The sequence below is a fragment of the Actinomyces sp. ph3 genome (assembly GCF_000308055.1).
GTDB lineage: Bacteria > Actinomycetota > Actinomycetes > Actinomycetales > Actinomycetaceae > Pauljensenia.
In genome coordinates, this window is the sequence record NZ_CAGY01000008.1 from 57672 (window position 1) to 115342 (window position 57671).

At 56.7% G+C, this 57671-nt stretch carries 49 protein-coding genes and 1 tRNA gene (1 of these 50 only partly in view); 16 read left to right on the forward strand and 34 right to left on the reverse strand.

Going from position 1 to position 57671, the window contains the following annotated elements; genetic code table 11:
* Positions 1-18 precede the first annotated feature (18 nt).
* The 6 genes from HGAS_RS07755 to HGAS_RS07780 form a co-directional block, all read right to left on the reverse strand.
* Positions 19-831 carry a hypothetical protein gene (locus tag HGAS_RS07755; RefSeq protein ID WP_019127234.1) on the reverse strand — a complete coding sequence of 271 codons (813 nt, stop codon included), beginning with the start codon at positions 829-831 and terminating at the stop codon, positions 19-21.
* Positions 831-1559 carry an ABC transporter ATP-binding protein gene (locus HGAS_RS07760; protein ID WP_019127235.1) on the reverse strand — a complete coding sequence of 243 codons (729 nt, stop codon included), beginning with the start codon at positions 1557-1559 and terminating at the stop codon, positions 831-833. The genes HGAS_RS07755 and HGAS_RS07760 overlap by 1 nt, the downstream gene beginning before the upstream one ends.
* Positions 1560-1575: 16 nt before the next feature.
* Entirely contained in the window at positions 1576-1941 is a 366-nt protein-coding gene (locus tag HGAS_RS07765; protein WP_009408241.1) for a GntR family transcriptional regulator, read from the reverse strand.
* Positions 1942-2128: 187 nt separating this feature from the next.
* Entirely contained in the window at positions 2129-4495 is a 2367-nt protein-coding gene (locus HGAS_RS07770) for a glycogen/starch/alpha-glucan phosphorylase (RefSeq protein ID WP_019127236.1), read from the reverse strand.
* 108 nt (positions 4496-4603) lie between these two features.
* Positions 4604-5242 carry a MarC family protein gene (locus tag HGAS_RS07775; RefSeq protein WP_019127237.1) on the reverse strand — a complete coding sequence of 213 codons (639 nt, stop codon included), beginning with the start codon at positions 5240-5242 and terminating at the stop codon, positions 4604-4606.
* Positions 5239-6084 (reverse strand): PHP domain-containing protein, encoded by an 846-nt coding sequence (locus HGAS_RS07780; protein ID WP_026066724.1) that lies wholly within the window; start codon positions 6082-6084, stop codon positions 5239-5241. The genes HGAS_RS07775 and HGAS_RS07780 overlap by 4 nt, the downstream gene beginning before the upstream one ends.
* A gap of 57 nt (positions 6085-6141) precedes the next feature.
* Between HGAS_RS07780 and HGAS_RS07785 the strand changes: the two genes are divergently transcribed.
* On the forward strand, positions 6142-7674 hold the full coding sequence (locus HGAS_RS07785; RefSeq protein ID WP_019127239.1) for an aminopeptidase P family protein: 1533 nt from the start codon (positions 6142-6144) through the stop codon (positions 7672-7674).
* A gap of 58 nt (positions 7675-7732) precedes the next feature.
* On the opposite strand, the gene HGAS_RS08570 is transcribed toward HGAS_RS07785, so the two are convergent.
* Positions 7733-8413, reverse strand: coding sequence for a general stress protein (locus HGAS_RS08570; protein ID WP_081581518.1), 681 nt, complete (start codon positions 8411-8413; stop codon positions 7733-7735).
* A 102-nt stretch (positions 8414-8515) separates the two neighbouring features.
* Here HGAS_RS08570 and HGAS_RS07795 point away from each other — a divergent pair, with 102 nt between their 5' ends.
* The 10 genes from HGAS_RS07795 to HGAS_RS07840 all read left to right on the forward strand — a co-directional run bounded on the left by HGAS_RS07795 (position 8516) and on the right by HGAS_RS07840 (position 19817).
* Positions 8516-9805: a magnesium transporter MgtE N-terminal domain-containing protein gene (locus tag HGAS_RS07795; RefSeq protein ID WP_019127241.1), complete on the forward strand. Its 1290-nt coding sequence runs from the start codon at positions 8516-8518 to the stop codon at positions 9803-9805.
* Positions 9798-10373: a DUF1003 domain-containing protein gene (locus HGAS_RS07800; protein ID WP_019127242.1), complete on the forward strand. Its 576-nt coding sequence runs from the start codon at positions 9798-9800 to the stop codon at positions 10371-10373. The genes HGAS_RS07795 and HGAS_RS07800 overlap by 8 nt, the downstream gene beginning before the upstream one ends.
* A gap of 42 nt (positions 10374-10415) precedes the next feature.
* Positions 10416-11546, forward strand: coding sequence for an Mrp/NBP35 family ATP-binding protein (locus tag HGAS_RS07805; protein WP_019127243.1), 1131 nt, complete (start codon positions 10416-10418; stop codon positions 11544-11546).
* Between the two features lie 95 nt (positions 11547-11641).
* Positions 11642-12277, forward strand: a complete 636-nt coding sequence (locus HGAS_RS07810; RefSeq protein ID WP_019127244.1) for an O-methyltransferase — start codon at positions 11642-11644, stop codon at positions 12275-12277.
* 304 nt (positions 12278-12581) lie between these two features.
* Positions 12582-14207, forward strand: coding sequence for an anthranilate synthase component 1 (locus HGAS_RS07815; protein ID WP_019127245.1), 1626 nt, complete (start codon positions 12582-12584; stop codon positions 14205-14207).
* Between the two features lies 1 nt (position 14208).
* Positions 14209-14874 carry an anthranilate synthase component II gene (locus HGAS_RS07820; protein WP_019127246.1) on the forward strand — a complete coding sequence of 222 codons (666 nt, stop codon included), beginning with the start codon at positions 14209-14211 and terminating at the stop codon, positions 14872-14874.
* Position 14875: 1 nt separating this feature from the next.
* Complete coding sequence (gene trpD, locus HGAS_RS07825; RefSeq protein ID WP_019127247.1) at positions 14876-15907, forward strand: anthranilate phosphoribosyltransferase; 1032 nt, start codon at positions 14876-14878, stop codon at positions 15905-15907.
* On the forward strand, positions 15904-18204 hold the full coding sequence (gene trpB / locus HGAS_RS08575; RefSeq protein ID WP_019127248.1) for a tryptophan synthase subunit beta: 2301 nt from the start codon (positions 15904-15906) through the stop codon (positions 18202-18204). The genes trpD and trpB overlap by 4 nt, the downstream gene beginning before the upstream one ends.
* Positions 18201-19058: a tryptophan synthase subunit alpha gene (gene trpA / locus HGAS_RS07835; protein ID WP_019127249.1), complete on the forward strand. Its 858-nt coding sequence runs from the start codon at positions 18201-18203 to the stop codon at positions 19056-19058. The genes trpB and trpA overlap by 4 nt, the downstream gene beginning before the upstream one ends.
* A 3-nt stretch (positions 19059-19061) precedes the next feature.
* On the forward strand, positions 19062-19817 hold the full coding sequence (locus HGAS_RS07840; protein WP_019127250.1) for a HisA/HisF-related TIM barrel protein: 756 nt from the start codon (positions 19062-19064) through the stop codon (positions 19815-19817).
* Here the strand turns inward: HGAS_RS07840 and HGAS_RS08760 are convergent.
* From HGAS_RS08760 to HGAS_RS07880, 8 genes are all read right to left on the reverse strand, one after another.
* Positions 19800-19964 (reverse strand): DUF3117 domain-containing protein, encoded by a 165-nt coding sequence (locus tag HGAS_RS08760; protein ID WP_009408257.1) that lies wholly within the window; start codon positions 19962-19964, stop codon positions 19800-19802. The genes HGAS_RS07840 and HGAS_RS08760 overlap by 18 nt on opposite strands.
* Before the next feature lie 89 nt (positions 19965-20053).
* Positions 20054-20788 carry a TIGR00730 family Rossman fold protein gene (locus HGAS_RS07850; RefSeq protein WP_019127251.1) on the reverse strand — a complete coding sequence of 245 codons (735 nt, stop codon included), beginning with the start codon at positions 20786-20788 and terminating at the stop codon, positions 20054-20056.
* An 8-nt stretch (positions 20789-20796) separates the two neighbouring features.
* Positions 20797-21858: a BMP family lipoprotein gene (locus HGAS_RS07855; RefSeq protein WP_019127252.1), complete on the reverse strand. Its 1062-nt coding sequence runs from the start codon at positions 21856-21858 to the stop codon at positions 20797-20799.
* 10 nt (positions 21859-21868) lie between these two features.
* Positions 21869-22933: a mannose-1-phosphate guanylyltransferase gene (locus HGAS_RS07860; protein WP_026066726.1), complete on the reverse strand. Its 1065-nt coding sequence runs from the start codon at positions 22931-22933 to the stop codon at positions 21869-21871.
* Positions 22934-22996: 63 nt separating this feature from the next.
* Positions 22997-23590, reverse strand: a complete 594-nt coding sequence (locus HGAS_RS07865; RefSeq protein ID WP_019127254.1) for a 50S ribosomal protein L25/general stress protein Ctc — start codon at positions 23588-23590, stop codon at positions 22997-22999.
* Positions 23591-23727: 137 nt separating this feature from the next.
* Entirely contained in the window at positions 23728-24708 is a 981-nt protein-coding gene (locus HGAS_RS07870; protein WP_019127255.1) for a ribose-phosphate diphosphokinase, read from the reverse strand.
* A 53-nt stretch (positions 24709-24761) separates the two neighbouring features.
* Complete coding sequence (locus tag HGAS_RS07875; RefSeq protein ID WP_019127256.1) at positions 24762-25793, reverse strand: bifunctional N-acetylglucosamine-1-phosphate uridyltransferase/glucosamine-1-phosphate acetyltransferase; 1032 nt, start codon at positions 25791-25793, stop codon at positions 24762-24764.
* A gap of 29 nt (positions 25794-25822) precedes the next feature.
* A tRNA-Gln gene (locus HGAS_RS07880) sits at positions 25823-25893 on the reverse strand.
* An 80-nt stretch (positions 25894-25973) separates the two neighbouring features.
* Between HGAS_RS07880 and HGAS_RS07885 the strand changes: the two genes are divergently transcribed.
* Positions 25974-26606 (forward strand): TetR/AcrR family transcriptional regulator, encoded by a 633-nt coding sequence (locus HGAS_RS07885; protein ID WP_026066727.1) that lies wholly within the window; start codon positions 25974-25976, stop codon positions 26604-26606.
* 11 nt (positions 26607-26617) lie between these two features.
* On the opposite strand, the gene HGAS_RS07890 is transcribed toward HGAS_RS07885, so the two are convergent.
* The 12 genes from HGAS_RS07890 to HGAS_RS07945 all read right to left on the reverse strand — a co-directional run bounded on the left by HGAS_RS07890 (position 26618) and on the right by HGAS_RS07945 (position 43605).
* Positions 26618-28102, reverse strand: coding sequence for an alpha-amylase (locus HGAS_RS07890; protein WP_019127258.1), 1485 nt, complete (start codon positions 28100-28102; stop codon positions 26618-26620).
* 213 nt (positions 28103-28315) lie between these two features.
* The gene (locus HGAS_RS07895) at positions 28316-29992 is read right to left on the reverse strand and encodes a phospho-sugar mutase (RefSeq protein WP_019127259.1); all 1677 of its coding nucleotides are present in this window, start codon (positions 29990-29992) and stop codon (positions 28316-28318) included.
* 2 nt (positions 29993-29994) lie between these two features.
* Positions 29995-30648, reverse strand: coding sequence for a deoxyribose-phosphate aldolase (deoC, locus tag HGAS_RS07900; protein WP_019127260.1), 654 nt, complete (start codon positions 30646-30648; stop codon positions 29995-29997).
* A 20-nt stretch (positions 30649-30668) separates the two neighbouring features.
* The gene (gene deoD, locus HGAS_RS07905; RefSeq protein ID WP_019127261.1) at positions 30669-31376 is read right to left on the reverse strand and encodes a purine-nucleoside phosphorylase; all 708 of its coding nucleotides are present in this window, start codon (positions 31374-31376) and stop codon (positions 30669-30671) included.
* A gap of 56 nt (positions 31377-31432) precedes the next feature.
* Positions 31433-32716: a thymidine phosphorylase gene (locus HGAS_RS07910; RefSeq protein ID WP_019127262.1), complete on the reverse strand. Its 1284-nt coding sequence runs from the start codon at positions 32714-32716 to the stop codon at positions 31433-31435.
* Between the two features lie 84 nt (positions 32717-32800).
* Positions 32801-33217, reverse strand: a complete 417-nt coding sequence (locus tag HGAS_RS07915) for a cytidine deaminase (protein ID WP_019127263.1) — start codon at positions 33215-33217, stop codon at positions 32801-32803.
* Between the two features lie 30 nt (positions 33218-33247).
* Complete coding sequence (locus tag HGAS_RS07920) at positions 33248-34522, reverse strand: ABC transporter permease (RefSeq protein WP_019127264.1); 1275 nt, start codon at positions 34520-34522, stop codon at positions 33248-33250.
* Positions 34519-35781, reverse strand: a complete 1263-nt coding sequence (locus HGAS_RS07925; protein ID WP_019127265.1) for an ABC transporter permease — start codon at positions 35779-35781, stop codon at positions 34519-34521. Before HGAS_RS07925 ends, HGAS_RS07920 begins: the two co-directional genes overlap by 4 nt.
* Complete coding sequence (locus tag HGAS_RS07930) at positions 35781-37343, reverse strand: ABC transporter ATP-binding protein (RefSeq protein WP_019127266.1); 1563 nt, start codon at positions 37341-37343, stop codon at positions 35781-35783. Before HGAS_RS07930 ends, HGAS_RS07925 begins: the two co-directional genes overlap by 1 nt.
* Positions 37344-37447: 104 nt before the next feature.
* Entirely contained in the window at positions 37448-38545 is a 1098-nt protein-coding gene (locus HGAS_RS07935) for a BMP family lipoprotein (protein WP_019127267.1), read from the reverse strand.
* 422 nt (positions 38546-38967) lie between these two features.
* Complete coding sequence (locus tag HGAS_RS07940; RefSeq protein ID WP_019127268.1) at positions 38968-41268, reverse strand: bifunctional metallophosphatase/5'-nucleotidase; 2301 nt, start codon at positions 41266-41268, stop codon at positions 38968-38970.
* A gap of 33 nt (positions 41269-41301) precedes the next feature.
* Positions 41302-43605, reverse strand: coding sequence for an ExeM/NucH family extracellular endonuclease (locus HGAS_RS07945; RefSeq protein ID WP_019127269.1), 2304 nt, complete (start codon positions 43603-43605; stop codon positions 41302-41304).
* A gap of 259 nt (positions 43606-43864) precedes the next feature.
* Between HGAS_RS07945 and HGAS_RS07950 the strand changes: the two genes are divergently transcribed.
* On the forward strand, positions 43865-44677 hold the full coding sequence (locus tag HGAS_RS07950) for an ABC transporter ATP-binding protein (RefSeq protein WP_019127270.1): 813 nt from the start codon (positions 43865-43867) through the stop codon (positions 44675-44677).
* On the forward strand, positions 44662-46365 hold the full coding sequence (locus HGAS_RS07955) for a hypothetical protein (protein ID WP_019127271.1): 1704 nt from the start codon (positions 44662-44664) through the stop codon (positions 46363-46365). Before HGAS_RS07950 ends, HGAS_RS07955 begins: the two co-directional genes overlap by 16 nt.
* A gap of 159 nt (positions 46366-46524) precedes the next feature.
* Here the strand turns inward: HGAS_RS07955 and HGAS_RS07960 are convergent, their stop codons facing one another.
* The 6 genes from HGAS_RS07960 to HGAS_RS07985 all read right to left on the reverse strand — a co-directional run bounded on the left by HGAS_RS07960 (position 46525) and on the right by HGAS_RS07985 (position 53494).
* Entirely contained in the window at positions 46525-46803 is a 279-nt protein-coding gene (locus HGAS_RS07960; protein ID WP_019127272.1) for a DUF1540 domain-containing protein, read from the reverse strand.
* Positions 46804-47058: 255 nt separating this feature from the next.
* Positions 47059-48981, reverse strand: a complete 1923-nt coding sequence (locus HGAS_RS07965; protein ID WP_019127273.1) for an ABC-F family ATP-binding cassette domain-containing protein — start codon at positions 48979-48981, stop codon at positions 47059-47061.
* Between the two features lie 2 nt (positions 48982-48983).
* Positions 48984-49955 carry a 4-(cytidine 5'-diphospho)-2-C-methyl-D-erythritol kinase gene (locus HGAS_RS07970; RefSeq protein WP_019127274.1) on the reverse strand — a complete coding sequence of 324 codons (972 nt, stop codon included), beginning with the start codon at positions 49953-49955 and terminating at the stop codon, positions 48984-48986.
* A complete protein-coding gene (gene rsmA / locus HGAS_RS07975) occupies positions 49948-50994 on the reverse strand; it encodes a 16S rRNA (adenine(1518)-N(6)/adenine(1519)-N(6))-dimethyltransferase RsmA (RefSeq protein WP_019127275.1) in 1047 nt (348 codons plus the stop codon). Before rsmA ends, HGAS_RS07970 begins: the two co-directional genes overlap by 8 nt.
* Before the next feature lie 17 nt (positions 50995-51011).
* Positions 51012-52373, reverse strand: a complete 1362-nt coding sequence (locus HGAS_RS07980; RefSeq protein WP_019127276.1) for a ubiquitin-like domain-containing protein — start codon at positions 52371-52373, stop codon at positions 51012-51014.
* On the reverse strand, positions 52370-53494 hold the full coding sequence (locus HGAS_RS07985; RefSeq protein WP_019127277.1) for a resuscitation-promoting factor: 1125 nt from the start codon (positions 53492-53494) through the stop codon (positions 52370-52372). The genes HGAS_RS07980 and HGAS_RS07985 overlap by 4 nt, the downstream gene beginning before the upstream one ends.
* Before the next feature lie 347 nt (positions 53495-53841).
* On the opposite strand from HGAS_RS07985, the gene HGAS_RS07990 reads away from it, so the two are divergent.
* Together HGAS_RS07990 and HGAS_RS07995 are read left to right on the forward strand one after the other, a co-directional pair.
* Positions 53842-54576, forward strand: a complete 735-nt coding sequence (locus HGAS_RS07990; RefSeq protein WP_019127278.1) for a hypothetical protein — start codon at positions 53842-53844, stop codon at positions 54574-54576.
* On the forward strand, positions 54573-56711 hold the full coding sequence (locus HGAS_RS07995; protein ID WP_019127279.1) for a transglutaminase domain-containing protein: 2139 nt from the start codon (positions 54573-54575) through the stop codon (positions 56709-56711). Before HGAS_RS07990 ends, HGAS_RS07995 begins: the two co-directional genes overlap by 4 nt.
* 135 nt (positions 56712-56846) lie before the next feature.
* Here the strand turns inward: HGAS_RS07995 and HGAS_RS08000 are convergent, their stop codons facing one another.
* Positions 56847-57671, reverse strand: the 3' portion of a protein-coding gene (locus HGAS_RS08000; RefSeq protein WP_019127280.1) for a TatD family hydrolase. Its footprint extends 87 nt past the window's final position; the window shows 825 of its 912 coding nt (coding positions 88-912); the start codon falls outside the window, past its right edge; its stop codon occupies positions 56847-56849.

Here is a 57671-nt window from a genome sequence, read left to right on the forward strand (position 1 = left end):
ACTTATTGGCCAGCTCTTTTAACGCAATGAGGTCCGCTTTTCAATCGAGCGCGAGGCCCACACTGCTAGGAATAGCGCGAAGAGAGGGACCAGAATGCACGCGCCCATTCCCCAAACATTCGGATATCCATCGGTTCCCAAAGTCGCACGATATGACGTCCACATGACCTCGGTACTGAATTGACCGTCAGGAGTCATCGAGAAGGGCATGAAGAAGGTTCCAATTCCACTCAAAACCTGGTCAACAATGTAAAGCAGGACCAATCCGATAGCCACCGCACCAAAGCCCATGTGGTTGAAGCGTCCTTCGGCCGCAAGACTCATGACCGCACAGACCTGAAGAATCAGCGCAAGACACGAAACGATCCATGCAATAAACAGGATCACAAGCACCAGAGTCGAAAAAGTCGCAAATAGCGAACGCGGGCCGGCAGTGTAGTCGGCGAGGGTGATTCCCTGACTCCATGCCGCTGCCCATGCAACTGCAATGCCTCCGCCGATGGCTAAGGCAAGTGCGACGAGGAACTCGATGATCATTCGGCTGACCTTTGCCCAGTAGATCACGGCACCTGACACGGGCAGGGTCATGGTGAAGTACCCCCGTTGTCCATACAGAGTCTTCCAGTAGTCACTCATTCCGCTGATCGCTATCCCCACAGGAATCGCTACGCACATCAGGTAGCCAAACATAGTCATCGTCCCGCTCAGTCCCGGGACTCCACTTGCAACGACACCGACCGTTACAACAAGGATCGCAAGCAGAGTCCCCATTTCGCGAAGATCAGCGCGCATGCGACTACCGATTTCATAAGACAGCATTTTCCCAAACATCAGCGGTACTCCTTCCGGAAGATAGCGTCGAGCGAATCACCGTGCGTAGCGCGCAGGTCATCGGCATCGCCTTGCAGGAGAACTTGCCCTTCCTTCATGAAGAGCGCATAGTCAACGAAATGCTCGATGTCGGAGATGAGGTGGGTTGACATGATGAGCAGCGACTCAGGATCAAACTCACGCAAAATACCCTCGAGGATAATGTCGCGAGTTGCCGGGTCTACTCCACTGATCGGCTCATCCAACAAGAAAACCTTGGCTTTACGTGCCATGATCAGGCTGATTTGAAGCTTCTCCGCCATTCCCTTACTCATCTCACTGAGCGGCCGTCCCTCGGGGAGCTCAAAGAAATCAACCATGGTTCGCGCTCTTTCCGGTTCAAAATCAGCAAAGAAACGCGAGTAGATGTTAATCGCACGCTCCACGGTCCATTCGCCGTTAAGGAATGCTGCCGAAGGCAGGTAGGACACGATGGCTTTTGTATCGATTCCAGGTTTGTGCCCATCGATACTCACCTGCCCTTGGTAATCATTCAATACGCCTGCAAGGATTTTCAGCAGCGTCGTTTTTCCACATCCGTTGGGACCCATCAGACCGACGATGTGCCCGGAATCCAGTGACAGCGAATAGTCCCGCAGAGCTGGCGTTTTCCGGTAATGCTTCGTGAGATGCTCAACGTGGACGAGGCCTTGCCCCGTACACGTTCCGCGCTCAGTTTGTGTGGTCATGAGTTTGCCTCCTTGGCTACTTCTCCGTGGCATCCCAGCGTTGATCAATCAGAGCCCGAGCACCTTCCAGATCGATTCCCAGTGAACGACATGCTCGAATGTAGGCATCTGCCGCAAGATGCGCGTCGTTCTTCCGCAGAGCATGCAGAGCGCGCTCATCAGTTGCGACAAAGCGCCCTGCGGTCCGTTTCGGGACCGTCAGTCCTTCTTCGTCAAGTGCACTCAGGGCTCGCTGAACGGTATTGGGATTGGTGCCTGCCTCGATCGCGAGATCACGCACGGAGGGGATCTTTTCGCCAGGTTTCCACGTACCGTCGGTAATACGACCGCGGAACGAATCAGCTAATTGGATCCAGATTGGACGGGTGTCATCGATGCGCATCGATGTATCCCTCCTGTCTATCTGTATTAATACACTAATACAGTGCCACACTATCGAAACTGTGTCAATACAGTAATACAGTTTGCTCAGAAAACGAACAACAGCAAACGCCCCGTTGGGAAATCCCAACGGGGCGTTACGGCATTAAGCCATGCAGCCAGCCTTAAACAGGCCGCTTTTTACGCATTCACGCAATCGGTTCGGCGTTGATGTGCCAGACTTCGCGAGCGTAGTCACTGATGGTTCGGTCAGAGGAGAAACGACCGGAACGCGTGATATTGATCCAGGCCTTGCGCGACCAGGCTTCCTGATCGCGGTAATCCTGTGCCATGCGATCCTTCGTCTCACGGTAGGAAGCGAAGTCACCCAAGACGTAGTACACGTCAGCAGGCTCGTATCCCGATTCCAGAAGCGACCAACGCAGATCATGGAACCAACCGGAGTTAGAGTCATCCAAGGTGCCATCGGTCAAAGCATCGATCACGCGCTTCAAGCCAGGCACGTTCTCGTAGTGCCAACGAGGATCGTAGTGGCGACGCAGTTCGGGAAGCTCATCATCGGTTGCACCGAAGATATAGGCGTTCTCCTCCCCCACGGCCTCGAGAATCTCAACGTTTGCACCATCCAAGGTTCCCAAGGTCAGCGCACCGTTCATCATGAACTTCATGTTCGAGGTACCGGAAGCTTCCTTACCAGCCATCGAGATCTGCTCAGAGATATCCGCGGCAGGAATGATGTGCTCGGCGGGCGAAACATTGTAGTTGTGAACGAAAACAACCTTGATGCGGCCATTGATATCCAGATCATTGTTGACCAGGTCGGCAATGGTGTTAATCAGCTTGATAATCGCCTTTGCGCGAATGTAGCCGGGGGCAGCCTTCGCGCCGAAGATGAACACGCGCTTAGGAACATCCAAAGCCGGATTGTCCTTGATGCGGAAGTACAGATCCAAGACGTAGAACGCGTTAAGCAGCTGACGCTTGTACTCGTGCAGGCGCTTGATCTGGACGTCGTAAATTGCATCTGGGTCGATCTCGACGCCCTCGCGGTCCTTGATCCATGCGGCAAAGTCAACCTTATTCGCATGCTTGATCTGAGCCAGACGAGCGTAGAGCTCCGAGTTACCCGCACCCGTGTACTCAGAGAGCGCATCGAGGTCGGTCACCCAGCGATCCGAGCCGGTCACTTCATCGAGAAGTGTTGCCAAACGGGGGTTGCACTGCTTGAGCCAACGACGCGGAGTCACGCCATTGGTCTTATTGTTGAAGCGCTCAGGCCAAATCGCGTACCACTCTTTGAGCGTCTCACGCTTAATGATTTCAGTGTGCAGCGCGGCAACACCGTTGATCGAGTACGAGGCGTAGCAGGCGATCCAGGCCATGCGGACCGTGTTGCCAGCGACGGGAGCCATGTAGTCAATGGTCGCGCCATCAACACCGCGCTCGGACATGTCCTGGCGGAAGCGACGGTCGATCTCTCGGACGATTTCAGAAATACGCGGGAAGAGACGATCGAAGATGTGGATATCCCAGGTCTCAAGCGCCTCGGCCAAAACCGTGTGGTTCGTGTACGCAAAGGTACGTGAGACAACATCCCATGCATCTTCCCAACCCAAGCCATGCTCATCCATCAGAATGCGCATGAGCTCGGGAATCGCAAGAACAGGGTGAGTGTCATTGAGCTGGATGGCGTTGTACTCTGCAAAACCGCGCAGGTCCGAACCGTGCTCAGCAACGTAGTTATCCACAATGGCCTGCAGCGACGCAGAGCAGAAGAAGTACTGCTGGCGAACACGCAGGACCTTACCTTCAAAGGTCGTGTCATTCGGGTAAAGAACACGCGAGATATCCATGGTGCGCTCGCGGTCGACAATCGCGTCGGTAAAGCGCTGCGAATTGAACGCGTCGTAGTCGAACTCTTCCATGGGCTCGGCCTTCCACAGACGCAAAGTATTGACGTTCTGGGTGCCGTAACCGGTAATCGGCATGTCATAAGGAATCGCGCGAACAGTCAGATCCGCGTAGCGAACAATGCGCTGTTCTTCTTCGCGACGAATGACGAAGGGGTAGCCCTCTTCCATCCAAGGATCAGGGTGCTCAGTCTGGAAACCATTGTCGAAGAGCTGCTTGAAGAGTCCGTAGCGGTACAAGATGCCATAACCGGCAACGGGCAGGTCCAAGGTCGCGCAAGAATCCAGGAAGCACGCTGCCAGACGGCCAAGACCACCATTACCCAAAGCGGCATCGGGTTCTTCTTCCAGAACCACGGACAGATCCTTGCCCAGTGCAGCCAAGGCCTCGCGGGCCTCGTCAACCATGCCAAGGTTGGAGAGGTTATTGAGCAACGCACGTCCCATAAGGAACTCTGCGGAGAAGTAGTGTTCCATACGGCCCACTGCGTAGGTGCGCTCAGTTGCATGCCAGCGGTCAGCAATACGATCAATGATTGCCGCCGAAAGGCCCTGCCACGCTTCCATCTCGGTCGAGACGCGCTCCGGGCGTCCGGAAACTGCGCGTACCTGGGACTTCAGCTGTTCCTCTAAGGACCGGCTCATAAAATCTCTCCTTGCGATTGACTCAGCACTACCGGTAGCACTGGAATAAGCCTACTGTAGCCCCACAAAGCGGGGCGAGATAAAAAAGATGACGGACTGTCAACCTGACTAGTGAATGATTCCAGCGTTCTTAATAAAGTCGAAAACGCCACCCATGACCAGTTCGGTTGCAATAGCGGCCAAAAGCACACCGGAAATCTTCGTGAGCAACATAATGCCGCCTGTTCCCAGGAAGCGTGAAAGCTCCAAAGCGAAACGCATCGACAGCCAGATCACTACGTGGGTTGCAACGACTGCGCCGACAACACCAACAATGGAACCAACTGTGTGGGCCTGTGCCATCGACACCATCACAGCAACAATCGCACCCGGACCCGCAAGCAGCGGAATCCCCAGCGGAACCAATGCAACATTGACTGCGTCATCACCGGTATCGGGCTGCTCCATGTCGCTGGAGGTCAACAGCTCCATCGCCACCAAGAACAACAGCACGCCACCGGAAAGTTTCAAAGATTCCATTGAAATATGGAGTGCGCGCAAAATCTGCTGCCCAAGGAAAGCGAAAGTAAGGATGACTCCGAAAGACACCAGCGAGGCTTGGAAAGCCGCTTTACGCTGAGCAGTGCGTGAGAGCTTGGAGGTCAGCCCCAAGAAGACAGGCATTAAGCCCATAGGGTCCAAAATGACGATCAGGGTCGCAAAAGTCGTCAACAAGACCGTAATGTCCACAACAGAACCGATACTCATGGGTGCAGGACCTCTAAAAACGCTTCCTCTTCAAGTTTGTTCAGCACCGACTGATCCGTTAGGTTTTCACCAAGTTGATTCGGCTTTCCTAGGCCGTGATAGTCGGAGGAACCAAATACTTCCAGCTTCAAACGGCGTGCGATCCGCTCCACATCGGCTCGATCCTCTTCGGTATGATCACGATGATCGCGTTCAATCCCGAACAGGCCCGCGTCCTTCATCATATCAATGACTTCCTCGGGCAGAAGCCTTTGGCGAGCCCGCGCGCGCGGATGCGCCAGCACAGGGACTCCCCCGGCGGCTCGAACCAGCTCCACAGCATCGACGGGGTCGGGTGCCCAGTGCATGACGTAATACTTACTAGAAGGATGCAGAGTCTGCGAAAAAACGGCACTGCGATCAGGAAAAGCGCCTACTTCAACCAAGGCATCCGCAATATGCGGACGCCCAACCGGTCCATCTTCAGGAGCAAGAGCGCGCACTTGCTCCCACGTGATTGGGTAGTCTTCTGCGAGGCGTTCAACAATTTTCTGCGCGCGCGTGAGACGCGACTCAGTCGCACGACGCTGCACTGCAACCAGGGCCTCGTTCGCGGGATCGGGAAGGTATCCCAAAAGGTGAACGGTGATCCCCTCACGCGCGCAGGACAACTCCACCCCGCGCACCAAGGACACTCCACTTCGCTCAACGCACGCTGCGGCCTCGTCCCAGCCAGCGTAGGTGTCGTGATCGGTCAGCCCCACGACATCCAAATGCGCCTGGCGCGCCTTCTCCATGAGTTCTGCGGGAGTATCAGTTCCGTCCGAATACGCACTGTGTGTATGAAGATCGATCCTGGTCATGTATTTAGAATACGGTCCGCGTAGCACGCCGCACGGGGAAAGTGAGACCATGACACTATGACTACGACTGAAACAACCTCCGCGGAAGAAGCACCCGATTCTTTGGCTGAGCGCGTGAATAATCGCTCGCGCCGTCCATCCTCAGATGCATTCCGAGAATTCATGGGCTCCCAGTGGGGGCCGCGTCCTGATCCGGGTATTACTCGATCGGCCGTTGCCGACTACCTTCCCGCGCGCGCAATAGCAGCCGGAGAGCCTTTCGCCGGCGAACGACTGGTCATCCCCGCAGGCACCTACAAGGTTCGTTCAAACGACTGCACCTACCGTTTCCGCGCATACTCAGCATTCGCTCACCTCTCCGGTCTTGGGCAAGAGCGCGAACCCGATTCGGTGATTGTCCTCGAGCCTCTTCCCGAAGGCGGTCACGAGGCAGTGCTGTACTTCAAGCCTCGCACTTCCCGTTCTTCCCAAGAGTTCTACTCCGACTCACGCTACGGCGAATTTTGGGTGGGTGCCCGCCCGTCCCTCGAGGAGGTTTCAGCCGAAACCGGTTTGCGTTGCGAGCACATCGACACCCTTCGCGACGCTCTGGCCAAGGATGCGGGAATCGTTCGTTTGCGCGTGGTTCGCAATGTCGACGAGGCCGTGGAAGCCATGGTCAACGAGGTTCGCATGCAAGCAGGCCTGCCATTTGGTGGGGACGCTGCCGAAACAGATGACGCCCTAGAAGAGCGTCTCTCCGAAATTCGCCTGTGCAAGGACGAATTTGAGATCTCTGAGCTGCGTCGCGCAGTCGAGATCACAAAGGCTGGATTCGAAGATATCCTTCGTTCACTGCCTCGAGCCGTTGGTCATCGCCGCGGCGAACGCGTCATTGAGGGAGCTTTCGGAGCGGTAGCCCGCGAAGAAGGAAACGGCCTGGGCTACGACACCATCGCCGCCTCGGGCAACCACGCGAACACCCTGCACTGGATCGATAACGATGGCCCAGTCAACGACGGCGACCTAGTTTTGGTTGATGCCGGTGTCGAGGTTGATTCGCTCTACACCGCAGACATCACCCGCACGCTCCCCGTCAATGGAACCTTCTCCCCCACTCAGGCCAAGGTTTACCAAGCGGTTTTGGATGCCTGCGAGGCCGCACTCGAGCGCGCGAACCAACCCGGAACCCGCTTCCGCGATGTTCACGATGCCGCGATGAAGGTTATTGCCGCACGCCTGGAAGAATGGGGCCTGCTGCCCGTCAGCGCAGAAGAGTCGCTTTCTCCCGATGGCCAGCAACACCGTCGCTGGATGCCTCACGGCACCAGCCACCACTTGGGGTTGGATGTTCACGACTGCGCTCAGGCCCGTCGCGAAATGTACCAGGATGCGCTATTGGAACCCGGAATGTGCTTCACCATCGAACCCGGTTTGTACTTCCGCGCCGATGACATGGCCATCCCCGAGGAATTCCGCGGAATTGGCGTGCGCATTGAGGACGATGTTCTGGTGAACGCTGATGGCAGCGTTACCCGAATCTCGGAAGATATCCCGCGAACCATTGCCGATGTCGAGGCATGGATTGCCAGCGCTCAGGGACGCGCATAAGTTTGAATGCACAAGTGGCCTCGTCCCAGCCGGGACGAGGCCACTTCGCGTATATACGTCAGTTCTGGGGATTGGTTTGCGAGCTTTCGTCGTCGCGTTGTTCCGTGCCGGCAGCGCTGGCGTCAGTTTCTGGCAGTTGCGACAAACGCACTCCAAAACGCGGCTTTTCATCGGGACGCGAGCCGTACTCAGTCGGGCCGCTGCTTTCGCGTACCGGGCGAACTCGACGCGGGCGCATCTGATTACCTTCGGTCTTCTGCAGAAGATCGAAAGCTTCACGAATGCGATCACTACCAGCAGCCTTCGAAATGATCACCGCATAGCGACCAGCGACTACCTGGGACTGAGAATAAAACTCCCCTCGGCGCCGGCGGATCAAGAACATTGCAGTGCTTAAACACGATGTGATCAGGGCACCCGCCAACATGCAGGCACCCACCCAGACCATCGTGTTTCCTTGATTGACAGAGAGCACGATGCCGATCATGGCACCCCAGAGCGCGCCGTTCATCACCGCCTGGGAAACCGCTCGAGCCCAAGTCACACGCCCGATAATTCGCTCAACCGAATAGAGGTCGGTACCAACCACACTGACGTTCTCAACCTCAAAGTCATTGTTGGACAAGACCTCAAGCGCTGCCAAAGCCTGATCGTAAGAGGCATAGGAAGCAACTTCGGTGCCGTCAGGCAGGCTTCCACCCCCACGGGTCCGCCGGGTTCCGCTCACAGGTACGCTCATACTTTTCCCTTTCGTATTCTGCCATCGTAGCGAGAACTTCCCTGCCGTGGGCGGGTAAGAAGTTCGCTCTGGGGATAAACTGGCCGGGTGAGCAGTGCACCTATGAACGTCGGAACAACCGGACGCCGAATCTACATCGGCAAGCTTGCCGGTACCTCCGTCTTTGACCCGTTGGGCGAGAAAGTCGGTGTCATTCACGACGTCGTCGTGACATTTCGCCTGAATTCGACCGCCAACGTCATCGGCTTCGTCGTCGAGGTTGGCCCCCGAAAACGCGTATTTCTGCCCTTTACTCGTGTGACGGCAATTGAATCCGGTTCCGTCATCACAACTGGCCTGCTCAATATTCGGTCTTTCAACCAACGCCCCGTTGAAACGCTTGTCATCACTGAGCTTTTCGATCGCGAAGTCACAATGAATGACGGAAGCGGCGTTGTGAAGATCCTTGACGTCGCTATGCAGCAACGCCGCCCTCGTGACTGGATCATCTCCACTCTGCACGTCCAGCGCGTTCGCACAACAACTTTGGGCTTCAAACGCGGTGGAACAACCATGACGGTTCGCATCGATGAGGTCTCTTCACTGCTCAAGACCGATTCAAACCAAGCAGCGACCGCTCTGATTCAACACACGGAAGACATGAAGGCAGCGGACCTCGCAGACTTCATCCACGACCTTCCTACAGAACGACAGCTGGCCGTCGCAACGGAGCTCCCCGACTCACGTCTTGCAGACGTGCTGGAAGAGCTGGGCGAAGACGACCGCGTGTCGATCGTTTCTCAGCTGGAATCCAAGCGCGCTGCGGACGTTTTGGACGCGATGCAGCCAGACGACGCGGCTGACCTCATGTCTGAGCTTCCCGTTGAAACAGCACAGTCTCTGCTGTCCTTGATGGAGCCCGATGAAGCTGCAGACGTTCGTCGACTCATGGCCTACAAGGAATCAACAGCCGGTTCCTTGATGACCACCGAACCGGTCATCTTAGCCCCCGATGCGACTGTGGCTCAGATGCTCGCTTCTATTCGTCGTTCCGACCTTCCGGTTTCTTTGGCCGCAGCTGCTTTTATCGCACGACCGCCCTTGGAAACCCCGACGGGTCAATACTTAGGTGCTGTCCATTTCCAGCGCGCACTTCGCGAACCCCCCAATACGCTTGTGGGGACCATCATGGACACCGACCTCGACAGGCTCTCCCCCGACGCTCACGTCGCGACTGTGACGCGTCTGCTGGCGACATACAACCTGACAGTTCTTCCCGTTGTCGATGAAGACGGGCACCTTCTGGGCGCCGTTTCCGTCGATGACGTTTTGGACGAGCTGCTGCCACGTGACTGGCGTGACTGGGATGATGATGTGACCGACCGAGTAATGGCAAGGAGTATTGATGGCTGATCGTCTTGATACCCCCACCGAGCGGAAGTTTAAGCTTTTTCGCCGCCGTTCCTCTGGCGATGGTTTTGGCCAGTTTGCTGAGGCCACGGCCCGCTTCATGGGTTCGCCGAAGTTCATCCTCTACATGACGATTTTCGTCGTCTCGTGGATTGCCGCGAACGTCCTCCTTTACAAGGTCTCAGAAAAGTACGCGTGGGATCCTTACCCCTTTATTTTGCTGAACCTCGCTTTCTCAACCCAGGCTTCATATTCGGCACCTCTGATCCTTCTTGCACAGAACCGTCAAGATGATCGTGACCGCGTCCAAGCAGAACAAGATCGTCAACGCGCGGAACGCAACCTTGCCGACACCGAGTATCTGACCCGCGAAATTGCTGGTCTTCGCCTTGCGCTACAAGACGTGGCAACGCGCGACTTCGTCCGCTCAGAACTTCGCGATATGCTTAACGACCTGCGCGAGGAACTTGAAGAGCGCGATGAACGTTTTGTGCAGCTAAGCGCACAGGGAAATACGGACCAAGCAGAGGATTCTGCGGATCTGTCTACTCCGCATCACGCCGACAGCTAAACCAGTCTGCGCAAACCGTTGCTGGGTCATAGGATTGACACCATGACTTTGACCTCGCAGAACGTTCTTGATGCCCTGTCGACTGTTATCGACCCCGAAATTCGTCGTCCAATTACCGATCTCAATATGGTCGATTCCATCAATATCGATGGTTCAACGGTTTCGGTCACGATTTTGCTGACGACAGCGGGGTGCCCTCTGCGAACAACGATCTCAGACGACGTCAATAAGACTCTCAGCGCCCTTGATGGCGTGACGGATGTCAAGGTCACCATGGATGTCATGAACGATGAGCAGAAAAAGGCTCTTCGCGAGAAGCTCAACGGTGGTCGCCCCGAACGTGAAATTCTGTTTGCACGCCCCGATTCTCTGACGCGCGTCATTGCCGTCACCTCGGGAAAGGGCGGCGTCGGCAAGTCCTCAATGACCGCAAACCTTGCCGCTGCGATGGCTCGTCAAGGCCTCAAGGTCGGAGTGATGGATGCCGACATCTATGGCTTCTCAATCCCTCGAATGCTGGGAGTGAGCCACGATCCTCAGGTCATTGACGGAATGATCATTCCGCCTTTGGGAGCCGAAGGAGTCAAGGTTGTCTCGATTGGCATGTTCGTTCCCGATGGCCAGCCCGTCATTTGGCGTGGCCCTATGCTCCACCGCGCACTTCAGCAATTCCTTGCAGATGTTTTCTGGGGCGACCTTGATGTTCTACTCATCGATATGCCTCCCGGCACCGGCGATGTCGCAATTTCGATCGCACAGCTCCTGCCCAATGCTGAAATTCTTGTTGTGACAACCCCGCAGATTGCTGCGGCCGAGGTCGCTGAGCGCGCCGGTTCGATCGCAACCCAGACGGATCAGAAAGTCATCGGCGTCATCGAAAATATGTCCTACCTCCCCCAGCCTGACGGCTCCAAGTTGGAGATCTTCGGTCACGGTGGCGGGCAGTCTGTATCTGATCGCTTGAGCGCCCAGCTGGGCTATTCGGTTCCGCTTCTGGGACAGGTTCCGCTGGACATTTCACTGCGCGAAGGCGGAGATGCTGGCGATCCCGTTTCAACACACGAAGGTCCCGCTGCGCAGGTCCTCCAAGAGCTCGCGGGCTCGCTCGCTCACGCCTCGCGCGGGCTTGCGGGACGCCCACTGGGTGTCGCTCCCCTGAACAAAACCATTTAATTCAAGGAATCGCCACCACAATGGCGCGTAGTCATCAAGTTGACAAGGGTTGTGCGTAACCTATGAGACATAGGTACACGAGTGCGGAGGAAAAGATGGCGTCAGATAAAGCCTTGAGTTGGGTTTTCGCGGAAGAATTCGTCGAAGAAAACGAGCTTCTTGCGCAAGCTCGCGAGGCTGCCACCGATTTGGGTGCTGATCCTGTCTCAACCGGAGTTGGTGCCGCCCTTCGTCTTCTGGCTGCAACCTGCGGCGCAAAAGCAGTTCTGGAGATTGGTACGGGTGCCGGCGTTTCTGGTCTCTGGCTGCTCCAAGGCATGTCTCCGGATGGAGTTTTGACCACTATCGATCAAGAGGTTGAATTCCACAAGCACGCGCGCCGCGCCTTTACGGCAGCTGGGATTCCCTCCCAACGTACCCGCCTCATTGCGGGCCGCGCATTGGACGTCCTACCCCGTATGGCTGCCCGCGGTTACGACATGATGGTGATCGATGCCCCCAACGCCGAAATCCCCGATTATTTGGATCATGCGCTCCGTGTCCTGCGCCCCGGTGGACTGATCGTGATCGTCCATGCTCTCTGGCATGACCAGGTTGCTGATCCCGCGCAGCGCGATGAGCAAACCGTCATGATGCGCGAGATTGCAAAGGTCCTGGGATCTTCTGAGGAGTTCATCCCCGCGATGCTCCCCGTTGGTGATGGCCTTCTTGCTGCAGTCAAACGACGCTGAACCAGGCCGCATCTTCAACTCTTCTTCTGACGCCCGTAGATCTCTTCCTCGTGATCTGCGGGCGTCGCTCTTTCTACTTCCCTTATCCGATTGGATTTGTATGTCTCACTTTCTGGCAGCGTTGGCGCCCCCGAGCACCCGGCATTAGTATGAAAAACATGTTTGGTACTTCAGCATCTCAGATGTGGTGGTGGCTCCCCTAAGGGCGGGCCTCCTTTGACGTACCTGGAAATGATCAAGGCTCGCTCATGTGGCGGGCCTTTTTCGTTGCACTGGCCCGCCGAGGGCAAGGGATAGGAACACAATGACACACGCAGACACACCCCACGTGATCTCGCGCGAGGTGCGCTACCACCCCGACGGCGGCAAGCTTTTGGCTTACCTGTGCGAAAAGGGGTTGGTCCCCCAATCGGCCTCGGGTCACCCAACCCGAGTTGTCCTGTTGGATAGCGCCGATATCGCTTCTAAGCAGCATCTCACCACCATTGCAGTTCTTGATACTTCAGCGTCGATTCAATGCGATGGGGACTACGTACGCATCACCTCGACCAATCCGGTTGATGGGCAAAGCGCACTCAATCAGGTCTGTGAGGCTCTCCCGAATGCCCTACGCGAGCGGAAGGAGACGCATGCTCTCTTCGAGCTTCCCTCCCTCCGTGAAGACGAGGCCGATGAGGAAACTCGCTTGAAAGAGCGCGCAACCATGGAGCCACTGCGGGTTCTCACCGATACTCCCATCGATCACCCGCACCTGCCTTTGGTCGCCGGAACCGTTTCTTTCGATTACCTCGCAACATACGAATCCCTACCCGATGTCGACCAGGGATTTAATTCCTGCCCTGATTACTTGTTCTTCCTTGCGCGAATCATCTTGGTGGTTGACCATCCGTCGCAAAGCGCAAACCTTGTCGGAGCCTCACTTGACCGCGATTCTCTTGAGCAGCAAATCGATGCACTTGCCCAGGCAATCGACCACGCTCCGCTGTCGACCGAGACCTCCACGGCCTCGGAAATGAAAATCGATCCCACATCGCAGCCTCTTATTGCGCGCCCAACCATCTCTGATGATGACTTCGAGGCTCTGGTGACGACCATGCAAGAGCACATCGCCGCTGGCGATATCTACCAGGTCGTTCCCTCTCGCGGTTTTATTGCGGATTGCCCGAATGCACTGAGAAGCTACCGCTTTTTGCGAGATGAGAATCCCAGTCCATACATGTTCTATATCGGCGCGGACGACTTCGAGCTTTTCGGCGCATCTCCGGAATCCTCACTGCTTCATTCAGCAAAGGACGGAACGGTTGCAATTCGCCCTATTGCCGGGACACGCCCTCGAGGATTCGCCCCCGACGGCAGTATCGATCACGAGCTTGATATCCGCTTGGAACTTGAATTGCGTTCGGATGCGAAGGAAGTTGCCGAGCACGTGATGCTCGTTGACTTGGCACGCAACGATGTCGCACGCGTTTCGCAACGAGGAACTCGTCGCGTTGAGCAGCTCTTGCGCGTCGACCGCTATTCGCGAGTCATGCACCTGGTATCTGAGGTTAGCGGCACCCTGGCAGAAGATTTGCACCCCTTGGATGCTTTCCGCGCATCGATGACCATGGGGACGCTGACGGGGGCTCCAAAGCTTCGCGCGGCAGAACTCATCCGCAACTACGAAGGTCAGCGTCGCGGCTCATACGGCGGTGCTGTCGGTTACCTCCGAGGCGACGGCGAGCTCGATACCTGCATCGTTATCCGTTCAGCCTTCGTCAAGGACGGGCAAGCGATCGTGCAGGCAGGGGCCGGAGTCGTTGCAGACTCTGTCCCCGCTCGCGAGGCTGAAGAAACCGTCCACAAGGCAAGCGCTGTTTTGCGCGCTTTGGCTGCGTCAACCGGTCGGTCTCTGGCCATTTCCTCGAATGCGGAAGAAAGCGAGTTCTAAGATGCGCGTCATTTTCCTGGATAACCGCGACTCTTTCGTCTACAACTTGGTGGATTTAACCGCCCGCGAGGCCGCAGTGCAGGTCTTCCGTAATACGACTCCAACATCAACGCTTCTCAAGGCACTTGTTCCGACCGAGGCCGAGCGCGCTGCAGGCGAACGTCCTCTCTTGATTCTTTCTCCCGGTCCGGGGCATCCCCGAGGCGCAGGAAACATGATGGAGATCCTTGAGGTGGCTCTCCGTGAGAATATTCCGACCTTGGGGATTTGCCTGGGCTTCCAAGCAATGGTCGAGGCCTGCGGGGGCGTCGTCGGTCCAGTAGGGGCAACCCATGGGCGCACCGACCGCATTGAGCTTACCGAGGCCGGCATTGAAGACCCCGCCTTCTCCTCAATTGCAGAGGCTCCCCGTCCCGGTGACGATGCTGAGCACGGATATATCTCCGTCGCGCGTTACCACTCTCTGGGCACGCGTAGCCTTCCCGACGCTTTGGTGTCCTTGGCACACACCCGCGATGGGATTGTCATGGCTGCGCGTCACCGCAGTGCGCCGTGCATCGGTCTGCAATTCCACCCAGAATCGATTTTGACTCCGGCTGGGCCGCTTCTTCTGCGTGCTCTGCTGGCTGACCTAACCCTATCCACCGCTACTAATTCAAGGAATTGACATGAGTGAGTCCTTTCTGCGCCGCGCATTGAACGGTCACCTACTAGACCAGGAACAGGCACGTTCCGTTTTCGAGGAGATGTCACGCGGGGAACTCAGCGAAATTGAAATCGCAGCTTTCCTTGGAGCACTTCACGCACGCGGCGAGCAGCCCAGTGAAATTGCGGGTGCGGCAGAAGCTTTCCGTTCAGCAGCACAACACTTCACAACGGCTGCTCCCGGCGTCATTGACGTCGTCGGAACGGGCGGTGACGGTGTCGGAACAATCAATATCTCGACGGCCTCGGCTTTCGTTGCGGCGTCCATGGGACTCAAGGTCGCCAAGCATGGTAACCGAGCGGTGTCTTCGAAGGCTGGAGCCGCAGACCTTGTTGAGGCCGCGGGTATCCCCCTGGACCTCTCCCCCGCTTCTTCAGCGAAGCTCTTGGAACGCACCGGTTTCTGCTTCTTGTTCGCGCAGAAGTATCACCCTGCAATGCGCTATGTCGCACCCGTGCGCGGCGCTTTGAAGAACCCGACGATCTTCAATCTCATCGGCCCCTTGGTGAACCCCGCGCCGCTGTCCTACCAGGTACTGGGGGTTGGTAAGCCTGAACTCCTGGATGTCGTTGCGAAGGCTTTGGCGTCCTTGGGTCTAAAGCATGCACTGGTGGTTCACGGTAGCGGTACCGATGAATTCGCCGTCCACGGTCCCACCGAGATCCGCGAGATCACCCAAGAGGGTATTGCTTCCTTTACCCTGACCCCTGAGGAGCTGGGAATTACTCCTGCTCCGCTCTCAGACTTGGTCGGTGGGGATGCAGAAGAAAACCTGCGTCTGATCTCAGAGATCTTCGCCGGGAAGGGCGCGCCTGCCCAGCGCGAGGCCATCGCTGCGACAAGCGGTGCAATGCTCTATTTGGCTGGCAAGGCGGAATCTTTGAACCAGGGAACCGAATTGGCACTGTCTCAACTCTCCAGCGGCGCCGTCGCCTCCCACCTCGAGACCATCGTTTCGACCGCACGCGAATTGAAAGAGCAGGAGAACCAGTGAACCAGCCGTCTTTCTCTCCCATTTCCACGCGATTGCGCGAAACCGGGACCGTCCTTGATTCGATCGTTGCTCAGCGTCGGACGCGTCTTCCTGAACTTCACGAGGCCTACGGACACATCGATCCCCTAACGCTTCCTCGCTCGACGCGCTCTTTTGAGGACGCACTACGCACGCGTCGTTACGACGATAAGGAAGGCTTCCAGCCTCGTCCCAGCGGCCCGGCAATCATCATGGAGTGCAAGTCGGCATCTCCGACTTTGGGCACAATTATCGAGGGTGCATATTCTCCGCGCCTTTTGGCTCGTGCCTACTCTCGCTACGCCGCAGCGATCAGTGTGTTGACAGAGCCCGACCGTTTCAACGGCAATTTCGCTGATCTTGATGAGGTACGAGACGAGGTTAACCAGCCTGTCTTGTGCAAGGACTTCATCATTGATCCCATTCAGATCACGGCTGCTCGCTCTCACGGTGCAGATGCGATCTTACTGATGCTGTCCGTTCTAGACGATCAGGACTACACGGAGCTTTCCTTGGCGGCCCAGCGCCTGGGAATGGACGTCCTGACCGAAGTTGACAGCGAAGAGGATATGCACCGCGCTCAGCACCTGGGTGCACGCATCATTGGCATCAACAATCGTGACCTTCGCACGCTTCAGATCGACATTACCCGCACGCAGAAGCTGGCTCCCCTTGCTCCAAAGGGAGCAGTAATCGTTGGTGAGTCTGGCGTCCATTCACGCGATGATGTGATGACTCTTGCTCCTTACGTCGACGCGCTATTAGTTGGCTCCTCGCTCTCAGGTTCGGATGATCCCGCACAGGCAGCTTGGGAGATCGCAGGAGGCCAGCCCAGTGCCGGCCATGCCTTCCTCGAAGAAGCTGCGCTCCACACCTCGTGGAGGCCCTACTCCAGTGAACGCCTCGGCGCAAAGACGGAGGGTACGAAGGACGAAGAAGCGCCCGAGCGCCCAACGAAGCTTTCCCCCTACTTCGGGCAATTCGGCGGCCAATACGTTCCTGAGCTTTTGATCCCCGCACTGGACCAGCTTGAAGAAGCATTCGTCCAGGCAATTGACGACCCAACTTTCATCGAGGAGATCAATACTCTTCTCCATCAGTTCCTGGGACGTCCCACCCCCGTCACAGAGCTCCGCAACCTTCCCGGTGGCGGTGCTCGGATCTTCCTCAAGCGTGAGGATCTGGTCCACGGCGGCGCACACAAGGGTAACCAGGTTCTCGGACAGGCTCTGCTGGCTAAGCGCATGGGTAAGACGCGCATCATCGCTGAAACCGGAGCTGGCCAGCACGGGACCGCAACCGCAATGGTATGTGCGCTTTTGGGATTGGAATGCACGATCTACATGGGCGCGGTCGATGTTGTTCGACAGGCCCCAAACGTCGAGCGCATGGAGCTCATGGGGGCAACCGTTGTCCCCGTGACCGCGGGCAGCGGAACCCTCAAGGATGCCGTTAACGAAGCCCTGCGCGACTGGACAGCAACCTTTAAGACCTCGCACTACCTGTTGGGAACCGCGGCCGGTCCACACCCCTTCCCCACAATGGTTCGCGAATTCCACCGCATTATTTCAACCGAGGCACGCGCTCAGATCCTCGCGCAAACCGGTGCACTCCCCGACGCGGTTATTGCCTGCGTGGGTGGAGGCTCAAACGCAATCGGTATGTTCGCTGACTTTATTGACGATCCATCTGTTGCGCTCTACGGCGTTGAGCCTGCGGGTGAGGGACTGAATTCCGGACACCACGGCGCGGCAATCCACGAGGGCAAGGTCGGTGTTCTTCACGGGGCGCGTTCCTACCTCATGCGCACTGACGAGGGGCAGGTCGAGGAGTCCTATTCAATTTCCGCAGGCTTGGACTACCCCGGTGTCGGCCCGCAGCACGCCTATTTAGCTGCGAGCGGCCGCGCTCACTACGTGGGAATCACCGATGACGAGGCCGTCAACGCCTTCATCGAGCTCTCGCGTCATGAGGGAATCATTCCGGCAATGGAGTCCTCTCACGCCTTGGCTTACGCCCTCAAGATGGCGCGTGAGCTCAAGGATACGGGCCACACCGAGGGACTTGATACGCGCGAGGGACAGGTCCCCACACTGCTTGTGTGTCTATCCGGCCGAGGCGATAAGGACCTCGACCAAGTCCGCGAGCGCTTGGGAGGCTCCTTCTCTAGGGACGGAGCCGTTGCCCGCGCCGCTGAGCTTGTTGCACAAGAACGTGCCGGCTTTGGAACCCATAGGACCCATTCCTATGATCTGGGTTCATCTAAGGAGGAACGATGACTCGCTACGCATCAATGTTTGAGCGCTGCGCCGCACAGGAACGCGGGGCAATCGTCCCCTTTGTGATGCTGGGCGACCCCACTCCTGCGTCCTGCGAGGCGATCATCGAGGCACTCATCGCCGATGGCGCGGATGCTCTTGAGCTCGGGATTCCCTTCTCAGATCCGGTCGCAGACGGCGTTGTTATTCAGGAAGCACACCTGCGGGCCCTTCAGGCCGGTACTGCTATCGATGAGTGCTTCCGGATCCTTTCTCGCATTCGCGACTCGCACCCTGATCTCCCCATTGGGCTGCTGGTCTACGCGAATGTTCCCTTCTCCATCGGGGTTGATCGTTTCTATGCGCTCTGCGCGCAGGCGGGAGTCGATTCGGTGCTCATCCCAGATCTCCCGATCCGCGAGGGGCATCCATTCGGAGAAGCAGCGCTTAAGTCGGGGATCGACAGCGTGTACATCGCTCCCCCATCGGCCTCGCCTCGCACCCTGAGCGATGTCGCGCACTCTGCACGCGGGTACGTCTACGCGGTTTCTCGCGTGGGCGTGACCGGCGCGGACCACGAGGCCTCGACCGTGGGCCTGCACGAGGCCGTCGCAAAGCTTCGCGAGGAAGCGGCCGCTCCTGTTCTCTTGGGTTTTGGGATTTCCCGACCCGAGCACGTCCGTGCAGCACTTCAGGCGGGAGCAGATGGCGCGATCTCGGGTTCAGCAATCGTGCGCATCATCGCCGAGCATGCGGCACAAATTGCAGAAGAGGAAAAGAACGGCACTCGCGATGCGTTGAACGAAACTCTTCTACGGCTGGGTGAGTTCTTCGCACCGATGTACCAGGCAACCCTGAATCACGGAAACAACTGAGTCGTGGATATTCTTCCCGCCCTTGACATTGCCAACGGCCGGGCCCTCACGCACCGTGGAACTGACGGCCGTGAGGGCTCGACCAGTGCTGATCCCTTCGAGCTTGCGCGTTCCTTCATTGCTCAGGGAGCGAGCTGGATTCATCTGGTCGATATTGATGCGGCCTTTGAGCGAGGAAACAACTCAGATGTGCTTTCTGAGGTGATTTCTGAACTTCATGGATCTGGAGCATCCGTCTCAGGCCGGCATGCGCCTGAATGCCGCATCGAGTGGTCTGGTGGGGTACGCAGCGGGGAGGATATCGAAGCTGCGCTTCAGGCAGGTGCTGATCGCGTCAATCTGGCTTCTCAGGCCTTGGTCGATATCGATCGGGTCCGCACCTTGATTGCTGAGTTCGCCGGACACCTCAATATCTGCATCGATGTTGAGGGTGATCGAATTCGTCCGCGAGGCGTTGATGGGGACGCGGGTAACCTTTGGGAAGTCTGCCGTATTCTGGACCAAGCCGGTGTGCAGCGCTACATCGTCACCGAGCGCCAACGAGACGGGGCACTTATGGGACCGCCCGTAGACCTACTCAGAGATCTACGGGCGAAAACACCTACGCTTCTGGTTGCCTCGGGAGGAATCCGTCATATCGAGGACATCCACACCTTGAGGCGTGAAGGCTATCTGGATGGAGTGATTGTTGGCAAGGCTCTCTATGTCGGAAGCCTGACTCTTGGGGAGGCTCTGAGTGCCTCACAGAGCGTTAGCTAAAGCCTGAGCCAGTTCCTGTGCTTCTTCAGCGCTGAGTTCGATAACCAGACGGCCGCCGCCTTCGCTGGGGATACGCATGACAATCCCACGACCCTCTTTTTCTGCCTCGAGGGGACCATCTCCGGTTCGCGGCTTCATAGCTGCCATGTTCGTTTCCCTTCTGAACGCCGGGTATTAAATACCGCTAAAAACACATTTATTCTACCGAGAATGCCGTGTTTTAGTAAGGTATTGAATTATTTGTGTCCAATTACTATTTCCACAGCTTCTTCGGGACTATCGACCACGTGCAGAAGTTGAGGGTCATTACTCGACAGCATTCCCGATTCCTTCATGGTCGAATTAATCCACTGAACTAATCCACCCCAGTACTCGCGCCCAACCAAAACGATCGGGAAGGAATGCACCTTACCGGTTTGCACCAAGGTCGCAGCCTCAAACAGCTCATCCATCGTGCCAAAACCACCCGGCATAGCGATAAAGCCCGAGGAATATTTCATGAACATGGTCTTACGGGCAAAGAAATAACGGAAATTAATTCCAACATTTACCCATTCATTCATTCCCTGCTCGTGAGGAAGCTCAATTCCCAAGCCGACGGAGGTCCCTCCCGCTTCCCACGCACCCTTATTGGCCGCTTCCATAATTCCCGGTCCACCACCGGTAATCACGGCAAAGCCAGCTTGCACCAATAGGGAGCCGATGGAGCGCGCACGCTCCCAATCTTCACTTCCAGCAGGGGTACGAGCCGAGCCGAAAACCGACACTGCCGGACCCAACTCGGCAAGCGCTCCAAAGCCTTCGACAAACTCCGATTGGATACGAAGCACCCTCCAGGGATCCTCGTGCAGCCAATCCGCAGAGGACTGGGGGCGCAGCAGGCCGGTATCGGATGTTTCGCGAGGGATCTTTCCTCCGCGAAGGATCACCGGGCCTCGACGATAGGAGGAATTTTGGTGTGCGTGTTCCATGGGGTCCTTCACTTACGGGGAGAAATCAACAGGGGGTCAAATTGAGTCGTGATCACAAGGCTGCCAGTGAGAAGCTGCTGGCGCATCGAGGCCAAGGAGTCCTTGAGCTCGGGGGTCATGAGTGCCTCGTGAGCAGCGAAAGGCGCCAGTGTCACGCCGTTATTATCAAGAGAATCGATAACTGCATTCGTTGAGAAATCGCTTCCTCGTGCGGAGGTAATTGCCTCGGTCGCGTGGTCCTTCGTGGTCGTCGTTACCGCCGTAATGACCTGGGGAAGGTCGCTGGGAAGGTCATCACCCATCCAGACCAAGCGCTGGGCCGAGTTATTTCCGGCTGCCTCAAGTGCTTGGAGCGCGCCTTGGTTTCCGCCGTCTGCGAAGGGGACCAAAATATCCGCACCCGCAGCAAGTGCCTTTGAAGCTGCTTCCTTGATGCTTGCCGGATCATCGTTTCCGGTGAAGGTTCCGCGCATGCGAGTGGTATCCCATCCTTCAAAGCGGATCGATGTCCCATATGAGAGGTTGTAGGCGTCAACTCCCTGCGCAAAGGCATCCATCAGCGCTTGGCGTTCGCTGGTTTCAACCCCACCAAATCCTGCGATAGTTCCGGTCGTCGTCAAACCTGCGGAAGCATAACCGGCCATATAGGCGCCCTGTGTCGCGCGCGAGACAACAGCCTTGCCGTTACTGGGCTCGACAGTTTTATTTGCTGATTCGAAACCAGAGTTAACGGTAATGAAGCGGACTGACGAGTTTTTCTTTGCCGCCTGGGTGATGGCCTGAGTCATTCCCTGGCCTTCGGAGATAACAATGGTGCATCCGCCCTTGAGAAGCGCATCCAGTTCGCCTTCGCCGGTGGCGAATTTTGCTTCCCCTCCGATTTCCGAGGCCGCCTGCGAAATTGCCCGTTTCGCCGGAGTTTGCGAGGTCGCGCTATCCCACCCAGCTGCGTCAGAAATTCCGCACAGCTGAGTTTGAGCATTTGACGCAGGGGCTGAGGAGCAGCCAGCAAGGAGAAGCATCAAAGCGCTTGTTGCTGCGCATAGGTGTGCACGCGCGAATCGAGTCATGGTCTTCATCCTAAAGGAGTTCGTCCTCTCCGCTCTGCGTCAACTGGTCAACCACGTGTTTCACGTCCTGCGCGCGATTACGGTCAACAACCAAGATTGCGTCCTCTGTAGCGATGACAGCCATATTCGGCGCTCCAACCAAAACAATTTTTTGGCCGGTCAAAGATCGGACGAATGAATCAGGGGAATCAATCCGAAGGGCCTGCCCTTCAGAGCTAATCTGTGCAAGCGCGTCAAAATCACCTACGTCTGTCCAGCCCATGTCGGTCGCTGGAACAACGGCCACTCCCCCCTCGGAGGCAAGCGGTTCGGCGATGGCATGATCGATAGCGATCTTCGTAAGCGTGGGCCATTCTTCGCTCAGGGTCTGAGCAGAGCTTTCACTTCCCCATTGGCTCCCAATCGCGCTCAGATGTGTATCCATATCGGGATGAAAACGCGTAAGCGCACGGGCAAGAGTTCCTGCGGTCATAATGAACATTCCAGCATTCCACAGGTAGCCCTGTTCACAGTACTGCTTCGCGGTCTCTTCATCCGGTTTTTCAACGAAAGAGCGCACAATAGATCCCTTTTCGGGAGACTCCATTTCAAAGGGGGCTCCTGGGGCGATGTAGCCATAGGCTGTCGAAGGGGTCAGCGGCCTCAGGCCAATCGTGACAACGTAGCCCTTCTGAGCAACTTCCAGCGCACGTTCCACGCAGTCAAGAAGAACCTGAGGATGAGTAATCGCATGATCAGCCGCGAAAGAAGCAATCGGAGCCTCGTCACCAAAGCGCTGACGAATGACATAAGCAGCCAAACCGATAGCGGGCATCGAATCGCGCCCCTGAGGCTCGACAAGCACAGTGACATCAAGTCCCTGGGGGATCTGAGCACGCACGGCTTGTTCATGTGCACGCCCCGTGACAATCGTGAAAGAAGCTGCGATTGGAGCCAGACGGTCAATGGTCTCTTGGAGCAAGCTCTTTCCACTCATGCGCAGGTCAAGCAGAAATTTCGGCCGATCCTTACGCGATAGAGGCCACAGCCTAGAGCCCACTCCCCCGGCGGGAATAATGACGTGAAGTCGATTCATACTTCTCAGTGTAATAAAAAGGGAGGCTTGCCTAACGGCAAGCCTCCCTTAAGTGAAGTGAGATCACTCAGCTGATTCTTCAGCAGCCTCGGCGGGTGCTTCCTCTTCTTCGACCTCGACGACCTCTTCGGAGACGGTGACAACGACAGTCTCGGGATCGAGCTCGGAGACGACGCCCTCGGGGAAGGTCACATCGGCAACGCGAACGGCGGTGCCGGCCTCGATACCGGTGATGTCAACCTCGATGGACTCGGGGATAGCGGTGGCGGGGGCCTTAACCAGCAGTGCGAACTCTTCCTGAGTGTGCTGGGTGCCGGCTGCGGACTCACCGATGATCGAAACGGGAACCTCGACGTCGACCACTTCGCCGGCCTTGACGGCCAGGAAGTCGGCGTGGAGAAGATCGCGAGAAACGGGGTGACGCTGAACTTCCTTCACCAGAGCAAGCTGCTTCTTGCCCTCGATGACCAGCTCGAGCAGAGCATTCTTCTGGCCACGGACAGCCAGGAAGAGCTCGTGAGCGGGGAGATCAACGTGAACGGGCTCGCCACCGTGACCGTAAAGGACACCGGGGACCAGGCCGGCGCGACGTGCGCGACGTGCTGCACCCTTACCAAATTCAGAACGGGTCTGTGCGACCAGCGTGGGGTTGCTCATGAGAGCCTCCTTCAAATAGTTCATTCCACGCACCGGCGCTAGGAATCTGAAGGATAACCCTACAGAAAGCCCTGTCGATAACGGCGCTTTCGCGCCCTCGCCGGAGCAACCTAGCCAGAATAGCGCGTTTTGAGGCCTCAGGCGACCCCATCAAAGAGAGATGTGACCGATCCATCGTCGAAAACCTCGCGGATTGCACGTGCAAGCAGAGGAGCAATCGGCAGGATTGTCAGATTATCGAAACGCTTCTCAAGTGCAATGGGCAGGGTGTCGGTAACGATCACTTCCTGGGCACCGCATTCGGAAAGACGCTGAGCTGCAGGATCGGACAAAATACCGTGGGTTGCAGCAACGATAACGGAGGAGGCACCCGCATTCATCACAACCTTAACGGCCTCAGAAATGGTGCCAGCGGTGTCGATCATGTCATCGACCATCACACACTGCTTACCCGCAACATCGCCAACAACGCGGTTAGCAACAGCTACGTTGGGACGGGTGGTATCGCGAGTCTTGTGGACGAAAGCCAAGGGGCATCCACCCAGCTTTGCTGACCACTTCTCTGCGACGCGAATACGACCGGCGTCGGGCGAGACCATGCAGACATTGGACGGATCAACGCGCGAGCGCACGTAGTCAACCAGGACGGGCATCGCCCAGAGGTGGTCAACCGGACCGTCAAAGAAGCCCTGTTCCTGCGAAGCGTGCAGGTCAACACTCATGATGCGATCCGCACCCGCCGTCTTGTACAGATCAGCAATAAGGCGGGCAGAAATAGGTTCGCGCCCCAGGTGTTTCTTATCCTGGCGCGCGTAGGGGTAATAGGGGGCGACTGCGGTAATGCGCTTGGCCGATGCTCGCTTCGCCGCATCGATCATCAAGAGCTGTTCCATCAGCCACTTATTCACTTCACCGGTATGCGATTGCAGGACGAAGACATCCGCACCACGTACTGATTCGTTAAAACGAACGTAGGTTTCCCCACTGGCGAAGTCATAGGCGGTCGTCGGAGAAACTCCGCAACCCAACTCTTCGCCAACCTGCTGGGCGAGTTCAATGTGTGCTCGACCCGATACAAGAACCAGACGCTTTTCACCGCTGGTTACCAGCCCCGTCATGCGGTATGTCCCTCCCGTTTATGCGGACTTTTTTCGTCGAGCAGTATCCTTGTTCACCGTTCGATCGAAGTAAAAGGCGCTACTATCGTATCGCCTTCTAGGCGTGTGTTACTGACCCAGGCGGCAGGCACTCGGCACCCCGGCCCGACCTGCGCATTCGTCAGTGTTGTTCCCGGGCCAATTTCGCAGCCCGTGGCGATCTCGGTGCGACCGCGCAGAACAGTGTTGGGATAGATCGTTGTATCCGCGTCAATGCGGACATCGCACTCGATCCATGTGCTTGAGGGATCCACAATGGAAACGCCTGAACGCATGTGCTCCACGCAGATCCTACGGTTCATTTCTGCGGCCAATTCGGCAAGCTGGATCCGGTCGTTGCAACCCTGCGCCATCCATTGATCCTCAAGAATGACACCGTTTGTCACGCGGTCCGCTTGGTATGCCTGGGCAAGAACATCCGTGAGGTAAACCTCACCCTGATTGTTATTGGTCCCAACGTGCATCAATGCGTCGCGAAGGAACTCACCATCAAATGCGTAGATCCCAGCGTTGATTTCGCGGATCTGACGCTCTGCTTCAGATGCATCTTTTTGTTCGACAATCCGGCAGACATCGCCGCTGGCATCGTCACGGATGATCCGCCCGTAGCCGGTGGGGTCATCAACAATTGTCGTCAAGACTGACACTGTTGCACCGCGCTCATCATGAGAGCGAACAAGAGCATTCAGAGTGTCTGCATCAAGCATGGGAACATCGCCGTAAGTCACCAAGATCGTGCCCGAAAGGCTATGCCCGCGACGCAGAAGCTCATCAAGAGCACATTGCACCGCACGACCGGTTCCGGGGATATCATCCTGGTCTGCAATGATCACATCGGGGTTGTTGCGCAGGATTTCCGCAGCGACGAGTTCGCGCTGGTGACGAACAACCGCAACAAGATGATCGGGGTGAGTCCCCGCAGCTGCGTGCAGCGCGTGACCGATCATTGAACGCCCAACGACTGGATGAACAACCTTGGGAAGGGAAGACTTCATTCGGGTTCCGGCGCCGGCGGCCAGAACAATCACTGCTGTGGGAGTAGTCATGTCGCCCTTTCACGCGCGCTCATCCTGAGCTCCGCCCCTAGGATTCGAACCTAGACTAAAGGCACCAAAAACCTCTGTGCTGCCGTTACACCAAGGCGGAAGGACACATAGATTGTGCCATAAACACACCGTGTTATGCCATCTAGAACCTCCAACACCGTCTGCGTGTACGGTTAAGACATGGCCGAGAAGCGGATGAGAATGAGCGCTTTTGCGCGTCGCGAGCAACTAGTTGCCGTGGGACGTGCGACTTTTGCCTCAAAAGGATTTGATGGCACCAGTGTCGAGGAAATTGCTGCTCAGGCAAAGATCTCAAAACCCGTGATTTATGAACATTTCGGGGGAAAAGAAGGCCTCTACGCCGTCATTGTGGACCGCGAAGTCCAGGCACTCATGAACGCATTGGAAGCCGCTTTGGATTCCCACAAGCGCCCGCGAATGATCCTTGAGGATTCAGCACTTGCCCTGCTCAGCTACATCGAGTCCCATACGGATGGTTTCCGAATTCTGGTGCGTGATGCCCCGCAGAATTCAACCTCCGGCTCTTACTCTTCGCTGCTTGGAGATGTCGCCATTAAGGTTGAGCACCTCTTAGCCGAGCAGTTTTCTCAGGCGAATATGAGCCCCAAGTGGGCTCCCCTGTACGCACAAATGCTAGTCGGCCTGATTGCACAGGTAGGACAGTGGTGGCTGGACGAGCGCCGAATGAGCAAGGAAGAGGTCGCCTCACACGTCGTTAACCTTGTGTGGAACGGTATGCGCAATCTGCGCCCCTCCCCCATCCTCATGACTTCCGCGGACGAGGCCAAGTAGCAGTTCTCCCCTTACAGGCGCGCGGCCTCGGGAAAGTAAACGGAAAGGCCACCATCGGAAACCGGGAAAGTTGCCCACCCGTCTTCTTCGATAACGACGGCCGGGTGCTCGCCAATAGCGCACACCCAGGTCTCACCCGCGCGCCAGTTCCCAAGGAATAAACGCTTCTCACCGGCAAGTCGGTCTGAGAGGATGACAGCGCAACCAGTTGATGGGTCACCTTCGATTCCTTGGCGAGAAAAACCAACGACATCGGGATCATCAAATGCATCGAACTGTGGGCCTTGAGCGGCGGCCTTCCGCGCACGCATGAGGAAGGGCAATTCACTCACAGCGGGAAGAGAATCACCGCTACCCAGAAGGTCTCCCCAAAAAACGCAGGGCACTCCACTATCACGCAGCAGAATCAAGGCGTAAGCGGAAAGTTTAAACCAAGGGGCGACAGTGGACTCTAGTGACTGTCCAGGTTGCGTGTCGTGGTTTTCAACGAAAGTGACGGCCCGTTCTGGGCGAGTCCCAACCAGGGTATTAGCAAAAAGCTGCGAGAGATCAAAATTCCCATCTGAGACAGAAGCCTCGTGGAAGTGGAAATGCAATGGGACATCAAAAAGCGCAACATCGGGGACTCGGTCAAGGTAGGAGCACAGCTGCCCCACGTCGTAGCTCCAATACTCCCCGACCGCGGGAAGAAGTTTGCCGGTTGTTTGACGTAAATTTGGCAGCCATCGTGCAAAGAAATCTGAACCGATGTGTTTTACGGCATCCAACCGCAGGGCATCGACGCCCGTAGTTTCGATGTACCAGCGGCCCCAACGGTCTAATTCCTCATTGACCTGCGGTGAAGAGACATCAACATCGCAGCCCATGAGGTAGTCGTAGTTGCCCAGCTCCTCACCGGCAGTGGGGTCCCATTCTTTACCGTCAAAAAGCCAGACAGCGTTGCTCTTCGTATTTTCGTCCCAATCAATACCGTTAAAGCATTGCCAATCCCATTGGAAATCGGAGTAAGCTCCAGCCCGACCTGGGAAAGTAAAACGGGTCCATGCTCGGATCGTTTCTTCATCGGAGATCACCTGCATTCGGTTCCCCGGATCGACCTTGCGCGCTCGAACATCTTCGGTCTCATCCCCACCCAGGCGATGGTTAAAGACAATATCGGCAATTACGTGAATACCCGCGGCATGAAGGGCATCAATGGCAGCCAGATACTCTTCCTTTGTCCCGTACTTTGTCCCAACGCTTCCCTTTTGGTCGAACTCACCCAAGTCATACATGTCATAGACCCCGTAGCCGACATCTTCGCGTCCCATATATCCCTTATAGGCGGGCGGAAGCCAGACACCTTCAATTCCCAGATCCGCAAGGTCCTTCGCCGAAGCGGCAATGCTCCTCCACAGGCTTTGATCGGCGGGGAGATCCCACGCAAAGGCTTGCAAAAGCAGATGATCGTGAAAATCTTGCGGCTGCGTATCTGATGGGGTGTGTTCTTCGCTCACATCTTTATCCTGCCAGCCTCGTTTGTTTGCCGCGAGTCAACCACGCACAAGTGGAAATAGAGCGAACGATAATGGAACAGCAAATCCCAGACGGTAGCATCGCAAGGAAGCGAATAAGACTGGTGGGCGCCGCCCGTAGGCGACACCCACCAAAGGTTTTTCACGCCGCGGCTACTGTGCGCGCTGCTCAGCCGCTGCGGCCTCGGAACTTATTCAGATCCCGATCGCAGCGCCAAACTCAGCCTTGATGCTTTCTAGGCGAGCGCGAGCGGCTTCCCAAGGGACCTCGGCTCCTTCCTCAACGGGAAGAATCACTTCCAAATAGCACTTGAGCTTAGGTTCGGTGCCCGAAGGACGTGCGATCACGCGGTCTCCAGCGGTGGTGGTGACCATCAGTGCATCTGTTCCAGGAAGGCCGTCCCACCCCTTCGACAGGTCCACGACGCCTTCAACCTCAGCACCGGCAAGGGTTGTCGACGGCTGAGCACGCAGGCGCTGCATTCCTTCAGCAATAAGCTCCAGTCGATCGACGCGGAAGGTCAAGGGAGCGGTCACGTGCAGGCCATACAGGCGTGCCATGCGTTCCAATTCATCCTTCGCACTGCGGCCCTGAGTCTTGAGCTCCGCGAAAAGGGAGGCTGCGACGACGGATGTTGCAATACCGTCCTTATCGCGTACACGCGAAGGATCGGGGCAGAAACCGATTGCTTCCTCGTAGCCGAAGTAGAGGCCAGGAACGCGGGCAATCCACTTAAAGCCGGTCAGCGTGTGCTGGTACTTCAAACCGTGCCCCTCAGCGATCTTGCCCAAAAGTCGCGAGGAGACAATCGAGTTCGCAAAAACCGCGTCCGAAGGTGCGCTCTGCGCGCGGAATTCACCCAGCAATGACCCGATCTCATCACCGGAGAGCTGACGCCAACCGGTCGCAGATTCACTGTCGGGGACAGCAAGTGCACAGCGGTCAGCATCGGGATCAACAGCAATGATCAGATCCGATCCGTGCGCGGCGGCGTGCGCGATTGCCAGGTCCAACGCCCCGGGTTCTTCCGGGTTCGGGAAAGAGACTGTCGGGAAATCCGGATCCGGATCGGTCTGCTCGGCAACCAGAGTGACATTGGTGAAGCCGGCTTCTTCCAGGACCTTCTTGGTGAGCGCAGCACCCACGCCGTGCATTCCCGTCAGAGTAATCCCCAGGTCCGCCTTGCTTTCAGAGCTTCCCGAGGCCAACGAGGCTGCGCGGGCAATGTAGTCTTCGCGGGGATCCACATTGACGATGAGTTCATCATTTTGTGCAATTTGATCGGCAAAGGGGGCAGAAGCAATCGCTGAGGCGATCTCTGCGTCAAAGGGAGGAACGATCTGGACGCCCTGACCGGCATCCGTCACGACTGTTCCACCCAAATAGACCTTGTAGCCGTTATCTCGGGGAGGATTGTGCGAGGCGGTCACCATGATTCCCGCATCCGCGTCCAGTTCGCGCACCGAGAAAGCGGTGAGCGGGGTTGGGTTCATCAGGGGAAGCAAGAGCACCTCGCATCCCGCTGCCGAGGCCACACGCGCGGCTGCGTGAGCGAAGTCAACCGAACCGTAGCGGGCATCGCATCCGATGACGACACGCGGCGTGCGCGGAGCATGCTTAAGGAGCACTGCACACAAGCCCGCCGTCGCGCGGATAACAACCGCAAGGTTCATCCGAGACTCGCCGGCACCGATCTCACCACGCAGGCCAGCGGTACCGAATTGCAAGGGACCATTCATGGCACGTGCAAGTTCGAGTTCTGCGTCCTGATCGCCTTCGCGAGCGGCCTGGACCAATGATCCGAGCTCTTCGGCGGTTACGGGATCCGGATCGTGATCAGCCCACTGTTGGGCACGTTCAATAAGGTTCATATTCAGTCCTCAAGGCCTTCAAGAATTGCTGCGGTTGCAGACACACCCAAACGGTTTGCGCCGGCATTGATCATGGCGACAGCGGTCTCTGCATTGCGGATACCGCCCGAGGCCTTCACCCCGACGCCCTCGCCCACGGTCTCACGCATGAGCTTCACCGCGTGAACGGATGCTCCACCTGCAGGGTGGAAACCAGTTGAGGTCTTGACAAAATCTGCACCGGCAGCGACCGCCGCACGGCAGACTGCAACGATTTCTTCATCGTTCAAGGCCGCCGATTCGATGATGACCTTCAGGACCTTACCCGCGGGAATCTCCGCGCGGACGGCTCGGATTTCGTCTTCGACCTGATCGAACTTGCCTTCTTTTGCCAGGGCAATATTGATGACCATATCGATCTCGTCAGCACCATCGGCAATAGCCTGTTTGGCTTCGTAAGCCTTGACATTCGGCTTCACTGCCCCCGAAGGGAAGCCCACGACGCAGGCGACCTTCAGTCCTTCGGGCACCTCAAGCGGGAGCATCGATGGGGACACGCACACGGAATAGGTACCAAAACGTGCACCTTCCTCAACGATTCGCGCGACATCGGCGCTAGTGGCCTCGGGCTTGAGGATCGTGTGGTCGATCAGATGTGCAACTTCAGACTTCTTCATACTTTTCCTTTTTTAGGTCCTCAGATCTGCGCCAGAGGAAGTGCAATTTCCATCATCTGGGTGAAGGCGGTCTGACGCTCGTGTGCGGTGGTTTCTTCACCGGTCACCAGCGAGTCAGAGACGGTAAAGATTCCCAGAGCTTCAACCCCGGCTTCGGCGGCAGTCGCGTAGAGGCCCGAAGTCTCCATTTCGATGGCCATGATGCCCATCTTCTGCCAGCGCTCATTAAAGGTCGGATCGGCATTGTAGAAAGTGTCCGAGGAGAGGACGTTACCCACGTGGGTGGTCACTCCCTTTTCCTTTGCATTCTCGCGCACAGCCTCGATCAGACGGTAGGAACCAATGGGGGCATAGGTTCCCGGGATGTTGTATTGATCGATGAAGTTCGAGTTCGTGCATGCTCCCTGAGCGATGACGACATCGTAAAGGTTGATTCCCGGCTGGAGTGCACCACACGTACCCACGCGGATCAGCTTCGTGCAACCAAAAACATGGATGAGTTCCCACGCGTACAGCGAGATCGAAGGAATGCCCATGCCCGATCCCATAACGGACACCGGGGTGCCCTGGTAGGTACCGGTGAAGCCCAGCATGTTACGCACCGCGTTGAATTGCTGCGCGTCCTCAAGGTAGGTCTCGGCAATGAACTTGGCGCGAAGCGGATCTCCGGGCAGCAAGATGGTCGGTGCAATGGGGGCCGTCGGGTTGATGTGCGGTGTCGATTTCATGGTTGTTTACTCCAATACGTATGTGGTGGTGTCGCTTGCCTGGTCTGGTTTAAGTCTTAGCCCACGCGGTCCAAAATGATGTGACGGGGAGCGGGTGCGGTTTCACTGATCACCATTCCCCCGTCCAGTGCCTCAAGAGCTCGGGGAATGCGCCATTCATCGTCGGTGTGCAAGGTGAAGAGCGGCTGGCCCGCCTTGACCTGATCACCGGGCTTAGCGTGGATTTCGATACCCGCACCGGCCTGTACCGGATCGTCCTTGACTGCTCGTCCGGCGCCCAGCCTCCACGAGGCTACGCCCACGCTCAGCGCATCCATTTCGGAAAGGTAGCCATCGGCCTCGGCGGTGACAGTGTGGGTCAGTGTTGAGGTCGGAAGCTCAGCATCGGGGTCTCCCCCCTGCTCACGGATCATTGCGCGCCAGGTATCCATCGCACGACCGTCCTTGAGTGCAGCCTCGACGTCGACGTCGCTCTTACCGGCCATGGACAGCATGGTGCGGGCAAGCTCGACGGTCAACTCCACAACATCTGCGGGGCCGCCGCCGGCCAGAACCTCAACGGATTCTTCGACCTCAAGCGCATTACCGACCTTGAGTCCCAGCGGGGTCGACATATCGGTGAGCAGCGCCTGGGTCTTCACACCGGCATCTCGTCCAAGATCCACCATGGTGCGGGCAAGCTCGCGAGCGTTGTCGATGTCCTTCATGAATGCGCCGCTGCCAACCTTGACGTCCAAGACCAGAGAATCGGTGCCCTCGGCAATCTTCTTCGACATGATCGAAGAGGCAATTAGTGGAATGCAATCGACGGTCGATGTGATATCGCGCAGTGCGTAGAGCTTCTTATCTGCGGGGGCAAGGCCCGCACCCGCTGCGCAAATGACAGCGCCGCAGCCTTCGCCCAGCTGATGGTAGATCTCTTCGTTGGACAGCGAGGCACGCCAGCCGGGGATGGCCTCGAGTTTGTCCAAGGTCCCGCCTGTGTGGCCAAGGCCTCGGCCCGAAAGCTGCGGAACGGCAACGCCAAAACACGCAACCAGGGGAGCAAGAGGAAGGGTGATCTTATCGCCGACGCCGCCAGTGGAGTGCTTGTCAGCGGTCACTCGGCCAATTCGAGCGAAATCCATACGTTCGCCGGAATCAATCATGGCCTGGGTCCAGGTGACGATTTCCTCCCGATCCATTCCGCGCAGGAAGACAGCCATGGCAAGCGCTGCCATTTGTTCGTCTTTCATGACCCCGCGCGTGTAGGCATCAATGGTCCACTGGATTTCTTCGGTGGACAGTTTCCCGCCATCGCGCTTCACGCGGATGACGTCGACGGCATCAAACTGTTTCATGATGTCCTTCCTGGGTGTTGTTGTCGGGCTATGTGTGTGGCGGACGCACATGTCACCTGATGACACATACGCCCGCCAGAGTGATTAGTCTTCCGTGAATCGCGCCGCGGCGACTTCGGTTAGGTCGTGCGGACCAAAAGCTCCCGGGAGCACCTGCTTCATGGTCATGACACCTTCGGGCATCAGAACCAAGCAGTCATTCCCACCGTGCTCAAAAATAAGCTGGCGGCAGCGTCCGCAAGGAGCCACGGGTTCGCAGTTTCCATTCACTGCAACGACCGCTGCTAAGCGGCCTCCGCCCGAGCGCACCATCTGCGAGACCATCCCACATTCGGCACACAGGGTGACGCCATAACCGGCATTTTCCACATTGCAGCCCGAATAGGTGTGTCCATCGGTTGTCAGTCCTGCCGCACCGACGGGGAATCCGCTATAGGGGCAGTAAGCCTGCTCCATTGCCGAGATCGCAAGATCCTTGAGCTCTTCCCAATTGATATCCATGTTTGGGTCCTTCATCTACCTAGCCGTCGATCACTTCGTGTAGGGAATGTTTTCGGCTGCCGGGGGACGCGACTTTCCGACGAATCCGGCGACCGCAATGATGGTCACGATGTAAGGAATCATCGAGATCAGGTCCGAAGGAATGGACTGCTCAAGGTTGGGCAGCAAGCGAGCGAGCGCTTGGGCGAAGCCGAACATAAGCGCCGCGCCCATAGCACCGATCGGGTGCCACTTGCCCAAAATCATTGCCGCAAGGGCGATGTAGCCGTTACCTGCGGAGATATTGTCAGTGAAGGAGAGGCTCGAACCGATGGTGAAGAATGCACCGCCCAATCCAGCAAAACCAGAAGCGAGGATCGCATTGAGGGTTCGCGTGCGATTGACGTTGATGCCGACGGTATCTGCAGCGCGCGGGTGCTCACCACAGGCGCGAAGGCGCAGGCCCCAGCGCGAGCGGTAAAGGTAAACCGCCAAGAAAATCACCGTGGCGTACATCAGGTACACCAAGATATTGTGGTTGAAGAGCACGGGACCAAGAATTGGGATCTCACCTAGGAGCGGGATCTTGATGTCTGAGAGCGAGAACCTGTTGGTGTTGAACAGTTCGGGCTTCTTCGTCATCCACGTTCCGTAGAAGAAGGTCGTCAGACCCGCTGCAAGGACGTTCAAAACCACACCGACGATAATCTGATCCACGCCGTACTTGACCGAGAAGAGTGCCAAGAGGCAACCAAGGAATGCGCCTGCGATCGGAGCGGCGATCAAACCTGCCCACGAGGTCTGGAAGAAGGACGCTGCCATGACGCCTGCGAAAGCACCCAAGAGCAGGTCACCTTCAATGGCGATATTGACAACGCCAACGCGTTCGGAGACAACACCCGAAAGGGAGCCGAAGATCAGAGGCGTCGAGATTGCCACTGTGGAGTAGAGGGTGGAGGTCAGTGTGACAACACCGGCCGAACCCGAACCCGCGTAGATCAAGAAGCCAAAGACCGTCGCAATTCCGGCAACGATCATCATGGTGACGTCAAGCCACCGCGGATTTTGACGACGTGCCCACACCGAGTAGATCGACCAGGCTGTCACCAGAAGGGTGAATACCGTGAGTACCAGAAGGATCGGACGACCGGGGGTCACAATGTCGTCGATATTGATGCTCTGGGACTTGTCATTAAGCCTGATGGTGACATCGCCACTGACCTTGACGACGAAAAGGATCTGCAGAAGGGCTGCCAGAACGTAGACAACCGGCATCTTCCACGAACGCTTCAGCTGAACGTCATTCATTGCGCGCGTCTGGCTCATCGTGCCTCTCCTTCCGTATCGGTGGAGGCACCATCGATGGCGGCATCGCCGCCCTCGGATGCTGCGTCTTCCTTCACTGCCGAGGCCATGGCCGGGGTCTTCCCGTCTTCTTCAGAGTGCTCACCGCTGAGTTCAGCGAGCTCAGCACGCAAGCTCTTCTTGGTTTCCTTCGGCAGGTGGAAGAGCCAACGGACCAGCATGGGAGCTGCGATCAGCAAGACGATCACTGACTGGAGGATCAAGATCATATCGATCGGAACACCCTTGGCCTGCATGGTATAACCACCGGCTTTAAAGGCACCGAAGAGGATACCTGCACCCAGAGTGCCCAGAGGCTTGTTGCGGCCCAGGAGAGCAACCGTGATGGCATCGAAACCGATTGAACCAGCGATGTCTCTGGAGACGTAACCAACGGTACCCAAGGCCTCGTTCGCACCTGCAAGTCCCAGGAAAGCACCCGAGATTGCCATGGTAATTGCGGTGATCTTTCCAACTGAGATACCAGCGGTACGGGCGGCCTCGGGGTTCGCACCAACTGCGCGAATTTCAAAGCCGAGGGTCGATCGCTCAATAAGCCACCAGAAAACGATGACCGCAAGGAGCGCAACAAAAAGGCCAACGTGGATCTTGAAGGGCGCATCCAAGATACGGGTGAAGGCAGCTGAATCCGCGACCTTCGGGGTTTGAGGCTGATTAGAACCGGGAACCTGCCAGGACTTCTTCGAGAGGATGTATCCCAGCGCCAAGGTCGCAATCGAATTCAGCATGATGGTGACAATGACTTCGTTCGCCCCGGTCTTTGCCTTCAGAACACCGGCGATTCCCGCATAGAGCGCACCGGCAACCATTGCGGCAAGAAGAGCAACAAGAGTGTGAACGACGGGCGGCAGGTTCATTGCGAAGCCAACCCAGACAGCGGCAAGAGCACCGAAGATGATCTGGCCTTTACCACCGATGTTGAACAGGCCTGCGCGGAAGCCCAAGGCAAGGCCCAAGCCACCCAAAACCAAGGGGATGGAGAAGAACAGGGACTCTGTCAAAGGTTTGATCTGACGCTGGAAGCTACGAGCTGTTGGATCAAAGATCGCTCCGCGGAACATCGCGTAGTAGGCATCGAGTACCGATGCACCGGTCATCGCGATCAGAATGGCACCGATAGCGAAGGCGATGAGAACCGCAAGGATAGAAACGAACCATCGCGATCCCAGGATATGACGGCACACAATCAGTGCCTTCGAAGGACGCTTTACCGCGGTCATCAGTTCTCCTCCACGTGTGAATCCGAAACCTCGGCGTTTTCCTGCACGCCTTCTACGGCCTCGTCATAGGGAACACCAGCCATCATCAAACCAAGAACGTCACGCGGGGTGTCCGCGGGAACGATTCCCATCACGCGGCCTCGGTACATGACGACAATGCGATCGGCCAGCGAGATCACTTCGTCCAATTCCGATGAGATCAGAAGGACGGGAATGTTCTGGTCGCGCACCTCAACAATGCGCTTGTGAATGAATTCGATAGAACCAACATCCACACCGCGGGTCGGCTGGTTCGCGACAAGCAGGTTGAGGTCCTTTGACATCTCGCGCGCGACAACAACCTTCTGCTGATTTCCACCAGAAAGCGAGGAAATCGGGTCATTGATTGAAGTCAAACGAATATCGAATTCCTGCTCTTTATCGCGCGCGTTCTGCGCAATAGCTCCCAGCTTAAGCATTGGGCCCGATGCGAAGGAGGAATCCTTGTACTGGTCCAAAATCAGGTTCTCGGCGACGGAGAAAGTAGAAATAATGCCATCGGTCGATCGGTCTTCGGGAATGAAGCCAACACCGGCGTCCAAAGACTTTCGAGGACCTGCGTGGGAAATATCTTCGCCTTCAAGAAGAATTTCACCAGAATCTGGGGTACACAGACCCAAAACAGTTTGTGCCAATTCGGTCTGGCCGTTGCCCTGCACACCCGCGACGGCGACGATTTCACCGCGCTCTACCGCGAAGGAGACATGGTCAAGGAGCGGTACTCCCTGGGGCGAGAGCATAGAAATTGCCTTGAATTCCAGTCCCCCACCAGTGGGCGCTGCGGGAGCTTTTTGGACGCGCATCATGACGGAGCGGCCGACCATCTTATTCGCCAGTTCTGATTCAGAATCTTGCGGAGAGGCTTCACCAACAACGGCACCGCGTCGAATCACGGTAATTTCGTCTGCGACGGCTCGAACTTCGCGAAGCTTGTGAGTGATGAAGACAATCGAGGTCCCAGCGTCGGCAAGTTGACGCATGATCGCCATGAGTTCGTCAGTCTCTTGAGGCGTGAGCACTGCCGTTGGCTCATCAAGAATGAGGACCTTCGCCTGACGCGAAAGCGCTTTAACAATTTCAACTCGCTGCTGGGCGCCGACAGAAAGATCTTCAATGAGCGCATCGGGATCAAGATCGAAACCAAAGCGCGCTGAAACCTCTTTCACGGTCTTGCGTGCCTGAGCAAGATCAATCAAGCCGCTTGCCTTGGTCGGTTCAAAACCCAGTGCGATTGATTCTGCAACAGTGAAAACTGGGATCAGCATGAAGTGCTGGTGAACCATGCCGATGCCGGCTGCGACCGCGTCGCCGGGGCCATCGAAGTGGACGGGCTTTCCATCGATGAGGATTTCACCTTCATCGGGCTGGTGAAGGCCGTAGAGCACGTTCATCAACGTTGATTTACCCGCTCCATTTTCACCCAGAAGTGCGTGAATGTGGCCTTCTTCAATTGTCAGGTTGATGTCGTTATTTGCGACCAGAGGACCGAAACGTTTGGTGATCCCCTTCAGTTCCAATTTCACTCTACTGCGCCCCTTCTGCGTGGTCGAGCTCCCGTTTCAGGATAGCCGAAAAAAGTGGGGCGCGATGGTCGAAAACCACCGCGCCCCAACCTAAGATTTCCGCGTCACTTCGGGGAGTTTGCGGACTCAACCTTTAGCTCGCCCTTCTTGATCTGATCGGTGAGCTTGGTCAGCTCATCCTTCAGATCCGAGGGAACCTTGGAGTCGAAATCGTGGAAGGGAGCGATGGAAACGCCACCGTTTTCCAGGGTGCCCACGTAGGGGGTTGCAGTGAACTTGCCGTTCACGGAGTCCGTGATGGCCTGCTCAACCGAAGCACCAATTTCCTTCATGACCGAGGTCAGAACGATCGACTTGTAGTCGGGGGCAGATTCGTACCAGTCGGAGTCAACACCGATGATGTAGGTCTTGCCATCAGCCTGTGCAGCTGCTGCTGCGCCCAGGCCCACGGGGCCGGCGACGGGCATGATGATGTCAGCGCCCTGGTCGATGAACTGCTGTGCCTGCTGCTTGCCCAGTGCCTGGTCATCGAAGGACTGGGTGAAGGAGCCGTTCTGAGTTGCCTTATCCCAACCGAGGACCTGGACATTGGTGCCCTTGGCCTTGTTGTAGGCGGCAACACCATCGGCAAAGCCGTCCATGAAGACGGTAACCGAAGGAATCTGGATACCACCGAAGGTGGCAACCTTACCGGTCTTGCTCATGCCTGCTGCGGCGTAACCCGCAAGGTAGGCGGCTTCAGCGGTGTTGAAGAGCAGTGGGCGTGCATTCTCGACGGTGACGGTCTTGTTGGAATCATCCGAGAAGGAGGAGTCAACCAGTGCGTAGTGAACATCCTTATTCTCATTTGCAGAGGCGTGGAGCGCCTTCTCGAGGTTGAAGCCAACGCCGATGATCAGGTTGCAGCCATCGGAAACCATGGATTCGGTGTTGGGCACGAAGTCTGCCGAGGAGGAAGACTCTGCCGTGTTGATCTGGATACCGAGCTTGGACTGTGCGGCCTTCAGACCGTTGTATGCGGACTCGTTGAAGGACTTGTCGTCCCAACCGCCTGCGTCCGACACTGCACAAGCCTTGAAGCTTGCGCCCTTCGATGCTGCGTCAGAGCTGGATTCTGACGAGGCCTTCTGGCCGGATGAGCACGCGGTCAGCGCGAGAGTTGCGACGCCGGCGACCGCAACAAATTTGGTGAGGGTCTTCATGCTGTATTTCCTCCACATAGGTTGTGTACATCCAGAGATGGATAGATGCGAGGATGCGATGAGACCCAGAATGGGCACATGCATCACCGCTTGCGAGAACGCATAAGTGTGCTGCGTTGACGCCCACTAATGAGTTTCACCCGTCATAATTAGGCGTGTCAAGGCGGATTGGATACAGCTCGATAACGAATCTATAAATCTCATCTTTTCCGCATAAATGCAGTATTTATTCATTTCTGAATCACAGTTGTTCTCTCACCATACGGGCACACTTGCATAAAACAGTCAAAACCCAGAAGAGAAGCACTCTGAGATTGACATAGTTGACAAACACAGTGGGTGGCACAGCCATACGACCGTGCCACCCACGTGCGAATTCAATGCTCAATCAGATTGAGATCCTCATGAGTACAGCTTCCGTTTCAGTTCTTCTTGCGACGCAGAGCAAGCCCTGCACCACCCAAGGCAAGAGCAGCCAAAACTGCAATTCCAGCTACGGAACCGGTCTTCGCAAGCTTCTTGCCCTTCGGGGCCTTCGGGTTCACCGCGGTGTTCGGCGTTGCAGGCTGCGCAGCGGCGGGGCAAGCCACCGACACGGTCAAACCTGCGGCCTCGGGAACGACGGTCCCAAAGTCGGTCTCAACGGTGACGGGCAGGGAGAGCACTCCCCCTTCGGGCTTGGCAGCGCACACCGACATCGGCAGCGAGGCCTTCAAAGTTGCCTGGCCTGCGCCATCGGTCGTGATGACCGAGGCTTCGTCTGAGGCATGCAATTCACGCAGCGAGTTATCGACACTTGCGCTGGCGACAACCGACCCGAAGGAGACCTTGACATTCTGAGTCTTTCCGGGGCCCTCGGAGAAGGACAGGCCGCGCAAAGGCACAGTGAATTCCTGATCGGGAGTAAGCGTATCGCTGGGGAGCGTCACGCCGATTGCCTGCTTGAGGGTGGCAGCCTTAATGCCGTTGTGTGCACCCAGGTACTCGTTGAACTTATCGCGGTCGAGGTTACCCAAAACTGTCTTCGTGCCACGGGTCAGCGCCGGGAAGGTGTCACCACCTGCGAGCAAGAAGGTAACGGATCCAACCGTGTACTCCTTGTTCATATCAATGGGCGCACCGTTGACCAGCAGCGAGGTAATGCGCTCGCCGTAAGGCTTCGAGGCATCGTAGGTGTACTGAACATTCTTCGACAGGCCAAGCTTGAGCAGCGGGCGCGAGTTCTGAGAATTCAGGTTCGTCTTCCACTGTTCTTCCAGAGCATCCTTCACATCGGAGCCCTTGATGGTTACATATCCCAGCTCGTTCGAGAAGGGCATGACATCGTAGCTCTGCTTGTAGGTGATGGTGCCATCGCTACCGGGTTCGAGATCCGCACGCAGACCACCGGCATTGATCATGCCGATATCAACGGGGTTCCCATCGGCTGTGCGAATTGTTTCACGCATTGCATCGGCAGCAAGGTTGCCCAGCGTCGATTCGATACCGCGGTTACCGCCCTTTTCGATGCTTCCATCGGGGGCCTCGAAAATACCGCGGTGGAAGCTCTCGGTGTATCCACGTGCCACAACTTCAGCGCCGGCTACTGCCGAGGCCTGCTGCGCGCGGGTCACGACGGCCTTTGTCTCGGGGTCTTCACCGCATTCGTATACGGTTGCAGCGGGGATCAGCTTGGTATCGGCCTTAACGACCTTTCCGGTCGCCGTGTCGTAGGAGATCTGGATCAGACCCAGGTTATCCGTGTAGGAACCCGAGGCCACACCCGCGAGAAGCGGATTTGCAGAGGTGAGCGTGACCGGCGAATCGACGTGGTCGAACTCGTAAGGCACGTGCGTGTCACCGCCCATGAGGCCGTCAACATCGGCGCTCATCTTCGGGTAGTTATTCTTCACGTCATCATCGAGCATGGCGATGACGATCTGTGCGGTTCCATCCTGCTTGAGCTTCTTTGCCAGGGTGTTGATCTTGGCGATCGGATCGTTGAAGGTCAAACCCGCTGTGGTTCCGGGGCTGAGCTTATAGGGCACGTCCCCAGCGATCGCACCAATAAATGCAACCGTTACTCCCGAGGGAGAGGTCCACAGCTTGTACTCTCCCAGGTAAGGAGTTCCCGAGCCCCAGGTTCCCATTCCGTCAACGTTTGCAGCCAGGTAGGGGAAATTCGTCTGAACAAACTCAGAGGGGTTCGATCCATCAACACGCTGCTTGAAGACAGCCTGCCCCATATCGAGCTCATGGTTACCCATGGTCGATGCCAAGGGGTGCATCGTATTGAGGGCCTCGATGGTCGGGTTATCCTTCAGCGCACCCGAAGTGTAGGGAGATGCACCAATGTTGTCACCCAACAGGGTGAAGCTTGAGTTCGGATTCGTCGCCTTTGCTTTCTTAAGGTAGCAATTCATCGCCGGAAGACCCGATTCGCTGATCTTCTTGGTCTTGCGATCCTTTTGCGGCTCAATGTGTCCGTGCACATCGGTCAGGTTGTACAGGTCCAAGGTGACGATATCGGAAGCTCCGCGATCCGTTCCGGCTGCGGGGGCCGGGTCAGGAGTCGCCTCGCTTGCCGAGGCCTCGGCAGTGGGGGTGGCGGCAGGAGCCTCGGTGCTCGCTTCCGCCGTTGGGGTGGCGTCGCTAGCAGGCTCCGCGAGCGCAGTCAGCGGGGTTGCAAAGAGCGCGAGTGCCGCACCGGTTGCAATCGCCACTCGTCGTGAAGTGGTGAACATATTGTGTGTTCCTCTCGTGATGGTTGGTGAGGGTCAGAGGGTCTTACGGCGCAGCGCGCAACCGATTGCTGCCAGGGCCAGGGCTCCCGCAATCAGCGGAATGCTTCCCATGACACCGGTCGAGGCCAAAGTGGAGTGCTTCGGAGTTGCTGCGGATTGCGGGGTGGGCTGCGTGGGAGCGTTCGGGGAGGTGGAGGCCTGCCCCGAAGGCTCGCTGGTCGGTGCAACACTTGGATTGTTGATCGGAGTGATGAGGTTCAAACCGATGATTTCAGGATTGTGGTCCGAGGCGCGGTAGGGGTTATCGGCCTCGAAGGCCAGGTAGGCGTTGTAGTTGGCACGCGAGTATTCGAAGGCAATGCTCTCTTGCGCGTTCACGGCCCAAGACTTCACCTCGGTGATCAGCGGGTGTGCTGCAGAGTTTGCAAAGACGTGGTCCATGGATCCGGAGCGACCGCCATAGACGTAGGAAGAGTCGCCGTGACCTGACTCGTGGGTCCACCCAGCATCGGTGAGAACCTTCAGCGGATCTTCTTTGGAATAGGCGTTGAAGTCACCGACAAGCAGTGTCGGGGTTCCGTTGAAACTCTGTGCGAAGGTGGCAAGTGCGCGAGCCTGCTTGACGCGGACTCCATTGGAGTTCCCCTGACCATCACCATTGTCAGTGTTTGCTGCTGCTTCCGCGCCGGACAAGTTCTTGGGTGCAGATCCCTTAGACTTGAAGTGGTTGGCAATTACAACAAAGTTCTTGCCTTCGTGGTTTGCATCAGTGATCGGCTTGAATTCTTGAGCCAGGGGCTGACGCGCGAGGCCCGTGTATGCCGGATCGTCGTAAATGACGGAGTCCCCGACCGGGGCGATCTTTGCCTTCTTGTAGATGAAAGCAATGCGGATGACGTCTTCGTTTGCCGGAACGGTTGAGGGGCTGGGGACATAGGCCCAGACCTCGGATCCGGCAGCGGCATTGAGTGCATTGACGAGGCTCTTGAGCGCACCGTCACGGTCACTACTGACACCGGAGGCTACGGGGTTTTCGATTTCTTCCAGTGCCACAACATCGGCATCAATCGTGTTAATCGCCTGAACGATCTTGGTCTGCTGGTTCGCAAAAGCCAGCGATGACCAGGCGCCGCGGAGCTTGCAGTTCTTGTCGGTCACGTACTTGTGGTTGCGGTCTTCGTATCCCTTGCATCCGGGTTCGTTTTCACCCAGATCAGAGAAGTAGTTGAGGACGTTGAAGGTTGCGACCTTGGTATCACCGCTCACTGTTGGAACAGCTGGACGCTCCCCCCTGATGGCGACCGGGGAACGGTCGGGGTAACCAGCGGTCATCTGCGTGGGCTGGAAAACGAAGCTTCCAAAGCGTGATTCCAAGACAACGGGTTTGGTGAAAGTGACGTGGTAGCCCACGCGAGCAGGTGCTCCGTTCGCCAAGTAGGCGTAGCGCTCTTTGTGCCCGTTCTGCTTGAAATTCGTCAGGTCCGTGGTCGAGGCGTCGTCCAGATCAATAGTCTTTGCAGCGTTTTCTGCCTCGTAGGCTTGAGCAGCAGTGCCGGGGGCAACAACGTCGGTTGCGGTACGCAATACCTCGGTTCCGGGGGTCAGCGAGAGCGTCCCGTAGCGGTTCGTCTTGTAGTTATCGGTAATTGTCCACGTGTCCTTGGGCAAAACCAGCATGGATTCAAGCGCTTCCATCTGATCGCGCGTCGGCACACCGCTCACTTCCGTGGGTTTAACGGGATCACATCCACTAACTGCTGTGATCGCTTGTGGAAGCAGTTGAGTCAGACTCTGGGTTGAGGCGGTTTCATTCTTAACACCCGCATATTCAGCAACCTTGCCTTTGACGACAACACAGTCACCGATGGAAGGCATTGATGCAGAGGACTTCCCCATAAAAACGAAGAGGCCATCGGAGGTGCTTCGCGTAGGATCCCAAGTCCCGCCTGTTCCGGGGGTTTGGATGGTGAAGCCCTCGAGGCCTTTAAGGTTTGCGTTCTCTCCCTTGGGATAGGCCGCGGTCACAACGCCTTTGGTTTCAACGGTTTGATTAATCAGGTGAGAGTCATCCCCATCACCGGGGGTTTGGATATCGCCGATGCTTACCAACGTTGGTGCTGCGCGGTCCTCGCCCGGGGCTTGCGAGGCCTCGGCAGTGGGAAGGGAAGCCGCCTCCTCTGGGGCTGTAGTTACGGTCTCGGGCGCGGGAGATACCGTTTCCGCATCACTTCCTGGTGTTTCACCCCCTGCTGGATCAGCGTAAGCCACAATCGGCATCCCCATGAGCGAGAGTGTCGCAAGGGTCGTCACCAGTGTCCGATTCTTCGCATGCAGCATGTGCATCTCCCTCTCAAGGCGAACGAATCCGTATGCAGAAAACAGCAGGTACCGTCTGCGAGGACAGAGCAGGCACACTCCCGACCTGTTACCCCAATCACTCAAAAGGTTAGTCCTGCTCAGAAGACCTAAAGGACGTTTTCACAAAATTTCAGTATCACTTTTGAGAATCCTCAGCTCATCCCCAGATAAAGGGGAATGAGTGTCCATTTTCTGCAACTTTCTCCACGGCTGAGGGGATATTCACTACTGTGGGAACATGTCTATACCTACTCCTCCCCCAGTCCAGCCTTCAACGACGCAAGTTCCCACCGAAGCTCAGCCTCCGGCACTCGCAATTCGTGGCCTCGTGAAGATTTTCGGAAATCTAGTTGCCGTCGCGAACCTCAACCTTGACATCCCCAAGGGCTCCTTTTACGGCTTCGTCGGCCCCAATGGCGCGGGTAAGACAACCACCCTCAACATGGCAACCGGCCTGCTCACCCCCGATCAGGGAACCGCCTACGTCAATGGAATTGATGTGTGGAAAGACGATCACGCGGCTCGCGCGCAGCTCGGCGTCATGCCCGACGGCATGCGCTTACTTGACCGCCTCTCAGGCCCAGACTTCCTGGTGCATGTTGGAATGCTTCGCGGATTGGATCGAGAAACTGCCCGCCAGCGCGCTCACCAACTTCTGGACACCCTGGATCTGACCGATGCAGGAAAGAAACTCATTTCGGACTACTCAGCGGGTATGACGAAGAAGATTTCCCTGGCGGCAGCGCTCATTCACGCTCCTTCTCTGCTGGTTCTTGACGAACCCTTCGAGGCCGTTGACCCGGTTTCGGCGGCAAATATCCGCCAGATATTGCAAGACTTCACCTCTCGCGGGGGAACGGTCATTCTCTCCAGTCACGTCATGGCAACAGTCCAACAGCTGTGTACGCACGTCGCGGTGATTAATCACGGGCAAGTACTGGCCTCTGGCACGACCGAAGAGGTCGCAGCGGGAATGTCTCTTGACGAACGTTTTGCCCAGCTGGTTGGCGGCGTTCACACCAGCGAAGGACTGTCATGGCTGGCCAACTGATTCGCATGAAACTGCGCATCATGTGGAATACGGTGCGCAGTCAGACAGCCGTTTTGATTTTCTCGATCATCGGTATTTTGTACGGTTTGGGTTTCACAGGCTTTGCCTACTTTGGCATTGCCAAGATTGCAACCATGACGATTCAAGCTCCATGGGTATTCGTCATGCTGCCAGGCCCCATAATTTTCATGGGCTGGATCATCTGCCCGGTGATCATGGCATCGATGGATAACTCTCTTGAGCCACGCCGACTTTCTCCCTTTGTCGCGCCTACGCATCAGCTCGCACGCGCACTTATTGCCGCTTCATGCGTGAGCATCGGCGCAATTTTCTCTGGACTCTTCATCATTCTTCCCGCCTGGTTTTATCTCTTCCGCGGGCAATGGGCCCTGGCTGCAGGATCACTCCTTGCCGGGCTGCTCACGCTTCTGACCGCAATCGTCTGGGCAAAGGCCATCACGACTTGGGCTGGAAACCAGATTCAAAAAGATTCGACGCGAAAGAACTTAGCGGGCTTCATCGGGACCATGGTGTTCATTTCTGTCTTCGCACCGATGGGGATCTGGTTCCAACTCATTGCCGAGCATTTCTCATATGACACGGTGCTGGCAGCGCTTCCAGTCGTTTACACAACTCCTTTTGGTTCCTTCTTTGGAGTAGTTGCATCTCTGAGCGAGAGCGACTACCTGATAGCCGGGATCCGTTTCGCGATTGCTGCCGTCACCGCCGGCGCGGCTTGGTTCCTGTGGCTGAGGGTTCTTGGACCTGCGATGCACGGAGTATCGCGCCCGGTATCTGCGCAGGCTCAGCAGGCAATTAAAGAGGGACGCTATCACGTTGACGAGGAGCGCGCGTCCAAAGAACGTGAGCAGCAGCGACAGGATTCACGCGCGCTGGGACTCAAGTACGTGCAACGGTGGGAAGCACTTGGTTTCTCACCTCAGAGCGCTTCCATGGCAACGAAGACCGTTTACTACTGGCTTCATGATTCGCGTCTGTCAACCTCTCTAGCGTCCAGCATTTTCTTCCCCTTCATGGCAGTTCTCATGAGTTTCCTGATGGACAGCGAGAGCCGCAGTGAGGTGCCCTTCTCCTTCAATTTCTTCCTATACCTTGCTCCTTTGCTCATCGGGACGACAATCGGGGCAAATATGCAATATGACTCCACTGCAGCGTGGATTCCTATCGCTTCTGGAGTTCGTGGCGCTCAAGACCGTTTGGGACGCCTGCTTGGTTCCTTGGTGCTGATCACTCCGGTTATCCTCATCGCAGATAGCATTGCGAGCACTATCTTGGGTAATACTCTTGCCGACACCGCCTGGGTTTTGGGCTTGTGCATACTTCTTTTGGCCGCTTCTTCTTCAACGGCAATGATCATCGGAAGCCGCTGGGTCTATCAAGTCCAACAGCCAGGAACCTCTCCCCTAAGTACCCGTGGAACCGGATCGGGCATGGTTGCGATGTGGGCGGTCTCGGCTGCAACACTCGGGGGGCTTCTTGGTGCACTTCCCGGGTGGTTGGCTCTGTATTTCGCCGCCGGTCACACAATCGCATTCATTGGAGCCTTCGTATTCTCAGTTGTGTGGAGCGCATGCCTTCTGACCATTGCGGTCAAGTGGGGTGGAAAACTCTGGGACCGTTACAAGGTTGAGATGCTCAACAAGATGCAGTCCTGGCCCGGAAGATAAGCAATATTTCCCCTGGCGCTAGCGTTCACTAGTCAACGCTCAGTGTCCAACGCTCGGTATTCACTGCTTACTTCTCAGTACTCGATGCTCAGCGAGGGATAAACATAGGGGTGTGGCCCGCAGGAATTCCTGCGGGCCACACCCCTCATTACGCTATGTTCAGCGAGCCTGGTAGGTCAGGCAGTCCGCGCTGGTTGATCCGACGCGAATCGCAGAAGCGGTGCACTCAAGATCGGTGTTGAAGGAGCAATCCGCCTTCTGGCAGGCACCCACAACGGGGCTCTTACGCTCAAGACCGCCACGAACAGACAGCGGTACGAAGGTAGAGCAGGTGCGTCCGTAGCCGATGGTGACGGCGCCGGCAGCGCAACCATTGTTGTTGTAGGAGCACTCGGAAACGGAGCAGTCCTGAACCAAGGGAAGGTCGATGGTCGTCATGATGATCTCCTTGAAGAGTCGGAATAAAGAATGAAGACACTCCAAGAATGACGTAATTAAATTCAAAATCCACTACATCCCATTTTTCCGCGAAATACCGCCACTTTAAGACGCATCGACACGCGAAATGCAGGAGTATTTACGAAACATTCCAACCTGCTATTGATCTAAGGCAAGCCTGCACTGATCAAAGCGAATTTCACCAAAGAACCCGCTGTTTCCCCCTCTGCATATCCTTTGGCTCAGCGGTTTTGATCAGTCATCAAGCAGCTCAGCATTCTCCAGCCAGGCTTCTTCCAACTCCTCAATTTCGGCGCGCAAATCCGTGGACTGCGTAGAAAACGATGTCATCTCATCCAAGACGGAAGGATCCGTTGCGACTTTTTCAGCGAGAAGGGCAAGCTCGGCCTCGACCTTTTCCAAACGCGTGCGAAGACTTTCAATCTTTCGTTCCAAGCGCGCGGCTTCCTTCTTCGCCGCTCGCCTGGCCGCCGAATCCGTCATCCCCGCGCTCTTCGCACTGTCAGAGGATTCCCCACCCGGTGTATTTCCAGATTGACTAGGGCGCACCGCACTTTCACCGCTAGTGGAAGCGTCCGCGCCAAAAGTGGCGCCGCCGGCCTCGCGAATGCGGAGGTACTCCTCTACCCCACCGGGAAGGGCACGCAAGCTGCCATCCCCCAGAAGCGCAACTTGGTGGTCGGTCACGCGTTCAAGCAGGTAGCGGTCGTGGCTGACGACAACCAAAGTTCCCGGGAAGGCATCCAGCAGGTCTTCCATTGCCGCCAAAGTATCCGTATCCAGATCGTTTGTCGGTTCGTCAAGAAGAAGAACATTCGGTTCAGCCATGAGCAGGCGCATGAGCTGCAGACGTCGCCGCTCACCACCGGAAATCTCTGAAATCCTGGTCCATGCACGCTCTCGAGTAAAACCCATCCTCTCGGTCATTTGCGAGGAGGAGACTTCTTTGCCGTCAACGATCACGCTGTGCGCAACCTGATCGACGGCCTCGACAACGCGCATATCCGAAAGATCATCAAGCTCGTGGGTATCCTGCGAAAGCGTGGCAACCTGAACGGTCTTCCCGCGCTTGACGCGCCCGCTGGTCGGTTCCAGATCCCCTCGAAGCAGATTGAGAATCGTCGTTTTTCCTGCACCATTCACGCCGACCACACCGACTCGCTCGCCGGGAGCGAGGCGCCACGTCACGTGGTCAAGAATGGTGCGCTGGCCACCTTCTGGAGTTGGGAAGGTGACGGTGACGTCCTCGAGGTCCAATACGTCTTTCCCGAGGCGTGCGGTCGCCATTTTCACCAGCTCGACGCTGTCCCTGGGCGGGGGAACGTCAGCAATTAGAGCTTCGGCGGCAGCGATATGGAACTTTGGCTTGGAAGTTCGCGCGGGGGCACCTCGGCGCAGCCAAGCCAATTCCTTTGTCAATAGGTTTGCGCGTTTCTTCGCAGCGACATCAGCTTGGCGAAGGCGCTCAGCCCTGGCCAGAGTGTATGCAGCGTAGGAGCCATCGTAAATTTCAACGCGGCCGGGAATCTGAGGCCGAGAGCCGCCCGGATCAATCCCCGGAACAACCTCCCAAATCGTTTCGCACACAGCGTCCAAGAACCAGCGGTCGTGGGTCACCGCAATGAGAGCGCCGCTTGCACCCGGACGAGCAAAACGCGCATTCAGATGTTGAGCAAGCCATGCGACACCTTCCACGTCTAGATGGTTCGTCGGCTCATCCAAGCAGACAACATCTGAGGGCAGTGCAAGGACTCGCGCCAGATCAACGCGACGACGTTGTCCACCAGAAAGTGTTCCAACCTGAGCATGCAGGTCGATATCAGAGAGTAAACCGGCATGGATATCGCGAATTGCGGGCTGCGAGGCCCATTCGTATTCTTCAAGTCCGGGGTGCACCGCGTCCATCACGCGCGCGTCATCATCCAGATGATCGCCTTGCTCAAGCATGACAATGCGTAGGCCATCGCGGGTGATAATTCGGCCATCGTCAGGTTGCTGCAGGCCCGCAACCAAGCGCAGAAGCGTTGATTTTCCCGCTCCGTTGGGGCCAAGAATACCGATCCGAGAAGAGTCTTCGACGCTGATATCAACGTCCGCAAGTAGTTGGCGCGAACCGGCAAGGGCTCCCAGTGACTGCGTCCCCAGTAAGTGGGCCACTCTTAGCTCTCCTCTTCTTCTACGATTGCTCCCACTGCGGGGCCAGACGTCGGTAGGACTGCGCTGACTTCACTGCTTGTTCCAAGCGCTTCAGCGAGTTCACTGGCATGTTCCCTATCACGAGCAAGGACAGCAATGGTCGGTCCCGAGCCCGAAAGGATCGCTGCGCAGGCACCCGCATCCTTTGCGTCGTGAATCGTTGTTGCAAGTTCGGGGTACAGGTGAAGAGCCGGGGCAGTCAGGTCATTGCACAGCACTGAAGCAAGCGTGTCGGCATCTGAGCAAAGCGCATGTCTTTCCGCATCACTCAGCTGTGCTGGAACGCCGCCTTCTCGCAGCTGGTCAAGGGTTCGAAAAACCTCGGGGGTCGACAGGCCGTGGTGTGCACGCGCCATCACCCAGTAATGACACGGCCATAAGGACTGGTCCGAATCAAGCAAAGAGGTCAGGCGGTCGCCCCTCCCCTGCCCCAGAGTCATTCCACCCATGATGCATGCGGGAACGTCTGCGCCCAAGGTACGTCCGATCTGGCAGAGCTGTTCAAGCGTTAATCCCAGTCCCCACAGCTGATTGCAGGCAACCAGAGCAGCTGCGGCATCAGCGGAACCTCCGGCCATACCTCCGGCTATCGGAATGCATTTATCAACGTGAATACTCACCCCGGCAGCAGTCTGAGCCCAAGGACCGGCTGCAGCCAGTTTTTGAAGCGCACGCGCTGCTCGATATGCCAAATGGGTAGTGGGATCAAGATCCGCCATCGCAGCTGTTGCAGCCTCATCTACCGAGCCATCGGCACCGTAGGCCACCGTTTCAATGTGGATCCCGGGGGACTTTGAGGTGCGTACGGTCACGCTTTCACGAACATTTAGGCATTCAAAAACTGTCACCAGCTCGTGATATCCATCAGCATCCGGGGCGCCCGCACGAAGGATGACATTGACTTTCCCGGGTGCCGATGCACGTACCTCACGCACGGGGCTGCTCCACCCCGCCTTGCTCGCTTTCTTGCGGTGCACCTCCCAGGTCACCAGCAGCGCGGCGCTCCTTCGCGTAACGATCCTGCTCGGGAAGATGAATCTTGCCCTCAGCGCGCATTTCAAGCAAAACTGAACCGAGACGCACGTAATCGTCAATCCCCAGCTTTTCGCCTCGGATCGAGGAATCTACCCCAGCGCGATCGCACAGCTCCTGCGCGGCCTCGGCGCTGCCCGCCCAATTCTTCAAAGCGGCGCGCAGAGTCTTCCGGCGCTGAGAAAATGCCGTATCGCAGACCTCGAAAGTCGCAAGACGCAAGGAGGTATCCCCGCGCGGGGTCTTTGAGCGCTGAAGCTCCACCAGTGCGGAATCTACGTTGGGAACAGGCCAGAACACCGAGCGTCCAATGGTTCCCGCGCGAGTTGTGGTACCGTACCACGCGGCCTTTACCGAAGGAACCCCGTAGGTACGCGAACCCGGCTGAGCAGCCAGGCGATCGGCAACCTCGGCCTGAACCATTACTAATGCCGACTCCAAGGAAGGGAAGGACTCCAGCATGGAAAGCAGCAGAGGAACCGCAACATTGTAGGGAAGATTCGCAACCAAGTGCGTTGGCGCCGGCCAATCATCCTCAAAGTCCTCGAGGCCATTAATCTGAACGGCATCGCGGTTGATCACGTGGAGGCGCTCCGCGGCCTCGGGCATTCGCTGTGCAACGGTCACCGGAAGCGCACGGGCAAGCACCGGATCGATCTCAATGGCGCGTACCTGCGCCCCAGCCTCAAGAAGTCCAAGGGTCAGCGAACCCAGCCCGGGCCCGACCTCAATGACTTGCGTTCCTTCACCAATTCCCGCGTCGCGCACGATGCGTCGAACAGTACCGGCATCATGAACAAAGTTCTGGCCAAGGGTCTTAGTTGGGCGCACCCCCAGTGCCTGGCAGATCGCATGCACTTCAATAGGGCCAAGCAGCCCGCTCTCGCTGGGCTGGGCATCACTGGGCACATTCGGCGTGGAATATCGACGGGGAGAAGTCACGCTCCCATCCTAAAGGATCAGTACCATCCAACGGAGTTTGAATGCCCCAGAGCAGAGCACGGTGTCCCATAGCGTCCGGCGATGTACCCCAAGCCCCACTTGATCTGCGTGACCGGGTTGGTTTGCCAATCCGAACCCGCCGAAGCCATCTTGCTTCCCGGCAGTGCCTGCGGAATGCCGTAGGCGCCGGAAGAGGAGTTCTTCGCGTAGGGGTTCCAGTGGGACTCACGGTTCCACAGCGCAACCAAGCATTGGAATTCGGAGTCTCCCCATCCGCGAGCGCTCACCAGGGGTTTAGCCAAAGAACGAGGATCCTCACCCGAATAGGTCAAGGGGATATCGGCCGCGACCATCGCTTGGGCAACTTCAGCTGAGTTTCCACCCGCTGCGGTAATCTCCGCGGCCGTCGAGAGTGTTCCGAGCTTCGCGCGGTAACGGATTGATTTCGTTCCGTCGGCTTCGGTCTTTTCTTCCAACGTTGCCTTGGGGTCCAGACCGGCTTCAATCAGCGCCTTGGGAGTGACTTCCTTAGTTCCGACCGAACGAATCTGCGCGGTAGGTTCGCGAGTGACCTTTGAATTCAGTGGTGCAGCATATGCTTCCCCACCGTCAACGTTTTCACTCCAGGTCAGTTCCTCAGATTCTCCTTCAACGCCCTTGGTGGTGACTTGTTCTTCACCAACGAAAAGCTGGTCGGAATCTTGACGGTGTTCCTCGAAAGGAATCGGCACCTTTCGCGGTGCAAGCGCACGCGAAACCCGATGAATATCGATAGTCAGGCCGTCAGCGTTCTTAACCTCGACACGGTCCAGGGGGCCCAGGTTGATTTTTTCTTTATTCAAGATGGCCCGGGTATCCATGCCTTCACGCGCGGTGACCTGACGCGAGCTTCCGTCGACGTTAATGGTGACGGTACGCGTCTGGGTGACCAGAGGAGTCAGGCTGGAACGCGAATAGGAACGGTCAACGGCAAGAACGGCTTTTGTCGAATCTGCTCCAAGGCCTGAGAGCACACCTTCGGCTGAAGGCGCGGTCGACCACAGGGTTGTTCGGTCTCCGTTAATGGTCAGAGTATAGGGCTTCGCTGTGCGCACTACGATCGTCTGTCCGTTTGCAACGTATTGCGAGGCGGCGGGCTGAACTTGGTCGTGTTCACCCAGCTCAATATCCGCTTGACTTAAGACACCTGAAACAGTGTGCGACCAAGTAGAAACCGGGTAGACGATGCCATCAACTTCAAGGTTGACGGTGGAATGCGCACGGGCAATACCCACTCCCGCGACCATAAACATGGCCAGACTGGCTGCGCCAGCACCTGCTAGGACGCGACGTTTCGTCGGCGCCCATGAAGCGGTGCGGCTATGGCGAGCTGCGTTCACAGAAGTCCTAGTGCTCGAGCGCACGCGGGCCACTGGCCCCATCCGGAACGGGCCTGGAGCGCCTGTGCACGTTGGGTCTGTTCTGCTGCCGAGGCCTCGGAGGGCAGTCCGGTGCCGCCCATTGCGCGCCACGTAGAAGCAGAGAATTGGTAGAGGCCATAGTAGCCGTTACCGGTATTCGTTGCGGGGTTGCCGCCCGATTCACAGCGGGCCAGGGCTGCCCAGACTCCATCTCCGCTCACCGTTGCCGATGCTGACGAGGCCGAGGATCCTGAGTTCGAAGAAGAGCTTGCTGAAGTGGTTTCCTTGGTGCCGACCTTGACAATTTGCTTGACCGGTTCGGTACGGTTTTCGCCCAGCATCTGGCTCACGACCTCTTGGCCATCACGACGCTCGACGTAGAAGCTGCGCTTGATGGAGCCGTCGGAGCCTTCCTGAACAACGCGCTTGGTTCCCTTGGCCAGGCTGGAGTCTTCTTGTTCCTCTACTTCCTTGGCCAAAGTTTCTTCGCGTTCTTCAGTGCCACGTTGAACTCGGGTGACCTTGAGGAATACGCCTTGGTCATCACTTGAGAAGGTCACGCGGTCAAGGGGTGAAACCTGAACCCCTGCCTGCTGGAGCAGGTCCGAGGCATGGGTGCCTTCGCGCGCGTCAACGGTGTGGGTTTGCCCATCAGCAATGACGCGGATATTCCCGGTTGCCGTAAGTGCGGGAAGGGTTGCACGAGAGGTCGAGCGGTCAGCAGCGATCACCGCGCCGGTGGTGCCGACCTGGCTCATGAGGTTGTTGATATCCGTAGCGGTGGACCACGTGGGGGTTGAAACACCGTTGATATCGACCAGGTAGCGCTGCGCGCGACGCACGACGACGGTTTGACCATTCGTCACGCCTTCTTGGAGGGAGGGCGCAACCAGATCATGGGGAGAAACTTCTACACCCGCAGTTGACAGAACATCAGAGACCTTACCCATGAATCCCGATACGGGGATGGAGACACCATCGACTTCCAGGGTGACATCTCTAAATGACGTGGCTACCGATGTCCCGGCGATACCGGTGACGGCAAATGCTGCAACTGCAGCGCTGGCAATGACTGCCTTGCGCGAGGGGTGGAAATTCACGTAACTCCAGACTTCGTAGGATTCGCCCTGGCAGCTTCATAGAAGCGCAACTCGCATGCGAGCCTGCGGCGAACGAACAGTTCACACGCTACAGGGTTTCAAAGAGACCAAGCGAGTGTTAGTGATAGGGACCATAAACATTTACATCATTAACCACATTCGTCACATATGTAACAGGAATCCAACTTCGTGACATGAGAGATTGATTGCTCAAATTGGCGTTTATTCAGTGAGGAACATTAGGATAAGGGCAGATTTCAACCGCTGCGATGAAGGGATCGTGAATGATGATGTCACGTCACCGCGGGATTTGGGCGTTCGCTACATGTGCTCTCTTGGGAGTATCCATGGCAGCTTGTGGATCCGGATCCACAACGGGCGACGGCTCAGAGCCGAGCTTCGAGAAGACCGTCTTCTTTAGTACCGCACCAAATGACGGACTGCGTGACCTCAGCTCCGTCTCCCCTCAGCCCGAAGGCAAGGAAACTTTCAGCGCAGAGGACTCAAAGCTTTACCTCGGCAGCTACTCAGTGCGTTTTGATGGCACATCAAAATCCGTCATGGCCTACACCGACCAAGGCTCATTCCAGTTCACTCTCTTAGGCGCATCGAAACTTCCCCAAACGACCAATGATGGAAAGTCAATCATCAAGATCGACTACAAGTTTGAGAACCATGCAACTGGCGCAAAGGAATCGCCCGATAACGCGCTGCGCTGGGTTTTCTACGCAAGCACATCACCGCTTCCCGGAACTGATGAGGCGAAGGCACTCCTAGCCGGTTCAGGCAAACAGAATGATGTCCCGATTTTTAAGCTTTCCGATGTGGATGCGCAGCTATTGAAGGCCCCCGATACCAGCCAATTTACCTCCGATGACCCGCAGGTGAAGGACGCTCAAGAACCCCAGGGATACAACGGTTTCCAGCCTGAGAATAAGAAGAAGACCTACTCTTCCCTTTTCGTCGCACAGGGAGATCCGAACTCGACCAAGTTCTCCTTAGCGATGTGCACAAACGGTAAGGGACTCACCCCGGATATCTACTGCCAGACCGTCCAACCTCTGGAGGCAACGATCAAATGACCTTCTCACGCTTTTTCACACGCACCATTGCGGCCTTGAGCATTGTCACTCTTGCCTCTTTTGCACTCCCCTCCGCAGCTCGCGCTGACGATTCCGTCAATCAACTCAAGAAGAATGACCCCACCGCATTCGAATGGCTCGAAGGCGTGCAGGAAGTCAATCAGGGCGACAAACTCGTCATCCCCACCAAGGTCAAGCTCGCCGATTTTGAAAAGCGACAGTCGGATGAGGCCGATAGTAAAGGTTCAAGGTTCGCAACCCCATTCGCGGTCTATTCCGACGCGGCATTGGATGTGGATCTAGGGTTTGAGCTCGGCACGTACGGAGCTTATGAAGGTATTTCAATCGCACCTTCGTGGATCACTCTGCGGTCGCGGTCACACGCAAGCGCCCTTGCAGACATCACTGGCTCTTCAGGTTGGGGTTTGCTCCCCATGTACTACCTTGTTCAATACAACGACTTGCAAACCGGCAAGCTTCTTGAACACCCGATTGTTCGCCGCATTCGCGTCAGCGATAAGGGCTTCCTTCCCCGCCCGCAAAACATCTCGGTGGACGAGGAAGACAACGGTACTTTCAGCATATCTTGGGACCCGGTTGAGGGTGCTGACTCCTACTACGTCGTCTTTCTTAATTCCACCGATAAGGACGGAAAGACTAGGCTCAACCCAAAGCTTGTTGCATCAACAAATCAGACCTCGTGGAATTCTGATCAACGAGCTGATGACGAACCCCAACGAGATTGGACTCTGAACGCCGCACTGGATTCATACCTGATCGTCCAGGAAGATTCCAAAGGCAGCTCAAAAGAAGGCTGGCTGACAGACGAGGAGCTTGACCGCATCCTCAACAGCAAGGGAACCCAAGTTTCAGTAATTGCGAAGAAGAACACGAAGATCTCGAAGATGTCCGATTTTATCGACATCGCAAATACCCTTGGAAATACACCTATTCAAATTGCCTCCAACGCACAGCGGCAGCTCGGTCTGGATCGCTGGCAATTCGATAATTTAAGTGAGCTTCCCGCTCAAATCCCCATGACGATGGCCGATGGGCACACTCGTATGCAGACTTTGATTGTCGATCCCGAAAAGAGCTGGGTTGAGAGCTCAAACCCGAAGACGGTCGAGCATCCTCAAGCAAAACTCCACGTCGTCTACCACATCGGAAAGACTCGCTATACCAGCTCCTACGTTGTCAATAACTTCGATCCTTCGACCTACACCGAGGATCTTCAGAAGATGAAGAAGGATCAGGAAGAGGTAAATACCGGTTACTTTGCGCCCAATCTGACCTACACCAAGGAAGTCCCGACGAAGGAATCCAAGGACAATGTGGCGCGCACCTTCCCAGATACCCCCGTGCAGGTGCTGGGGACAACGCCGCTGTCAAAGTACATCGCTGCGAACTTGATGATGGGATACACAAATATCGACCTTTCACAGTTCCCAGAAGCAGAATCTGGCTCACGACTTAAAGAGGCATTGTACGAGGCAAAAGATCAAAACGGTCTGGTTCCCTTCATTATTGGCCAAAAATACTCGCCGACCGACAAGATTCTTCATGTCACTTTGGGAACTGAGGGCGCAACCGATCAGCATCTTGCACCCAAGGATTATTCGGGCCAGATCAATAGCAAGGCCGACCAAGTGGTCGCAGAGATCATCAAGCCCGGAATGGATGAGGAAACCAAGGTCCGAACCATTAACTCCTGGATGATTAACCATGCGACCTACAACTATGACGGGTTGGAAGGAAGCCATAAAGTCTGGCAGAAGACAGGCACTCTGACGCCTGAATACACCCCTGACCACGATTCGGGCGGTATTTTCTTCAAGGGAACAACCGTCTGCGAAGGCTACGCAAACGTCTTCCAGCTCCTGGCGACGAAGTCGGGTCTCAGTTCGGTTGTTGTGACCGGCGATGTCACTCGAACGAATGGCGCTAAAGTTGGACACGCATGGAACCAGGTGAAAGTTAACGGAACCTGGAAGACCGTTGACGTCACATGGAATGACGGTGGCGATTCCGGCGACCCCGCGGTTGAGACAAAGTACCTGATGATCCCGAATAACGATCCGCTTCTGACCAGGAACCGCGTTTGGAGGGATCCTGCACTGAAGAAGATCCTCTAAGGAGATTCGGCCCATACATGAGTGGTGGGGCCTCCCGACAGGGAGGCCCCACCACTGTGTTTCAGCCTCAACTCAGGTACTCACGACCTACACGCGAACGTTCACGAGCGCCACGCTATCCCGTTAGCCGATTGTTTACCAGCTTCCGTAGACTCGCTCAGTATTCTCCGTCAGGCGCTCACACGCTAGCTGCTCTGAAATACCCCAGAGCTCAGCCATAAAGCGCACCGTATATGCCATGACATAGGAAGCATTGGGGCAGCCCCTCCACGGCAAAGGAGTCAAGTAGGGAGCATCCGTCTCGACCAGCACCAGTTCGGGTGGAAGGACTTCAAATGCCTCACGAAGGTTGTCATTCGCCGGATAGCTGATAGGGCCAGCAAAAGAGGCATACCAACCATTCTCAGCCAAGATATCGGCCATCTGCGCATCGCCAGAGAAACAATGGAAAACAATGCGCTGATCCGGACGCGCACACTCACGCAGAAGGGCAATGGAGTCTTCATGAGCATCACGGTCATGAATCTGCAGCGGCAAATCGTGGCGAGCAGCCATTTCGATGTGCGCGCGGAAAGACTCCTTCTGGGCCTCGCGACCGGGATCAGCGGTGCGGAAGTAATCCAAGCCGCTCTCCCCCACGGCAACCACCAGCGGGTCACTCAGGTGTTCCTCTACGGCGGACAAGGCCTCGTCAAGGGGAATATGGTGCTCACGCACCTGCGGAATCAAACCATCGGGGGAAGGATCGGCACAACCTGCGTGCAAGGCGGCCTCGTTCGGGTGGATCGCGAGGGCAACGCGAACACCCTCATTTGCCCGAGCAAGCTCGAGCATCGGATCAAAATCTGGCAGCTCACAGGCGCTGGAAATCATCCGAGTCACGCCTACTTGGCGCGCACGCTCCAGCTGTTCTTCAAGGGGCATCTTGACCCCGTCTGCGCGAGGGATTTCTCCTTCGTG

Bases quoted from the DNA above. Each gene is read 5' to 3' on its own strand.
- HGAS_RS07995 (WP_019127279.1), top strand. From the start codon at position 54,573: ATGACCTTCTCACGCTTTTTCACACGCACCATTGCGGCCTTGAGCATT.
- HGAS_RS07935 (WP_019127267.1), bottom strand. From the start codon at position 38,545: ATGAAGACCCTCACCAAATTTGTTGCGGTCGCCGGCGTCGCAACTCTC.
- HGAS_RS07850 (WP_019127251.1), bottom strand. From the start codon at position 20,788: ATGGAACACGCACACCAAAATTCCTCCTATCGTCGAGGCCCGGTGATC.
- trpD (WP_019127247.1), top strand. From the start codon at position 14,876: ATGAGTGAGTCCTTTCTGCGCCGCGCATTGAACGGTCACCTACTAGAC.
- HGAS_RS07870 (WP_019127255.1), bottom strand. From the start codon at position 24,708: ATGACGGGGCTGGTAACCAGCGGTGAAAAGCGTCTGGTTCTTGTATCG.
- HGAS_RS07960 (WP_019127272.1), bottom strand. From the start codon at position 46,803: ATGACGACCATCGACCTTCCCTTGGTTCAGGACTGCTCCGTTTCCGAG.
- HGAS_RS07920 (WP_019127264.1), bottom strand. From the start codon at position 34,522: ATGAGCCAGACGCGCGCAATGAATGACGTTCAGCTGAAGCGTTCGTGG.
- HGAS_RS07775 (WP_019127237.1), bottom strand. From the start codon at position 5,242: ATGAGTATCGGTTCTGTTGTGGACATTACGGTCTTGTTGACGACTTTT.
- HGAS_RS07925 (WP_019127265.1), bottom strand. From the start codon at position 35,781: ATGACCGCGGTAAAGCGTCCTTCGAAGGCACTGATTGTGTGCCGTCAT.
- HGAS_RS07805 (WP_019127243.1), top strand. From the start codon at position 10,416: ATGACTTTGACCTCGCAGAACGTTCTTGATGCCCTGTCGACTGTTATC.
- HGAS_RS07815 (WP_019127245.1), top strand. From the start codon at position 12,582: ATGACACACGCAGACACACCCCACGTGATCTCGCGCGAGGTGCGCTAC.
- HGAS_RS07800 (WP_019127242.1), top strand. From the start codon at position 9,798: ATGGCTGATCGTCTTGATACCCCCACCGAGCGGAAGTTTAAGCTTTTT.
- HGAS_RS07940 (WP_019127268.1), bottom strand. From the start codon at position 41,268: ATGTTCACCACTTCACGACGAGTGGCGATTGCAACCGGTGCGGCACTC.
- HGAS_RS08570 (WP_081581518.1), bottom strand. From the start codon at position 8,413: ATGAGCGTACCTGTGAGCGGAACCCGGCGGACCCGTGGGGGTGGAAGC.
- HGAS_RS07885 (WP_026066727.1), top strand. From the start codon at position 25,974: ATGGCCGAGAAGCGGATGAGAATGAGCGCTTTTGCGCGTCGCGAGCAA.
- deoD (WP_019127261.1), bottom strand. From the start codon at position 31,376: ATGAAATCGACACCGCACATCAACCCGACGGCCCCCATTGCACCGACC.
- HGAS_RS07895 (WP_019127259.1), bottom strand. From the start codon at position 29,992: ATGAACCTTATTGAACGTGCCCAACAGTGGGCTGATCACGATCCGGAT.
- HGAS_RS07810 (WP_019127244.1), top strand. From the start codon at position 11,642: ATGGCGTCAGATAAAGCCTTGAGTTGGGTTTTCGCGGAAGAATTCGTC.
- HGAS_RS07765 (WP_009408241.1), bottom strand. From the start codon at position 1,941: ATGCGCATCGATGACACCCGTCCAATCTGGATCCAATTAGCTGATTCG.
- HGAS_RS07755 (WP_019127234.1), bottom strand. From the start codon at position 831: ATGTTTGGGAAAATGCTGTCTTATGAAATCGGTAGTCGCATGCGCGCT.
- HGAS_RS07780 (WP_026066724.1), bottom strand. From the start codon at position 6,084: ATGACCAGGATCGATCTTCATACACACAGTGCGTATTCGGACGGAACT.
- HGAS_RS07990 (WP_019127278.1), top strand. From the start codon at position 53,842: ATGGCAGCTTGTGGATCCGGATCCACAACGGGCGACGGCTCAGAGCCG.
- HGAS_RS07915 (WP_019127263.1), bottom strand. From the start codon at position 33,217: ATGGATATCAATTGGGAAGAGCTCAAGGATCTTGCGATCTCGGCAATG.
- HGAS_RS07855 (WP_019127252.1), bottom strand. From the start codon at position 21,858: ATGACTCGATTCGCGCGTGCACACCTATGCGCAGCAACAAGCGCTTTG.
- HGAS_RS07910 (WP_019127262.1), bottom strand. From the start codon at position 32,716: ATGAAACAGTTTGATGCCGTCGACGTCATCCGCGTGAAGCGCGATGGC.
- HGAS_RS07875 (WP_019127256.1), bottom strand. From the start codon at position 25,793: ATGACTACTCCCACAGCAGTGATTGTTCTGGCCGCCGGCGCCGGAACC.
- HGAS_RS07820 (WP_019127246.1), top strand. From the start codon at position 14,209: ATGCGCGTCATTTTCCTGGATAACCGCGACTCTTTCGTCTACAACTTG.
- HGAS_RS07860 (WP_026066726.1), bottom strand. From the start codon at position 22,933: ATGAATCGACTTCACGTCATTATTCCCGCCGGGGGAGTGGGCTCTAGG.
- HGAS_RS07760 (WP_019127235.1), bottom strand. From the start codon at position 1,559: ATGACCACACAAACTGAGCGCGGAACGTGTACGGGGCAAGGCCTCGTC.
- HGAS_RS07865 (WP_019127254.1), bottom strand. From the start codon at position 23,590: ATGAGCAACCCCACGCTGGTCGCACAGACCCGTTCTGAATTTGGTAAG.
- HGAS_RS07950 (WP_019127270.1), top strand. From the start codon at position 43,865: ATGTCTATACCTACTCCTCCCCCAGTCCAGCCTTCAACGACGCAAGTT.
- HGAS_RS07955 (WP_019127271.1), top strand. From the start codon at position 44,662: ATGGCTGGCCAACTGATTCGCATGAAACTGCGCATCATGTGGAATACG.
- trpA (WP_019127249.1), top strand. From the start codon at position 18,201: ATGACTCGCTACGCATCAATGTTTGAGCGCTGCGCCGCACAGGAACGC.
- HGAS_RS07795 (WP_019127241.1), top strand. From the start codon at position 8,516: ATGAACGTCGGAACAACCGGACGCCGAATCTACATCGGCAAGCTTGCC.
- HGAS_RS07945 (WP_019127269.1), bottom strand. From the start codon at position 43,605: ATGCTGCATGCGAAGAATCGGACACTGGTGACGACCCTTGCGACACTC.
- HGAS_RS07770 (WP_019127236.1), bottom strand. From the start codon at position 4,495: ATGAGCCGGTCCTTAGAGGAACAGCTGAAGTCCCAGGTACGCGCAGTT.
- HGAS_RS08760 (WP_009408257.1), bottom strand. From the start codon at position 19,964: ATGGCAGCTATGAAGCCGCGAACCGGAGATGGTCCCCTCGAGGCAGAA.
- deoC (WP_019127260.1), bottom strand. From the start codon at position 30,648: ATGAAGAAGTCTGAAGTTGCACATCTGATCGACCACACGATCCTCAAG.
- HGAS_RS07785 (WP_019127239.1), top strand. From the start codon at position 6,142: ATGACTACGACTGAAACAACCTCCGCGGAAGAAGCACCCGATTCTTTG.